Origin of the sequence: Acidimangrovimonas pyrenivorans, from assembly GCF_042643245.1 — a bacterium.
Taxonomy (GTDB): domain Bacteria; phylum Pseudomonadota; class Alphaproteobacteria; order Rhodobacterales; family Rhodobacteraceae; genus Acidimangrovimonas; species Acidimangrovimonas pyrenivorans.
This window is the reverse complement of sequence record NZ_JBHRSK010000015.1, coordinates 110,711-164,559: the sequence shown is the minus strand read 5'-3', so window position 1 is coordinate 164,559 and position 53,849 is coordinate 110,711. Positions and strand designations below refer to the sequence as shown.

Sequence of the window (53,849 nt, the reverse complement as noted above, 5' to 3'; positions counted from 1 at the left end):
GGGGCGATGGTCGAGATCAGTTCCAGCGCGCGCAAGCCGCTGCGGGCCTCGGCCAGCAGGCCCCGGGCGACGCGCTCGGTCTCGGCCTGGGCGGCGGCATCGTCGAGCGTCGGATCGCAGCGGGCCCGCATCGCGGCCAGCGCCAGCCCGGCGCGCAGGCTGCGGCGGCCGGTCAGCCGCGCCATCGCGGCCTTTTCCCGGCCCTCGGCCCAGAGCGCGACCGCCTCGGCGGTATGGGCGCCGCCGGACCAGGCGCCGAAGCGGATCAGGCGCCAGAGCTTCCACAGGATCACCGCGAGACCGGCGACCGAAAGCGCGGCGATGGCCCAGATCGTCGGGCCGCCGAGGACGAGGAATTCCCAGGCGGCGGCAAGGCTGTCGGTCAGGGCGGTCATGGCGCTCCCTCTGCGGTGCTCTGCGCACCGGGACTATGGCCCGGCGGGTATGGCGATAGCGGGCCGGAGGCGACCGCCCGCGGCCCGGATGCGAATCGGGCGGCAGGATAGACCGGATGGCCGGGGCGGGGACAGACCGGTTGCCGGAGGTTTCGCCCCCCGGCTCCCCCGCGGGATATTTCTGCTGAGAAGAAGAAGATGTTGGCCTGGCGGCGTCGTCCGTCGGACCGCCTTGCCCTGCGTCCGATAGCTTCCGCCAGATCCGGGCGCCGGCGGGTGCCCCTATTCCGGCGCGATGGCGATCTCGGTGCCCCATTCGGCGCAGAGGGCGCGCACCGCCTCGGGCGGCTCGGCATCGGTGAAGAAGGTGTCGACCTCGGACAGCGAACCGATCCGCACCGGCGCGCTGCGGGCGAACTTGGAATGGTCGGCGACCAGGAACCGCCGCCGCGCCTGTTTCAGGATCGCCTGGCTGACCCGCACCTCGCGGAAGTCGTAGTCGAGCAGGTCGCCCTCCTCGTCCATCGCCGAGGTGCCGATGACGGCGAAATCGACCTTGAAATGCCGCACCATCTCGAGCGTCACATCGCCGACCAGCCCGGCATCGGCCCGGCGCAGCACGCCGCCGGCGACGATCACCTCGGCGCTCGGGTTCTGGGCGAGGATATTGGCGACGTTGAGGTTGTTGGTCACCACCATCAGGTTGCGATGGGCCAGCAGCGCCCGCGCTACGGCCTCGGTCGTGGTGCCGATGTTGAGAAACAGCGAGGCCTCGTCCGGGATCGTCTGGGCGCAGAGCCGGCCGATCCGGTCCTTGGCCTCCGCCTGCAGCTTGCGCCGGTCCTCGTAGCCGATATTGGCCACGCCCGAGGCCAGGATCGCGCCGCCGTAGACCCGGGTCAGCTGGCCGGTATCGCACAGCTCGGTCAGGTCACGCCGGATGGTCTGCAAGGTCACGCCGAAATGGCTGGCGAGGTCCTCGACCACCACCTTGCCCCGCTCGCGTGCGAGCTGGAGAATCTCTGCGTGCCGGAAATTCTGCGCCATCTGCCATCCCCTCTGACCGTTCCTAGCAAAGCCGCCCCCGAGAGGGAATTGCCTTCCTTCTGTCAGCGGAATACGACAGAAATGTAACAAAAGAACAGAACCATTGACGAAACGAACATTCGCCACGATGTTGCGGCGCGCAATCAGGAGGGGCCGATGGAGCCTGTCGATCTTTTCGTCATCGGTGGCGGTATCAATGGCTGCGGCATCGCGCGCGATGCCGCCGGGCGGGGGCTGCGCGTGACGCTGGCCGAGATGGGGGACCTGGCCTCGGCCACATCCTCGGCCTCGACCAAGCTGTTCCATGGCGGGCTGCGTTATCTGGAATATTACGAGTTCCGGCTGGTGCGCGAGGCGCTGAAAGAGCGCGAGACGCTGCTGAGCGCGATGCCGCATATCTCGTGGCCGATGCGCTTTGTGCTGCCGCTGCACAAGGGCATGCGGCCGGGCTGGCTGATCCGGCTCGGGCTGTTCCTCTACGACCATCTCGGCGGTCGCAAGATCCTGCCCGGCACCGCGACGCTCGACCTGACCCGGGCGCCGGAGGGCAAGCCGCTGAAGAAGCAGTTCCGCAAGGCGTTCGAGTATTCCGATTGCTGGGTCGAGGATTCGCGGCTCGTCGTGCTGAACGCCCGCGCGGCGCAGGAAATGGGCGCCCGGATCCTGACCCGGGCCAAGGTCACCGGCGCCCGGCGCGAGGCCGATCTGTGGCGCGTCACCGTCGATCACGGCGACCGGACCGAGACGGTGACGGCGCGGGCGCTGGTCAATGCCGGCGGGCCCTGGGTGAGCGACGTCATCACCGGCACGCTGGGGATCAAGTCCAATGAAGGCGTCCGGCTGGTGCGCGGCAGCCATATCGTGACCCGGCGGCTGTTCGACCACGACAAATGCTACTTCTTCCAGGGCGCCGATGGCCGGATCATCTTCGCCATCCCCTACGAGACCGATTTCACCCTGATCGGCACGACTGACCAGGACCATCACGGCGCACCGTCAGAAGCAGTCTGCACGCCCGAGGAGCAGGACTATCTCTGCGCCTTCGCCAGCGAGTATTTCGACAAGCCGGTGACGCGCGACGATATCGTCTGGACCTATTCCGGGGTCCGGCCGCTCTATGACGACGGGGCGAAATCGGCGACGGCGGCGACGCGCGACTATGTGCTGTCGCTCGACAAGAACGCGGGGGCCCCGCTGCTCAACGTCTTCGGCGGCAAGATCACCACCTATCGCCGGCTGGCCGAGCACGCGCTGGAAAAGCTGGCGCCGCATTTTCCCGGTCTCTCCGGGCCGTGGACCGCTGGCGCGCCGCTGCCCGGCGGCGACTTCCCGGTCGACGGCTTCGAGGCGCTGGTCGCGGGGCTGGAGCGCGACTACCCGTTCCTGACCCCGTTCTGGGCCCGCCGCCTCGCCCGCGCCTACGGCACCGAGGCGCGGACGGTGCTGGGCAGCGCGACCGAGGCGGAACATCTGGGGCGGTCCTTCGGCGCCACCCTGACCGAGGCCGAGATCCGCTGGCTGATGGTCAAGGAATATGCCCGACGGGCGGAAGATGTGGTCTGGCGCCGGTCGAAACTCGGCCTCAGAATGAGCGCCGGGGAAATCGCCGCGCTCGACGCGTGGATGCAGCAGGAGGCACAGGCGGCATGAGCCATATTCTCGCGATCGATCAGGGCACGACATCGAGCCGGGCGATCCTGTTCGACGCGGGGCTGGCCCCGGTCAGCATGGCCCAGCGGGAATTCCCCCAGCATTTCCCGCGCTCGGGCTGGGTCGAGCACGACCCGGCCGATATCTGGCGGACCACGGTCGAGACCTGTCGCGCGGCGGTGGAGAAAGCCGGTCTGACCGCCGCTGACGTCGCCGCGATCGGCATCACGAACCAGCGCGAGACGGTGCTGTTGTGGGACCGCGAGAGCGGCGAGCCGCTGCACCGCGCCATCGTCTGGCAGGACCGGCGCACGGCCGAGACCTGCGACAGGCTGCGCGCGGCGGGGCACGAGGCGATGATCCGCGCCCGCACCGGGCTGCTGCTCGACCCCTATTTCTCGGCCACCAAGCTCGCTTGGCTGCTCGACAAGGTCGACGGCGCGCGCGAGAAGGCGCAGGCGGGCAGGCTGGCCTTCGGCACGGTCGACAGCTTCCTGATCTGGAAGCTGACCGGCGGCAAGGTGCATGCGACCGACGCCACCAACGCCGCCCGGACGATGCTCTACAACATCGCCGAGGGGCGCTGGGACGCCGACATCCTCGCCCTGTTCGACATCCCCGAAAGCCTGCTGCCCGAGGTCCGGGATTGCGCCGCCGACTACGGCGTGACCGAGATCCTCGGCGCCCCGGTGCCGATTCTCGGCGTTGCCGGCGATCAGCAGGCGGCGACGCTGGGGCAGGCCTGCTTCGAGCCGGGCATGGTGAAATCGACCTATGGCACCGGCTGCTTCGCGCTGGTCAATACCGGCGACAGGATGGTGCCGAGCGAGCACCGGCTGCTGACGACGATCGCCTACCAGCTCGACGGCAAGACGACCTATGCGCTGGAAGGCTCGATCTTCATCGCCGGCGCCGTGGTGCAATGGCTACGCGACGGGCTGCGGATGATCGACACGGCGGACGAGACCCAGCCGCTGGCCGAGGCCGCCGATCCGCATCAGCAGGTCTACATGGTGCCCGCCTTCACCGGCCTCGGCGCGCCCTATTGGGACCCGAAGGCGCGCGGGGCGATCTATGGCCTGACCCGGGCGACGGGCCCGGCCGAATTCGCCCGCGCCGCGCTGGAGAGCGTCGGCTACCAGACCCGCGACCTGATGGAGGCGATGGCGGCCGACATGGGCGGCGCCGGCGAGGCGGTGCTGCGCGACGCGAAAGTGGCGACCCTTCGGGTCGACGGCGGCATGACGGCGAGCGACTGGACGATGCAGTTCCTCGCCGACATCCTCGGCGCCCCGGTCGACCGGCCGCAGGTGCGCGAGACGACGGCGCTGGGCGCGGCCTGGCTGGCCGGGATGCGGGCGGGGATTTGTCCCGACCAGGCCGGTTTCGCCGCGGGCTGGGCGCTGGAGCGGCGCTTCGAGCCGGCGATGGCGGCGCAGGAGCGGGAGGCGAAATACGCCGGCTGGAAGGAAGCGGTCCGGCGGACCTTGAGTTCCTAGGCGGAGAAGGCGCCGCCCGGCGTGCCGCCGGGCGAAACGGTCGGCTGACCGCCTTGTCGCCCTCAGTTCTTGCCGTTGCGCTTGGGCATCCGCGGCAGCGGCAGGTATTCCACCCCGCCCTGCTGGCGCACCGGCTGGGGGTAGAGCCGCATCAGGCGCAGGATCTCTTCCGGCATCTCGGTGCTGACCGGCAGGCCCATCGCCGCCGCCTCTTCCGCCGGGATCGGGTAGTCGTGGGTCCAGGTGCCCGAGGCCAGCAGATGCGCCACTTCGCGCGCCTTCTCGGCCTCCATGTGCCCGGCCAGCAGCGCGGCCGATGCCGTCTCGACCTGGATCAGCGCCTTGCGCCCGACATCGGCGAGAATCAGCGTCTCGTCGTCGATCTCCTCGACCGGCTTGCTGGTCACCGCGGACAGGATCGAGGCGGCAGGCATCTGGCCGATCTGCGGATCGACCGGGCCCAGCACCGCGTGCGGGCTGAGCACGATCTGGTCGGCCGCCAGCGCGATCAGCGTGCCCCCGGACATGGCGTGATGCGGCACGAAGACCGTGACGGGGCCCTTGTGGGCCTCGACGGCACGGGCGATCTGCAGCGCCGCCAGCACCAGCCCGCCCGGCGTGTGCAGCACGATGTCCAAAGGCATCTCGGGGTCGGTCATCTGGATCGCGCGCAGCACCTCCTCGCTGTCGTGGACGTCGATATAGCGCGCCAGCGGGAAGCCGAGGAAGCGCATCGTCTCCTGCCTGTGGACCATCAGGATCACCCGGCTGCCGCGCTTGCGCTGCATCCGGTCGATGAAGCTGGCGCGCTGGAATTCCAGCAGGCGCTGGCGCAGCATCGGCTGCAGCGCCGAGACCAGGATGAAAATCCAGAACAGGTCCATGATCGACATGCGCGGCCTCCGTTTCGCACCTGTTTCCCGCTCGTTTCGTGGGCGCAGCATAGCCGCGCGCGCGTCACAGGAACATCACTTGATGGCGCGCGGCGGGCAGGCCACCTTCTGCGTCAGCCGGTCGCATCCCGGGGTTGCGCCCGGCCCGGACCGGAGTGCAGTATCGCTGATCCACCGAGCAGGACGAGAAATGACTTTCGCCGAACCGAACGTGCCGATTCACAGCCCCGATTTGCCCGGGGCGACGCGATTCACCGATGCCGCCGCCGCCGTCGCGCGGCTCGAGGAGCTCTATGCCGGGGCCACCGGGTTCCTGGCCGAGAAATTCTCGCAGGCGGTCACCGATGGCCGGCCGGCGGCGCGCTACCGGGCCTACTATCCCGAGATCCGGATCACCACGACCAGCTTTGCCAAGGCCGACAGCCGGCTGAGCTTCGGCCATGTCGCCGAACCGGGGACCTATGCCACCACGGTCACCCGCCCCGACCTGTTCCGCAGCTACCTGACCCAGCAGATCGACCTGCTGATGCGCAATCACGGCGTGCCGGTGGTGATCGGCCCCTCGGCGACCCCGATGCCGGTGCATTTCGCCGTCGCCGGGGCCGATGTCGCGGTGCCGCAGGAAGGCGCGCTCGACTTCCTGCTGCGCGACGTCTTCGACGTGCCGGACCTGTCGACCACCAATGACGACATCGTCAACGGCCGGGCGGCGACCCATCCCGACGGCTCGGGGCCGCTGGCGCCGTTCACCGCGCAGCGCGTGGACTATTCGCTGGCCCGGCTGAGCCACTACACCGCCACCGGGGCCGAGCATTTCCAGAACCACGTGCTGTTCACCAACTACCAGTTCTATGTCGAGGAGTTCGAGGGCTTCGCCCGCGCCGCGCTGGCCGATCCCGACAGCGGCTACACCGCCTTTGTCGGGCCCGGCAATGTCGAGATCACCGCGGCCGACGGCGAGATGCCGGCGCCGGCCAAGCTGCCGCAGATGCCGACCTACCACCTCAAGCGGCCGGACGGGCAGGGGGTGACGCTGGTCAATATCGGCGTCGGGCCCTCCAACGCCAAGACCGCCACCGACCATATCGCGGTGCTGCGGCCCCATGCCTGGCTGATGGTCGGCCACTGCGCCGGGCTGCGCAATAGCCAGCGGCTGGGCGATTTCGTTCTCGCCCATGCCTATCTGCGCGAGGATCACGTGCTCGACGACGACCTGCCGGTCTGGGTGCCGATCCCGGCGCTGGCCGAGATCCAGATCGCGTTGCAGGAGGCGGTGGCCGAGGTCACGCGGCTGGAAGGCTACGAGCTCAAGCGGATCATGCGCACCGGCACCGTGGCGACGATCGACAACCGCAACTGGGAACTGCGCGACCAGTCCGGCCCGGTCCACCGCCTGAGCCAGTCGCGCGCCATCGCGCTGGACATGGAAAGCGCGACCATCGCCGCCAACGGCTTCCGCTTCCGGGTGCCCTACGGCACGTTGCTCTGCGTCTCGGACAAGCCGCTGCATGGCGAGCTCAAGCTGCCCGGCATGGCCAGCGAATTCTACAAGACCCAGGTCGCGCGCCACCTCGAAATCGGCATCCGGGCGATGGAACGGATGCGCGACATGCCGCTGGAACGCATCCACAGCCGCAAGCTGCGCAGCTTCGAGGAAACGGCGTTTCTGTAGCAGCGTTGCCGCTGTGGATGGAATATCCCGGATTTCCGTCGCGAAAAGCCAGTGAAACAGGCTTATAGGGCTTGATTTGCGCGCCGAAAACCTGTGTAGCGCAAAGACGCGCCCATGAGGGCAAGCACAGATCCCGCGCGAAGCGGGGCACGATTGAGGAGACATGGAATGTCGAAACCGATGACCAAGACGCAGCTCGTCGCGGCTCTTGCCGAAGAGATGGGCGCCGACAAGAAAGCGGCGAGCGCCGCGCTCGACGCGATCACCGCGGTTGTGACCCGTGAGGTCTCGGCCGGCGGCGCGGTGACCCTGCCGGGCCTGGGCAAGATCGCCTGCCGTGCCCGCCCGGAGCGTCTGGTTCGCAACCCGGCCACCGGCGAACAGATCCAGAAGCCGGCGGACAAGGTCGTGAAGATGACCATTGCCAAGGCTCTGAAGGACAGCGTCAACGGCTGATCCCGCATCCATGCGGCCCCCTCGGGGGCGGGACAGGGTCGCCCTCCGGCGGCCCTTTTCTGTTTTCGGAACGAGGAACGCGCCCCGCGCCGGAGAGGGTCAGCCACCAAGGGCGCGCACGGCCAGCGCGACAAGCGCGATCAGGAAGACGATCACCGCCGCGATGACGCGGATGCGCGCATAGCGGCCGACCATCGAAATCGAGTCGCGCCGCCGCTTCCGTTTGTCCTGCGTCATGTGAACCCCTCGTTGCGAATGTGCGCCAAGCTGGCACCGGTTCGCCCGCGCGCGCCTTGTCGCCGGTCAAGCGCGGTGACTGCCTTCCGCCAGGCAAGGCCGTCCCGCCCGGTTTCGGACCGGTTTCCGGGGGGCTTTCGGGGCCGCTTTGGCGGCGGTGGCGCTACTTCCCCGGCCGTCGCTCGCGCGATTTGCCCAGCAGGCGGCCGATGACGAAAGAGGTGCGCGGGACGTAGACATAGGCCGTGCGCGCCTCGACCGCCGGCCGGGCCCGCATCCGGGCCAGGCCGAAGCCGATCAGCGCCAGGTGGGCCAGCGAGATGAAGATGAACATCGATTTGGGGCCGAAGCCGTCGATCAGCGCCGAGGCGAAGACCGGGCTGGCGATGGCGCCGACGGCGTAGAGAAACATGTGCGCCGCCGACAGCTCGACCCGCTGGTCGGGGCCGGCATAGTCGTGGCCATGGGCCGAGGAGACCGAGTAGATCGGGATCGTGGTGAAGCCGAACAGCCCCGCCGCCAGCAGCACCGCGCCGGTGCCCATGGTCGACATCGCCACGGTGGCGCCGCAGGCGGCCATCGCGCCCACCGACAGGGCGATGAGAACATAGCGCCGGTCGAACTTGTCGGCGAGCCAACCCACCGGAACCTGGGCCAGCCCGCCGCCGGCGACGTAGGCGGCGAGGAACAGCGCGATCTGGTCGGCGCTGAGGCCGACGGCGAGGCCGTAGAGCGGCCCGACCATGCGGAAGGCGGCGCCGGTGACGCCCGAGACCACCACGCCGACCGAGCCCAGGGGCGAACAGGTCCAGGCCAGCTTCGGCCGCAGCCGCGGCGCCGCCGGGGTGAGCGGCTGCTCGGCCTTGGTCACCGTTACCGGCAGCAGCGCGGCGCAGCACAGCAGCGCCAGCAGGTTGTAGGACATGTAGCTCGCCGGCGGCAGCACGCTGATCAGCAGCTGCGCGGTCAGGCTGCCGCTGACGTCGACGACCCGGTAGACGCCCATCGCCCGGCCCCGCGTCTCGTTGGTCAGCTTGGCCTGCAGCCAGCTTTCGATGATCGTGTAGCAGCCGGCGACGCACAGCCCCGACAGCACCCGCAGCACCGCCCAGGCGGTCGGGTCGACGATCATCATATGGGCCAGCATGCCGATGGTGCCGGCGGCGGCGAAGGCGGCGAAGGCGCGCGAATGGCCCACCGTGCCCATCAGCCGCGGCGCCCACCAGCAGCCGATGAAGAAGCCGAAGAAATGCGCCGAGCCCAGTATCCCGACCTGCGCCTTGGAGAAATCGAGCTGGATGCCGGACAGCGCGTCCAGCGGCGCCACCCCGCCCGAGCCGAGCTGCAGCAGGATGACCGAGAGGAACAGGGCGGCGAAGGAAATCAGCAGGCGCATCGGCGGACTCGTGGGGCAACGCCCGCCAGATTGGCCGAGGTATCACGGGATGCCCAGCCCGTTCGCGACCCGAGGGGCGCTTTTTTGTCGCCCTCTGGACAGCCGGCGACCCGCGCCGCGAGGGGTGCCGTTCACGTGGGGTCAAAAAAACGTTAAGACACATTCGGAAAATCACATAAAGTGATGCGACAGCTTGTCACTCAGGGAGGAAAGAATGACACGTCTGCTGACCGCCGCTGCCACCGCCGTTTCGCTGCTGGGCCTCGCCGCCGCGCCGGCCTTGGCCAACGGCAAGGAGCACTACATCGCCATCCATGTCGATCAGAACGATCCGCATGTGATGAACATGGCGCTGAACAACGCCAAGAATGTCGAGGCCTATTACAAGTCGAAGGGCGACTCGGTCACCGTCGAGGTCGTCGCCTACGGGCCCGGCCTGAACATGCTGGTCGCGGGCAAGAGCCCGGTGGCCGACCGCGTCGCCCAGATGTCGCTGGCGATGGACCACCTGCGGTTCTCGGCCTGCAACAACACCCTTCAGGCGATGCAGAAGAAGGTTGGCCATCCGGTCAAGCTGCTCAGCGAGGCGCAGGTCGTGCCCTCGGGGGTGGTGCGACTGACCGAGCTGCAGGAAGAAGGCTACAGCTACGTTCGCCCCTGACCCCTGCGACATAGGGGAGGGCCGGCCGGGCTTGTCTCGGCCGGTGCGGACGCTAGGCTCCGTCCCGACGCAATGACCGCCGGCCCGACGCGCCGGCGGCGCAGGACAGGACGGTGACATGAAACGCATCCCGCTGGGCCGCACGGGCCTCGAGGTCTCGCAACTCTGCCTCGGCTCGATGACCTGGGGCAGCCAGAATACCGAGGCCGAGGGCCATGCCCAGCTCGACATGGGTATCGGCGCGGGCATCAACTTCGTCGATACGGCCGAGATGTATCCGACCAACCCGGTCAGGGCCGAGACGGTGGGCCGGACCGAGGAAATCATCGGCAGCTGGCTGAAGAAGACCGGCAAGCGCGAAGATCTGGTCATCGCCACCAAGATCACCGGCGAGGGCCAGAAGATGGTGCGCGACGGCGCGCCGATCACCGGCAAGCTGATGGAGGCGGCGGTCGAGGCTTCGCTGACGCGCCTCGGCACCGATGTCATCGACATCTACCAGCTGCACTGGCCCAATCGCGGCTCGTACCATTTCCGCAAGAGCTGGCACTTCGATCCCTCGGGCCAGAGCCGCGACGAGACCGTCGCCCATATGCTGGACATGCTCGAAACCGCCGACCGGCTGATCGCGGCGGGAAAGATCCGCCATTTCGCCCTGTCGAACGAAAGCGCCTGGGGCACCGCGCTGTGGCTGCGCCTGGCCGAGGAGAACGGGCTGCCGCGCGTCGCCTCGGTCCAGAACGAATATTCGCTGCTCTGCCGGATCTACGATACCGACATGGCCGAGCTCGGCGTCAACGAGGACATGCCGCTGCTGGCCTTCTCGCCGCTCGCCGCCGGGCTGCTGTCGGGCAAATATGCCGGCGACGTCACGCCCGAGGGCTCGCGCCGATCCTTCACGCCGCAGCTGGGCGGCCGGATCACGCCGCGGGTCTTCGAGGCGGTCGCGGCCTATATGGGCATCGCCACGCGGCACGGGCTTGACCCGTGCCAGATGGCGCTGGCCTGGTGCCTGACCCGGCCCTTCCCGATCGTGCCGATCATCGGCGCGACCTCGACCGCGCAGTTGCAGATCGCGCTGGGGTCGGTCGAACTGACCCTGCCGGCCGAGGTGATGGAGGAAATCGACGCCGCCCATCGCGCCCATCCGATGCCCTATTGAGGCGACCGCCGATTCGGCTTGCGGGCGGCGCCGATCCGGCGTTCCCTCGGGTCGATCCCGCCGTCCCGGAGCCGCCATGATCCGCCTTGCCGCCGCTGTCCTGACCGTCCTTGCCCTCTCCGCCTGCCTGCCCGACGGCCCGCCCAAGCTGGCGCCGGTCGGCCAGGCCAGTGTCGACGCGGCCAAGGCGCGCTGCGAGGCGACGAGCGGCAGCTTCGGCCCGGCGCCGGGCGGCAAGGGCGGGATGATCTGCTTTCACAAGACGCGCGATGCCGGCAAGATCTGCACCGCCGGCAGCCAGTGCGAGGGCCAGTGCCTGGCCCGCAGCGGCACCTGCGCGCCGGTGACGCCGCTGATGGGCTGCCAGGAGATCCTGCTCGGCGGCGGGGTGCGGATGACGCAGTGCATCAACTGAGCTGACAGCGCGGGTGGTGAGCGGGGGAGGGGGCTGCCTGCCCCCTCTTCGCGCCCGGGGCCCCGGGGCTCCGCCCGTTCGCAGGCGAAACGCTCCACCGGAGCGTTTCCGGGAAGCCTGCTCACCCCCGAGGATGTTTTCGAGCAGATAGGGAGCCGGGTCAGTCTTCCGGGATCTCCGAGCGCAGCTGGCGCAGGTAGGCCGGCAGGTCGCGCGCCTCGACCGTGGCCTCACGCACCAGCCAGTCGAAATGCCGGCTGAAGGTGGCAACGCGGTCGCTGTCGCGGAAGGCGAGGTAGTGGCGGCCGAGATAGAGCACGGCGAGCAGCGGGCCGAAGACGGTGATCGGCGCCGAGAAGGTGCGGCGGGCGTCGAAGAGGTGCAGCCGCATCGCGGGGTAGAGCTGCTCGGTCAGGCGGATCATCCGGTCGAGCTGGTCGCGGCGGATCGCGGTTGGCAGGCCGTCGTAATAGCCGGTGGCGCGGGTGAAGCTCGTCAACTCGTGCTGCGGCAGGGCGATCTCGTAATCGGAGCGGGCGGCGCGCATCCAGCCGAGGCGGTCCTCGGAGGCGCCGATCGCCTGGTCGGCGGTACGGCCGAGATGGGGCGTGTATTCCCAGCGCAGCATCTCGCGGGTCTTGAGCATGTCGGGCAGGGCGGCCGGGACGTGGCGGATCTTGTAGCCTGCCGCCTCCTGGTGCCAGGCGAAGATCTGCTCGTCGACCAGTGCCCGCGGCGCCTCGGTCATGGTCAGCGAGGCGGCCATCAGCTCGGCCAGCCGCTCGGGCCGGTCGGACAGGCCGAGCAGCCAGTCGGCGCTGACCCCGAGCGCGGCGGCGCATTCGGCGGCGATCTGGGCATTGGGCAGCCGGGCGCCTTCGTCGTTCAGCAGTTGCGACACGGTCGAGCGGTCGACGCCGACGGCGCGGGCCAGCGCCGACTGGCTCATGCCCTGTTCGGCCATCGCCTTGGCAACACGGGCCCGGAACAGATCGGCCCGCTGGCGCTTGTCGATTCTTTCACGCATATGGTGACAAATATCACTGTTGTTAAGAAATGTTAAGTAAATCCAGAATTCCCCACCGCGCGCGCCGGACCTAACTTGCTGCCATGCCAAGGAAAACCGAGACGAGACTGAGAACGGCCGTGAAGGCCCTGGTGTGGAACGCGATTGGCCTGGCGGTTATGGCCGGGGTCGGCCTGGCGATGACCGGCTCGGCCGCGCTGGGCGGGGCGATGGCGCTGTTGAACACCGTTATCGGGCTGGTCAGCTATGTCATCTACGAGCGGGTCTGGGCCCATGTGGAGTGGGGCCGGCATGGCTGACCGCTTCCCCTTCCGCGGAACGGAATGGCCGACGCTGGCGCTGATCGCGGCGACCTATGCCGTCTGGGCGCTGGGCACCGGCTGGCTTTACGGCGCGGCGCCGGTGCTGGGCTGGATCGCCACCGTGCTGGCCGTCGCCCAGTTCTCGTCGCTCCAGCACGAGGCGCTGCACGGCCATCCGTTCCGGAACCGGCTGCTGAACGAGGCGCTGGTCTTCCCGGCGCTGACGGTCTTCGTGCCTTATCGCCGCTTCCGCGAGACCCATATCGCCCATCACCGCGACCCGCTGCTGACCGATCCCTATGACGATCCCGAGAGCAACTACCTCGACCCGGCGGTGTGGAGCCGGCTGTCGCGGCCGGCGCGGCGGCTGTTGCGGCTCAACAACACGCTGCTGGGCCGGATCGTGCTGGGGCCGGCGATCGGCACGGTGGTGTTCCTGCGCGACGACTGGCGCAAGGTGCGGGCCGGGAACCGGGCGATCGCCCGGGCCTGGCTGCTGCATGGCGTCGGGTTGATGCTGGTGCTGGCCTGGCTGTGGCGCGTCGGGCAGATGCCGCTCTGGGCCTATCTGCTGGCGGCCTACGCCGCCTACGGCCTCCTGAAGATCCGCACCTTCCTCGAGCATCGCGCCCATGAGGCGGCGCCGCAGCGGACAGTGATCATCGAGGATCGCGGGCCGCTGGCCGTGCTGTTCCTGTTCAACAACCTGCATGTCGTCCACCACATGTATCCCGGCGTGCCGTGGTACCGGCTGCCGCGGCTCTATGCCGAGGGGCGGGCGCGGTTCCTCGAGGTGAACGGCGGCTATGTCTACCGCTCCTATGGCGAGATCTTCCGTCGCCACCTGCTGCGCGCCAAGGACCCGGTGCCGCATCCTTTCTACCGTTCCGCGCGATAGAGCCTCGACCTGCCCGTTCCCGCGTGCCAGACAGGCGGCATGCAGCTCTGGGTTCTCGTCACCATCACCGCCGCCGCGGTCCAGACCGTGCGCTTCAGCCTGCAGAAACAGCTGAGGTCGACCGGGCTTTCGACCGGCGGGGCGACGTTTTCGCGCTTCCTGTTCGCCGCCCCGCTGGCTGCGATCGCGGCGGCCACGCTGATCGTTCAGTCGGGGCAGGGGATGCCGGTGCTGGACGCGAAATTCTGGGCCTTCGCCATGGCCGGCGGGCTGGGCCAGATCATCGCCACCCTCTGCACCGTGGCGCTGTTCTCCGAGCGCAGCTTCGCCGTCGGCATCGCCTTCACCAAGACCGAGACGGTGCAGGTGGCGCTGTTCTCGGGCATCGTGCTGGGCGACGAGATCTCGACCGCCGGTTACATCGCCATCCTGATCGGGCTGGCCGGGGTGCTGTTGCTGTCGCGGCCGCCGAGGCGGGCCGATGGCGGCAAGGTGACGATCTTCAACCGCGCGACGCTGCTGGGGCTGCTGGCGGGCGGATTCTTCGGTGCCTCCGCCATCGGCTATCGCGGCGCGACGCTCGAGATCGCACGCGACGACGTCATGCTGCGGGCGGCGCTGGCGCTGGCCTGCGTGACCACCTTCCAGAGCCTGGTCATGATCGCCTGGCTGCGCTGGCGCGAGCCGGGCGAGGTATCGCGCGTGATCGGCGCCTGGCGGGCGACGGCGCTGGTCGGGCTGACCGGGGTGCTGGGTTCGTTCGGCTGGTTCGTCGCCTTCACGCTGGAAAACGCGGCCTTCGTCCGCTCGGTCGGGCAGATCGAGCTGCTGTTCAGCTTCCTGTCCTCGACCTTCATCTTCCGTGAGAAGAGCCGCCCGGCCGAGATCGTCGGCATGGCGCTGCTGGTGGCCAGCATCCTGATGATCATCCGGATCGCCTGAGGCGCTGCCCGGCATTGTCGCCGGGCAAAGCTGGTGGGACGGGCAACCCGCGTCAGGCGATGCGGCGGAAGACTGACTCGGGGCCGGAATTGTCGAAGAAGGGCACGCTGTCGGCCGGGCCGTGATCGAGGGTATGGGCGATTTCGGCCAGCACCACCTCGGTGATGAAGGGCAGGTCGAAATGGCGCACCTTGCCCAGCGGGATCCATTGCAGATGCGACAGCTCGTCGGAGGCGCGCGAAAAATCGTCGGGGTCGGTGGCGATGGCGCCGACCTCGGCGAGGAAGAAGCGCGCGTCGAAGCGGCGCGGCCGGCCGCTGGGGGTGATGGCGCGGAAGACGTAGGTCAGGCCCTCGGCGCTGGGCATCATCCCGGCGGCGGCGAAGCTCTCCCAGTCGGGCTCGGGCGTGCCGGGCCAGTCCAGCCGGGCGGCCATCGGCAGGCCGGTCTCTTCCCACAGCTCGCGGATCGCGGCGACGGTCAGGGCATGGGCGCGGGCCGCCCCGGCCCCCTCGGCCAGGCGCCGGCCGCAGTCGAAATTGATCGTCTTGGCCAGCGGCACCGCGCCGTCGCCGGCATCGACGGCACCGCCGGGAAAGACGAACTTGTTGGGCATGAAGGCGGCCTTGGCGCCGCGCTGGCCCATCAGCACCTCGGGGCCCTCGGGGCCGCCGCGGGTCAGGATGATGGTGGCGGCATCGCGGATCGCGCTCTTGTCCACCGCCTGCTTGACATTGCCCCCGGTGGTCATGGTCAGGCCTCCGCCGCGCGCTCGCGCTCCTCGCCGCCGAAGCCGTGCATCCGCTTGGCCCACTGGATCGCGATCATCACGCCCTTGAGCCGGGGCAGCAGGTAGAGCGACAACAGCACCGTCCCGGCGCTGAACATGGCGGCCAGCATGATCGGCTGGGGCCGGAACTCCATGTAGACGGTGAAGATCAGCGGCGCCATCAGGTGGCCGACGATCAGGATGGTCAGGTAGGCCGGGCCGTCATCGGCGCGCTGGTGATACAGTTCCTCGCCGCAGACCGGGCAGGCATCGTGGACCTTGAGATAGCCCTTGAGCATCGGCCCGGTGCCGCAATTCGGGCAGCGCCGCCGCCAGCCGCGCCACATCGCCGGTTTGACCGGGCGCTCTTCTTCCTCATCAAGGATTGTCTGATCGGTCATGGGCGGTTCCTCGGGATAAGCCTTCCTTGTAACGAAAACGTGCCGCCGGGGGAAGACAATGCCCACTCTTGCGTCTCGATGCCGCAAGAGTGGGCAGAGGCGCGTTCGCGGCGCAGTCCTGCAAGGCGCGGGAGTGTTCGCAAGCCGCGTTGGCTGCCCGAGCGGGACGGGCCGCGGCGGCGCCCGTCGGCCGCCGATTCCCGAGCCTCCCGAAAAATCCGCAACCCGGCGACGGAAATGGCGACGGCCCCCGTATCACGATCATAACGCGCGACGAGACACCGCGCCGGAACAAGGAGTAGAGAGATGATTTCGAGGACGACGCTTACCGCTCTGACGCTGGCTGCCGTGATGGCTGCGGGTGTCTCCACCGGGCTGCAGGCGCAGGGCATGGGGCCGGCCGGCGACGGGCCGGGGCCGAAGATGAGCTTTGCCGCCATCGACGCCAATGGCGACGGCCAGATCTCGCCCGACGAGATCGCGGCCTATCGCGCCAAGCAGGTCGCCGGGCTCGACGCCAATGGCGACGGCTTCCTGACCGCCGACGAGATTGCCGCCTTCCGGCTCAGCAAGATGAAGGCCCGGGTCGAGGCCCGCGCCGCGCAGATGGTCAAGCGGCTCGACCTGAACGGCGACGGCAAGATCAGTGTCGAGGAAATGGCCGCCCGGCCGATGCCGATGCAGGCGATGCTGTCGCGGATCGACACCAATGGCGACGGCAATATCTCGAAGGCCGAATTCGATGCCGCCAAGGCCCGGTTCGCGCGCATGCACGATCGGCGCGGCGACCGGGGCGACCGCGGCGACCGGGGCGACCGGGGCGGCTGGATGGGCCATCATCGCGGTGACCGGGACGGTCACGGCATGATGGGCCGGATGGATCATCACCGTGGCCAGATGATGCAGGGCCAGGGCGACCGGATGCAGCGCCGCGACGGCTCCTGCGACTGGCAGGATCAGCGCCCGGGCATGATGCCGCGGCAAGGTCAGGGCCAGGGGCAGGGCCAAGGTCAGGGCCAAGGTCAGGGCATGGGCCAGCAGCAGATGCCGAAGGCGCAACAGGACAACTGACGCCCTGAGCGCATGAAACAGGGTCGCGTCCGGAGAACCGGGCGCGGCGGATTGCCGGACCCGGGGTTTCGGGATAGGCCGAAGGCAAGATGTCCATGCCCTATGACGCCCTTTCAGACGCCTCGGACGACGCGCTGCTGGTGCTCTATGCCAACGGCGACGCCGATGCCGCGCGGCTGCTGACCGGACGTCTCGCCCCCCGCGCGCTGGGCTACGCGCAGCGCGTGCTGGGCGACCGGGCCGAGGCCGAGGACGTGGTGCAGGAGGCGATGCTGCGGCTGTGGCGCATGGCGCCCGACTGGCGGCAGGGCGAGGCGAAAGTGTCGACCTGGCTCTACCGTGTGGTCGCCAACCTGTGTACCGACCGGCTGCGCAAGGCCCGTACAGTGGGCCTGGACGCCGCGCCCGAGGTCGAGGACGGCCAGCCCGGCGCGGTGGCGCGGCTGGAACAGGCCGACCGGGTGCGGGCGCTGGACGCCGCGCTGGCCAAGCTGCCCGAGCGCCAGCGCCAGGCGGTGGTGCTGCGGCACCTGGAGGGATTGTCGAACCCCGAGATCGCGGAGGTGATGGAGATCGGGGTCGAGGCGGTCGAGAGTTTGACCGCGCGGGGGAAACGGGCGCTGGCCGCCGCTCTGGCCGGCCGGCGCGCAGAACTGGGATATGGCGATGACTGACAGGTCGAAAGAATTCGATGGGCTGGAGGCCTTCTTCGACGCGGCGCGGGCCGAGGCCCCGCAGCCGTCGGAAGACCTGATGGCCCGCATCCTCGCCGATGCCGAGGCCGAGACGGCGCGCCGTGCCGCGCCGGTTCCCGAGGCACCTTCCGCAATCCGGCCGGCAGCGAAGGTGCTGGGCTTCTGGGATGCGCTGGTGCTGGCACTGGGCGGGCGTGGTGCGCTGGCCGGGCTGGCCGGGGCGATGGTCGCCGGGCTGTGGCTCGGCGTCTCGCAGCCGGCCCCGATCGCCAGCCTCGCCCAGCAGGTTGCCGGTGACGGCACGACGCTGGAACAGGTCGACGTGATCCCGACTTTCGACAGCTACATGCAGCAAGCCGATGCAGGTGAATGAGCCATGACCGAGACCGACAAGACCAAAACGGCGCCGAGTGGCCAGACCCCGACAGGCCAGCCCCCGACCGGCCAGTCCCCGACAGGCAAGGGCGCGAATGGCAAGGGGTTGGGCGGCTGGGGCCGCGGCATGCGGCTGCTGCTGATCGGTTCGCTGGGGCTGAACCTGGTGATCGTCGGGCTGGTGGCCGGCGCGGTCATCGACCACGTCCGCCGCGACCGCCCGCCGATCGTCCGCGACCTGGGCTTCGGCCCCTATTCCAGGGCGCTGAGCCACCAGGACCGGATCGCCCTGATGCGCGGCTTCGCGCAGGAGACCGGCGGGTTCCGGGCGATGCGGCGCGAGGCGCGGGCGGAATTCGGCCGGCTGCTGGAATTGCTGCGGGCCGAGCCCTTCGACGCGGCGGCGCTGAAGGCGCTGATGCAGAAACAGGAGACGCGGGCGGTCGAGCGGCTGGCGCTGGGCCAGAAGCTGCTGATCGAGCGGATCGAGGCGATGAGCCCGGCCGACCGCCGGGCCTTCGCGGATCGGCTGCAGGTGGCGCTGGCGCATGACGGGCACCACCGGCCGTCGCCGCCGCAAGGAAACTAGCCGGGAGCCCAGCCAGCGCCGCGCCGCCGGCCAGGCGGTTGGCGACGGTTGCGACCCGGCCCGCTTTTCGCCGTCTCGCCCGGCGACAGTCCCGGAGATATTGGCTAAGAAGTCCCCGACACCAGCCGCGCCGCCGGGGCGCGCCAAGCGGAGACTGCCGATGAGTTCACAAGACGCCGCCGAGACGCTGGCCCTGAGGGCCCTGGCCTGGCTGGCCGGGAACGAGGAACTGCTGCCGGTCTTCCTGGGGGCGAGCGGGGCGTCGCTGGAGGAACTGAAGGCGCGGGCCGGCGATCCGGTCTTCCTTGGCGCGGTGCTGGACTTCCTGCTGATGGACGACCGCTGGGTCGTCGCCTTCTGCGAGGCCGAGGGGCTCGATTTCGAGGCGCCGATGCGCGCCCGCCAGGCCCTGCCCGGCGGGGCGCAGGTGAACTGGACCTAGGCTTTCACGAACAGCGCGACCAGCGCCGTGTCGCCGCGATGCGCGGGATCGGCGGCGGCGCCGTAGATCGGCACCTCTTCCAGCCGCAGGTCGCGGAGCGCGCCGCCCAGGCTGTCGAGCTTGGCGGCGAAGCCGGCCTCGCGATAGACGGCGGCGTTGATCGAAAGCGCGAAACGCGCGCCCGGCCGGGCGATGCGCATCAGTTCATCCAGCGCCTCGGGGCCGACATGGCCATGGGTGAAGGTGCCCGAGCTGGTGATCCCGCCATAACTGTCGTCGGCGATGCTCAGCCCCTGCGTCAGGTCGGCCTGCATCAGCTCGCGGTAAAACCCCTTGCCGCGCGCGGTCTCGAGCATTTCGGCCGAGATGTCGAGCGCGTCGACCGGGCCGATGCCGTGCCGTGCCAGCCCCTCGGCCAGCAGCCCGGTGCCGGCGCCGACATCCAGCACCGGCCCGGCGCCGCCGGCGGCCGCGAAGGCGTCGGCGACCGCCTGCGGCAGGCGGTAATCCATCGAGCTGGCGAAGTCGCTGTCATAGCTGGCTGCCCAGTCGCGGTAGAGCCGGACGGAATCCTCCGGCGTCTTCAGGGCATAGGCGGCGTCGAGGTCGGGGCCTTCGTGGCTGTCCTTGTTCTCAGGCATGGCCGCATTGGGCCGTGTCGGGGCTCGGAAATCAACCCCGAGGGGGCGTGCAGGCGGGTCTGTGCATGGCGTGCAGTCCCGTGCGGCAGGCATTCACTTGCGCGGATCTGGCATGGCGAGCGCCTGAAGCAGCCGGGCGGCGACGCCGGGTTCATCCCGGCGCCGGAACGGGTGCGCCTATTCGGCGGCCGCGCTCTCGGCCGCCGCTTCGTCCTCGGCCTTCCACGCCTCGAGAATCTCGCCGCCGAGCTTGCGCAGCGCCTTGTCGATCTGGGCGTCCGCGTCCAGCGGCTCCTCTTCCTTGATCAGTTTGCGCAGCCGCCGTGGCCGGCGCTGCAGGACCGAGCGTTGCATGATCGGCGGCACCAGCTGCGCCTCGGCCAGCGCCTGGGCCCAGGCCAGCACCAGCGAGGGCCGCGGCATCTCGGTCTCGACGCACCAGACATGCTCGAACAGGGTCATGATGTAATCCAGCACCGCGCCCTTGGGGTGGCGGCGGTCTGCCTTGTAGGGCAGGTGGAAGATGTCGGTGACGAATTCGTAGGACGGCCAGTAGCTCAGCACGCCCTCGTCTTCGACCTCGCGCAGCACCTCGTCGATCGCCACCCGCAGCACCGCCTTCGAGACCGAGTTCGAGGTCAGGCAGGAATTGTCGCGGAAGGTGGCGATGAGCGGGATCGGCGACAGGGTGAACAGCACCTTGGCGTCGGGCCGATGCTTGCGGATCAGCCGGTAGATGGCCAGCAGGTTGTCGCGGTTCTCCTGCACCGAGGAGACGCGGAACTTGTGGCGCGACGGGTCGTAGACATCCTTGGGGATGGTGCGCCAGAAGACGTTGCCGGTCGGCTCGTCATACCAGACCTCGGACAGGCCAAAGGTGAGGATGAAGAAATCGGTCTCGTCGAAGATGCGCCTGGTCTCGGCCTGGATCGCCGGGTCGTAGCCGTATTCCTCGGCCTTGTAGCCGTGCCACAGCGCCTGGTCGAAGACCTTGCCCTCCCAGGCCCATTCGAATTGCTGGCGGATGACGAAGGAGTTCACCATGCCCTCGCCGCAGGTGACGACATAGGCGTCCTTGGCCTTGTCCTCCTTGTTCAGCACCCGGAAGTTCCGCTTCGACAGCCAGTTCGAGATGTTGGCGGCGAAGCAGCTGCCGAAGGCGGTGATCTGGGTGTCGGGGCCGATCACCGGCGCCTCGGGGGCCCAGCCCTTGAGTACGAATCGCTCGGCCGCCTTGACGTCCAGCATCCGCGCCACGGTCGGGTTGTAATTGGTGTGCTCGCCCCGGAACCAGGTGCGGAACTCGCGCGTGTCCTTGGTGGTGTACTGGAAATTCAGATGCTCGGCGCCCGAGCGGTGGGTCCTGGTGCTGCGTGCCGGTTTGGTGCCCGCCTCGTTCCTGTCTGCCATGCCTGCCTCGTTGCTGCGCGTTTCGCATCTTTCCGGAGCCGTGGCAGGCTGACACCCGCCGCGCCGTTGCCCTCAGTATAGGGCAGAGGAATGTGGCGACCAAAGGACGAGACGGTGGGAAGGTGGCGGTGGGAAGGTGGCGCGGTTGCCGCTTTCTTCTGGGCGGCGGAGCGGCTAGCACTCGGGCATGAAGGTTCTTGCGATCTCCGGCAGCCGGCGGGCGGCCTCGACCAACACCGCGCTGCTGCGGGGACTGGCGGCCGCCGCCGGGCCGGGCCACGCGGTGACGCTGTGCGACGGGCTCGGCGATCTGCCGATCTTCTCGCCCGATCGCGAGGGGCCGCCGGCGCCGCCTGCGGTCGAGGCCTTCGCCGCGGCGGTGGGGCGGGCCGACGCGCTGGTGATCTCCTGCCCGGAATATGTCCGGGCCATGCCCGGCGGCTTCAAGAACGCCGTCGACTGGCTGGTCTCGCGCGACGAGATCATCGCCAAGCCGATCGCCCTGCTGCATGCCTCGCATCGCGGCGAGGACGTGCTGGCCGACCTGCGGCGGGTGCTGGGGACGGTCTCGGCCGGCTTCGCGCCCGATATCTTCGATCGCTTCGAGCTGATGAAGCTGACGCCGGACGAGATCGCCGAGCGCCTTGCCGCGCCCGAAGCCACCGCCCGGCTGCGCGGTTTCCTCGACCGGCTGGCCGTCCATGCGCAGGCGCTGGTGTCGGCAGGGGGATAGCCGCCGCAACGGCCCGGACGACCGGTCGCTGGACGATCTGCGATTTCCTCTCCTTCCCTGCTTGACGCCGCCGGTGGGGATGCGTAATACGCACTCCACGCTCGGATGGCGATCCGGGCGGCGATGTGCGGTTGTAGCTCAGTTGGTTAGAGTACCGGCCTGTCACGCCGGGGGTCGCGGGTTCGAGCCCCGTCAACCGCGCCATTCGCCCCTGATCGCCCGAGTGCCGCCTTTTCAGGCTCTGCGCGGTTGTAGCTCAGCTGGTTAGAGTACCGGCCTGTCACGCCGGGGGTCGCGGGTTCGAGCCCCGTCAACCGCGCCACTTCCTTCCCGATCTGCAAGACAGCGCCGTGTCCGTCGCGTCGAATCGTCCCGCTGGCGCCAAGGTGCCGCATTGCACCCGGCCGCGACCATGGCCATCTGGGGCGCAACCCATCGTTCCGGACAGGAGACCGCCTTGGCCTTTCTCGACCAGATCCCGCTCAACCTGCTGGTGCTTGCCGCGCTGACGCTCGGCCTGGCGCCGTTCTTCCCCGAGCCGCATATCTGGGAAAAGCTCAAGATGCTGGTCGCCGGCACCCTGAGCCGACCGATCGACATCTTCGATCTGGTCCTGCACGCGACGCCGTGGCTGCTGCTGATCGCCAAGCTGATCCGGATGGCGACCGCCGGTTCGGCCGGCTAGTCCCTCCGCGCCAGTCCCTCCGCACCAGTCCCTCCGCACCAGTCTCTCTGCGCTAGTCGCGCAGCGACAGCCGATAGCGCAGGTGATCGTCGGTCGGGGTGAAGCTGTCATAGAGCGCCCGGGCACGGGCGTTGTCCTTCGAGGTCATCCAGTAGAGCCGCGAGTAGCCGGCTTCCTTGCCGAGCGCGATCAGCCCCTCGATCAGCTTGCGCCCGAGTCCCTTGCCGCGCGCCGCTTCCGACACGAACAGGTCCTCGAGATAGAGGTCGGGCGTCGCCACCCAGGTCGATTCATGCGCCAGGTGCAGCGCGAAGCCCAGCATCTCGCCGTCGACCTCGGCCACCAGCATCCCCAGCGCCGAGTCCGGGGCGAAGACGCGGCGCCAGGTGGCATCGCTGACCTCGGCGGGCAGGGTGACGTCGTAGAAGGCCAGGTACTCGGCCCAGAGCGCGCGCCAGGCGGCTTCGTCTGCGGGCGTGGCGGGGCGGATGACTGTGCTCATGGGACCTCCTGTTCGGCAGCACTGTCCTAAGCCCCAATTCCTTCGAGGAAAACCGGATTTTCGCCGCGGCCCCGGCAGGGCCTCGCGGAGATTTCACCACCCATCACGCTTCGGTGGCCCGCTCATATTCCCTCTTCCGCGCCGCGATGCTTCGGCTAGCGTGCGGAGGCAACCGGGGTCTGCCGGGCCGCTTCCGGAAAGCGCGCCGACGGGCTCGGCCCTGACGGTTGTGTCTTTGTCCGGAGATGGAAGCCGGGCAATTTTCGGAGAGACGCAATGCGTTCACATCTTCTTCCCGCCATCCTGTTCGCCGCTCTTGCCGTCGCCCCGGCCGCCTTTGCCGCCGCGACGACGACCACGGTCGGCACCGTGAAAGAGTTCAGCGGCAAGCAGCACAAGCTGGTGCTGGCCGACGGCACGGCCTTCCACCTGCACAAGCACTACAAAGCCCACACCTTCAAGGCCGGCGAAAAGGTCAAGGTCGTCTGGGAAAAGAAGGGCAAGACCCAGGAGGCAAGCCGCGTCTGGATCGTCAAGTAATCCGCGGGACATGCTGCTTGGACGGGGGCCATCGGCCCCCGTATTCGTTTGTGTTGGTCTGTTGCGGCAAGGCGTGCCCGCGCGGCCCGTCAGGGTGGCGATCACGAAGCCGTGCGCGGCCTTTAAACTGAACGGTTCAGTTCATAATTCCCCGATACGCGCCTGGGAATGCCGGGCCGGGCCATGGCGGCCCGACCGACGCGACAAGCCCGGAAGGCGCGCGAAGACCCTGGGGGCAGGACAAGAGCAGGCCCCCTGAAAACGTGAGAGAAGACAGATGAATACCAAGTTTCTGACCGTGACCGTCGCCGCCCTCGTCGCCGCTGCCCCGATGGCCTTCGCCAATGGCGTGACCGGCGGCAAGATCACCTCGATCGACCCTGCGGCCCACACGCTCGCGCTGGACGGGGCGGTCTACTCGGTCGCCAGCCCGATCGATCTGCAGAACCTGACCAAGGGCGAGCAGATCTCGGTCTATGTCAACGACCACGCCGCTCCGCGCACGATCGAGCGCATCGTCGAGAACCAGTAAGCCAGCCTTCGACGGCACGAAAGGGAAGGCGGAGGCCAGGTCGGCCTCCGCCTTTTTCACTGCCGCCGTGGGCCGGCGCGCTTGTCCGGCTGGTCGGGCTTCACTCCGCGGTCAGCTTGTCGAGGACCCGGGCCCAGCTGCGGATGCCCTTGTGGAGTGAGCGGCGTCCCGGAAACGCTCCGGTGGAGCGTTTCAGCCGTGAACGGGCGGAGCCCCGCAGAGCTTCCACGGCGGGACGGTCGGGCTTCACTCCGCGGTCAGCTTGTCGAGGACCCGGGCCCAGCTGCGGATGCCCTTGTGGAAGCTCTCGAGGTCGTATTTCTCGTTCGGGCTGTGGATCTGGTCGTCGTCCTTGCCGAAGCCGATCAGCATCGCGTCCATGCCCAGAACCGACTTGAAATAGCCCGCGATCGGGATCGAGCCGCCGCAGCCGACATAGGCGGCCGGGGTTTCCCACTCCTCGGTCAGCGCCTCGCGCGCCTTCTCGAAGGCCGGGTCCGAGATTTCCATCTGCCCGGCGGGCGAGGCGCCGTGGCCGTGGAAGCTGACCTCGCAGTCGAACGGCACCATCGTCCGGATGTGGTTGCGGAAATTCTCGCGGATCACATGCGGGTCCTGGCTGCCGACGAGGCGGAAGCTGATCTTGGCATGGGCCTCGGAGGGCAGCACGGTCTTGAAGCCGTCGCCGGTATAGCCACCCCAGATGCCGTTGACGTCGCAGGTCGGCCGCGACCAGATCATTTCCAGCGGCGTCCGGTCATGCTCGCCCGCCGGCACCGACAGCCCGACATCGCCGAGGAACTTGGCATGGTCGAAGGCCAGGTTCTGCCATTGGGCGCGGACCTCGTCGGGCAGTTCCGGCACGCCGTCGTAGAAGCCCGGCACGGTGATGTGGCCGTTCTCGTCATGCAGGCTTGCGATGATCTTGGCCAGCACCCGGATCGGGTTGATCGCCGCGCCGCCGAACATGCCCGAATGCAGGTCCTTGTTGGCCGCCTTGATGGTGATCTCCTCGCCCAGCAGCCCGCGCAGCATGGTGACGATCGCCGGGGTCTTCGATTCGAACAGCCCGGTGTCGCAGATCAGCGCCAGGTCGGCTTTCAGCTCCTCGGCATTCTCCTTCATGAACGGGATCAGCGAGGGCGAGCCCGATTCCTCCTCGCCCTCGAGGAAGATGGTGAGGTTCCTGGGCAGGCTGCCGTTCACTTCCTTCCAGGCCCGGCAGGCCTCGATGAAGGTCATCAGCTGGCCCTTGTCGTCGCTCGAGCCACGGCCGCGGATCACCTTGCCGGCCGCGGTGTCCTGGAGCTCGGGATCGAACGGGTCGCGGTCCCACAGCTCCAGCGGATCGACCGGCTGGACGTCGTAATGGCCGTAGAACAGCAGATGCGGGCCCTCACCGCCGGAATGGGCGACCACCATCGGGTGGCCGGGGGTCGGGCGCTTGGAGGCGTCGAAGCCGAGGTCCTTCAGGTCCTCGACGATCCAGTCGGCGGCGCGGTCGCACTCCGCCTTGTAGGCCGGATCGGTCGAGATCGACGGGATGCGCAGCAGAGCCAGCAGCCGCTCGGTGGCCTCTGGCAGGGTTTCGTCGATCCGGGCGAGCACGGGGTCGATCGACATGGCGCGGTCCTTTCTTGGTGATATGCGTGATTGGCGCGGAGCCTAGCACCGCGCCCGGCACTGTCCAGAGGCGGGCGCTCGTCCGGCCCGGTGCCGGCCGTGGCCGCCTGTCGCGGCATCCTCCTCCTGCCCCGGACGCGCAAACCCCTGTCCAGCCGCGTTTTCTGGCGTTATGCTGGCCCTGTAAGGGGAAGGAGAGGGGAATGCTGACGAAACCGATCGTGTCGGCGCTGTTAGCCTGCGCCGCGTCCGTCGCCTTGGCCGTGGCCGCCAGCGCCGGGATGGAGGACGGCCCGGTCGACGGCAGCACCGCCGCCAAGCAGCTTTTCGCGCCCGGCGCTGCCAAGGTGACCCTGCTGGCGCAGGACTTTCTCAGCGCCAAGGACCGCAGGGTGATCCGGCAGGTGGCGAAGACGCAGAAATACTACGGCGCCATCGCCGCCTCGCCCTCCGACGGGCTGCTGGCCCAGGCCACGGTGGCCGCGGCCGATTACCACAGCGTCAAGTCGGCGACGCTGGCCGCGCTGCGCACCTGCAACGAACGCCGCTCGGGGGCGCAGGCCTGCGTGATCGTTGCCCAGATCCTGCCGAAGAAATGGGCCGACCATCCGCTGACGCTGAGCGCCGACGCCACTGCCGCCTTCGACGGCGACTACCGCAAGGCGCGCAATCCCAAGGCGCTGGCGATCTCGCCGACCAGCGGCGCCTGGGGGATCGGCACCGGCAACGGCGCCGCCGATTCGGCCGTCGAGGCCTGCGCCGGCAAGGGCGGCGCGGTCGATTGCCGGGTGGTCGTCGTCAACTGATGGTGACATGCCGGGACAAATTGCCCACTGGCCGGACGGCATATTGATGAATATCAAGGCGGAATGCGAACGAGCCCTCTAGGGCTGGTCCGGCCGGACAGGGCAGGGGAGACGGACATGGATTATTCCAAGGCACTCGACGACGCGATCCAGCGGTTGCACGACGAAGGACGCTACCGCGTCTTCATCGATATCGAGCGCGCGAAAGGGGCCTATCCCAAGGCGGTCTGGACCAAACCCGACGGGTCCCAGCAGGACATCACCATCTGGTGCGGCAACGACTATCTCGGCATGGGCCAGCATCCGGCGGTGCTGGCCGCGATGCACGAGGCGCTGGACGCCACCGGCGCCGGCTCGGGCGGGACGCGCAACATCTCGGGCACCACGGTCTATCACAAGCGGCTCGAGGCCGAGCTGGCCGACCTGCACGGCAAGGAGGCGGCGCTGGTCTTCTCCTCGGCCTATATCGCCAATGACGCGACGCTCTCCACCCTGCCCAAGCTGTTCCCCGGCCTGATCATCTATTCCGACGAACTCAACCACGCCTCGATGATCGAGGGGATCAAGCGCAACGGCGGCGCCAAGCGCATCTTCCGCCACAACGACGTCGCCCATCTGCGCGAGCTGCTGGAAGCCGACGATCCGGCGGCGCCGAAGCTGATCGCCTTCGAATCGATCTACTCGATGGACGGCGATTTCGGCCCGATCGGCGCGCTGTGCGACCTGGCCGAGGAATTCAACGCCCTGACCTATCTCGACGAGGTCCATGCCGTCGGCATGTACGGCCCGCGCGGCGGCGGCGTGTCCGAGCGCGACGGCCTCGCCGACCGGATCGACATCATCAACGGCACGCTGGGCAAGGCCTTCGGCGTCTTCGGCGGCTATGTCGCCGCCAGCGCGAAGATGGTTGATGCCGTGCGCTCCTACGCGCCGGGCTTCATCTTCACCACCTCGCTGCCGCCGGCCGTGGCCGCCGGTGCCGCCGCCTCGATCGCCTTCCTGAAAAGCGCCGAGGGCCAGAAGCTGCGCGATGCCCAGCAACTGCACGCGAAGAGCCTCAAGACCCGGCTGCGCGCCATGGGCCTGCCGATCATCGACCATGGCAGTCATATCGTGCCGGTGCATGTCGGCAACCCGGTGCACTGTAAGCAGCTGTCGGACCTGCTGCTCGAGGAATACGGGATCTACGTCCAGCCGATCAACTTCCCGACCGTGCCGCGCGGCACCGAGCGGCTGCGCTTCACGCCCTCGCCGGTGCACGATCCCAAGCAGATCGACCATCTTGTGCGCGCCATGGATCAGCTCTGGTCGCAATGTGCGCTAAATCGTGCCGAAATGAGCGCCTGACCGCTTGAGCGGGTGCATGCTGCCTCCTGCTGTGGTAATGAAAATCACAATAGCTCGACCATGGTTGAGTCGATTCCGGGGAAAATCGAGCTGAGCCGTAGGCTTATCGGGGCAGGCAGGGGACAGGCAGTATGATCGGGCGGAGGACACCTCCTTCGACGGCGGACGAACAGAAGCCGAAGGGTTTCGATGATTTCGAGTTGCGCCTCGGGGATGTCATGCGCGGGGAACGCGCCACTCTCGGGAAATCCCTGCTCGACGTCCAGCGCGAGCTGAAGATCAAGGCGACCTATGTCGCCGCGATCGAGAATTGCGACGTCTCGGCCTTCGAGACCCAGGGCTTCGTCGCCGGCTATGTCCGCTCCTATGCCCGCTATCTCGGGATGGACCCGGAATGGGCCTATGCGCGCTTCTGCGCCGAGGCGAATTTCAGCGCCAGCCCCGGCCTTTCGGTCGGCACCGTCGGGAGTTCTTCGAAATCCGCCTCGGCCAAGCCGGCGGCACGACCGAAGAAGGAATACCGCGACCCGCTGGCCGATCCCAATGCCACCTTCGTGCCGCGTGGCCAGGCGATGTTCAGCGGTATCGAGCCGCGGGCGATCGGCTCGCTGCTGGTGCTGGTCGCGCTGATCGGCGCCATCGGTTACGGCGGCTGGTCGGTGCTGCAGCAGGTCCAGCGCGTCCAGCTGGCCCCGGTCGACCAGGCGCCGGGCGCGGTTGCCGATCTCGACCCGCTGGCCGGCATCGCCACCGGGGCCGAGGACAAGACCGCCCAGCTCTCGGTGCCGGCCGCCGACAAGATCGACCGGCTGCACCGCCCGCAGGCGCTGGACGTGCCGGTGATGGTGTCGCGCGACGGGCCGATCGCCTCGATCAAGCCCGGCTCGCTGGGGGCGCTGTCCTCGGCGCCGGAGGAAAGCGGCATCACCATGGCCGCCGCCGCGCCCGAACCGGCGCCGCAAGCGGCCGCTGCGCCGGCTGTCGCACCGGCCGCCGATCAGGCCCAGACCCAGGCCCGGGCCGAGCCCGGCCAGGTCAAGGTCGTCGCCGACGCTGCGCCCTCGGTCCAGATCTTCGCCGTCCGCCCCGCCTGGGTGCGGGTCCGCGCCGCCGACGGCACCGTGCTGTTCGAGAAGATCCTCGATGCCGGCGAGCATTACACCGTGCCCCAGACCGAAGAGCCGGCGACGCTGCGCGCGGGCAATTCCGGATCGGTCTATTTCACCGTCAACGGCAAGACCTACGGCCCCGCCGCGCCGGGCGCGCATGTGGTCAAGAAGCTGGCGCTGACGGCCGGCAACCTGACCGACAAATACGCGCTGGCCGATCCCAAGGCCGATCCGGCCCTGGCCAGCTACGTCGCCGTCGCCCAGGCCCAGCAGTAACCCGTTTCAACCGTTCACGATCGGCGCCGCGGCGTTGCGGCGCCGCCGTCCGCGCGCTATCTGTCGCGCAAGCCCTTTGCCCCGAAAACAGGACGATCCGATGTCGCATAACCCGATCCGTCCCTGGCGCGATATCGAGCGCCGCAAATCGCGCCAGATCATGGTCGGCAATGTCCCGGTCGGCGGCGATGCCCCGATCTCGGTCCAGACCATGACCAATACCGATAGCTCGGACGCCCGGGCGACGCTCGACCAGGTGATCCGCTGCGCCGAGGCCGGGGCCGACATCGTCCGGGTCTCGACCCCCGACGAGGCCAGCACGAAGGCGCTGAAACAGGTCGTCGCCGGCAGCCCGGTGCCGATCGTCGCCGACATCCATTTCCACTACAAGCGCGCGATCGAGGCGGCCGAGGCCGGCGCCGCCTGCCTGCGCATCAACCCGGGCAATATTGGCGACGAGAGGCGGGTGAAGGAAGTCATCAGGGCCGCCCGCGACCACGGCTGCTCGATCCGCATCGGCGTCAATGCCGGCAGTCTGGAGAAGCACCTGCTCGAGAAATACGGCGAGCCCTGCCCGGACGCGATGGTCGAATCCGGCCTCGACCATATCAGGATCCTGCAGGACAACGACTTCCACGAATTCAAGATCTCGGTCAAGGCTTCCGACGTCTTCCTCGCCGCCGCCGCCTATCAGCAGCTGGCCGAGGCCACCGACGCGCCGATCCACCTCGGCATCACCGAGGCCGGCGGCATGCTGGCCGGCACGGTGAAAAGCGCCATCGGCCTGGGCAACCTGCTGTGGATGGGGATCGGCGACACGCTGCGGGTCTCGCTCTCGGCCGACCCGGTGCAGGAGGTCAAGGTCGGTTACGAGATCCTGAAATCGCTCGGCCTGCGCCATCGCGGCGTCAACATCATCTCCTGCCCGTCCTGCGCCCGTCAGGGCTTCGACGTGATCAAGACGGTCGAGGTCCTGGAACAGCGGCTCGAGCATATCAAGACCTCGATGAGCCTCAGTATCATCGGCTGCGTCGTCAACGGCCCGGGCGAGGCGCTGATGACCGATATCGGCTTCACCGGTGGCGGCGCCGGCTCGGGCATGGTCTATCTGGCCGGCAAGCAGGACCACAAGCTGTCGAACGAGCAGATGGTCGACCATATCGTCGAGCTGGTCGAAAAGCGCGCCGCCGAGATCGAGGCCGAGAAAGCCAGGGCTGAAGCCGCCGAATAGGACGCGCCGTCCTTACGGCACGATTTCCCGCGGTCCCCGCTTTTCTTCCCGTTTTCCTCTCAGCGAAAATATCCTCGGGGGTCCGGGGGCAGACAGCCCCCGGCCCAACCGCCCGCGCATCGGATCAGTTGGCGCGCACTTCCTTGACGATCTCGGTCATCTGCGCCAGCGGGACATAGCCGCGCAGCATCTGGTCGCCCAACACGAAGGTCGGCGTTCCGTTGATACCCAGCCGCTTGGCCAGGGCGTGGTTGTCGGCGATCACCTTGGTCACTTCGGGGCTGTCCATCCGCGCCTTGATCGCCTCGGCGTCCAGCCCCAGCTTGCCGGCCAGCGCCGCCAGCGAGGCGTCGGTGATGTTGGCGCGCATCTTCATCAGCGCGTCATGGGCCTTGGCATAGGCGTCGGGCCCGTTCAGCTGCAACACCGCGATGGCGAAGCGCGAGCCCAGCACCGACTGGTCGCTGAGGATCGGGAACTCCTTGACGATGAAGCGGATATTGCCGTCGGTCTTGAGTAGCTGGGCGACCTCGGGATAGGCCTTGTGGCAGTAGCCGCAGCGGTAATCCATGAACTCGACCAGCGTGATGTCGCCGTTCGGATTGCCGCCGACCCAGGAATTCGGGTCCTCGAAGATCGCCTTGGCATTGGCCTTGACCAGGTTGGCGTCGTTTTGCACCTGCTGCTGGGCCTGCTTGGCCTTCAGCCTGTCGATCGCCTCGACCAGCACCTCGGGATGGTCGAGCAGATAGGCGCGGACCTCTTCGCCGAAGGCGGCCTTCTCGTCGGGCGTCATGTTCTTGAAGTCCAGCGCCCGGGCCGGGGCGGCGGCGCTCAGCGCCACGGCGGCGCTCAGGGCGAGCGGGGCCAGCGCGCGGGCGGCAAGGGAAGCAAGCGTCATCGGGTCATCTCCGTTCGGCGGCGTCGGGGCCACCTTCATTCGCGGTTCGCGCCACAATGCCAGATCGCACGGCCAAGACAAGCCCGCCGGCCCCGCCCGACGCCGTAGGGACGATGCGACGCAGGCGGCCATTGACCTCGGGCGCGGGCGCTGGAATGACGGGAGCAACCAGTCAGGAGGGGCGGATGCGAAGCTCGGACCGCGGATCGGTCGATCCCTTTATCGTGATGGACGTGATGGAACAGGCCCGCGCCGCCGAGGCCGCCGGGCGCCACATCATCCACATGGAAGTGGGGCAGCCGGGCACCCCGGCGCCGGCCGGGGCCCGCACCGCGCTGGCGCAGGCGATGGAGGGCGAGGCGCTGGGCTACACCGTCGCGCTCGGCCTGCCCGAGCTGCGCGCCGCCATCGCCGGGCTCTATCGGCGCTGGTACGGGATCGAGCTCGACCCGGCCCGCGTGGTCGTGACCTCGGGCTCGTCGGGGGCTTTCCTGCTCGCCTTCACGGCGCTGTTCGACGCCGGGGCGCGGGTCGGGCTGGGCGAGCCGGGCTATCCTTCCTACCGCCAGATCCTCAAGGCGCTGTCGCTCGAACCCGTCGGCATCCAGACCGCCGAGGAGAACCGGCTGCAGCCGGTGCCGGCCGACCTCGCCGCGGCCGGGGATCTCGACGGGTTGATCGTCGCCTCGCCGGGCAACCCTTCCGGCACGATGCTGGACCGCGCCGCGATGGCGGCGCTGATCGGCCATTGCGCCGAGCGCGACATCGCCTTCATCTCCGACGAGATCTATCACGGCATCCAATACGAGGGCCGCGCGGTCTCGGCGCTGGAGATCAGCGACGAGGTCTATGTCATCAACTCGTTCTCGAAGTATTTCAGCATGACCGGCTGGCGCGTCGGCTGGATGGTGGTGCCGGAAGACCACGTCCGCCGGATCGAGCGGCTGGCGCAGAACCTGTTCATCTGCCCGCCCCATGCCAGCCAGATCGCCGCGCTGGGGGCGCTGGAGAGCCATGACGAGCTCGAGGCCAACCTCGCCGTCTATGCCGAGAACCGGCGGCTGATGCTCGAGGGGCTGCCGAAAGCCGGGTTTGGCCATATCGCGCCGCCGGACGGGGCCTTCTACGTCTATGCCGATGTCTCGGACCTGACCGACGACAGCCTCGCCTTCGCCGCCGAGATCCTGGAGCAGGCCGGGGTGGCGGTGACGCCGGGGCTGGACTTCGACCCGCATCGCGGGGCGCACACGCTGCGGTTTTCCTACGCCCGGGCGACCGAGGACATCACCGAGGGGCTGCGGCGGCTGGAAGCCTTCATGGCCGCGCGCAAGCGGTGAGCGGAGCAGGGGGCCGTCTGCCCCCTCTGGGCGCGGGGCGCCCATTCACCCCCGAGGATATTTGAGCTCAGGTGAAAGGGCAGGGGCGTTTCGCCGGGGCGGCGGCTGCGCTAGGATGGCGAAAACGGGCGAGGCATGAGCGGGTTTTCCAGGGTCATTCGGTGGATCGTCTTGGTGGCGGTCGTGATGCTGTCGGCAACGGCGGGCGCGGTGGCGCAACAGGCCGGGGCGAGCGGCTCCGGCCTGTCGGCGCTGGCGCGGTTCGAGCCCGAGGGCTCGTCGATCCGCGATGCGGGCGACGGCATCGCGGTCGATCTCAACATCAGCCAGCCGGTGCCGTGGCGGGTGCGGACGCTGGCCGATCCGCCGCGGCTGGTGCTGGATTTCCGCGAGGTCGACTGGGGTCGGATCGAGGATCGGGCGCTGTCGACAGCCGCCCATGTCCGCGACCTGCGCGCCGGGCTGTTGCAGCCGGGCTGGTCGCGGCTGGTGCTGCAGCTCGACGGCCCGTTCAAGGTGGCCTCGGCTGAGATGCGCACCGATCCCTCGGGGCGCGGCGGCGCGGTGGTCCGGCTGACCCTGAGGCCCGAGCCGATGGCGGCCTTCCGCGCCGCCTCGGCCGCGCCCGACCCGGCGCGCTGGACCTTGCCACGGCCGGCGACCATGCCGGCCTCGCAGCGGCAAAAGCGCGGCGAGGGGCCGCTGGTGGTGGTGCTCGATCCCGGCCATGGCGGCATCGATCCCGGCGCCGTCGAGGGCAAGGTGCACGAGGCCGATGTCGTGCTGGCCTTCGCCCGCAAGCTCAAGGAGGCGCTGTTGCGCGCCGGCGGCATCAAGGTGGTGATGACCCGGGACGAGGATGTCTTCGTGCCGCTCGAGACCCGGATCTCGATCGCCCGCGCGGCCAAGGCCGACCTGTTCCTCGCCATCCATGCCGATGCGATTCCCGAGGGCCGGGCGATCGGCGCCACCGTCTACACGCTGGCCGAGAAGGCGACCGACCGGGCCTCGGAGCTGCTGGCCGAACGCCACGACCGCGACGACCTGCTGGCGGGGGTCGACCTGACCGGGCAGGATGACGAGGTTGCCGGCGTGCTGATGGACCTGGCCCGGACCGAGACCATGCCGCGCTCGGAACGTTTCGCCCGCGATCTGGTCACGGCGATCAAGGCGGCCAAGCTGCACATGCACCGCCATCCGCATCAGCAGGCGGCCTTCTCGGTGCTGAAATCGGCCGATATTCCCTCGGTCCTGCTCGAACTGGGCTTCCTGTCGTCGAAGAGCGACCGCAAGCGCCTGCGCGACCCGAAATGGCAGGCGACGATGGTCGGTGCGATCATCTCGGCGATCCGGGTCTGGGCGGTGCAGGACGCGGCCGAGGCGGCGTTGCTGCGGCAATAGTCGGGCCGCCTCCCGCGGGCGTGAATGCCTGAGCGGGATTCGGCGCGGGCTCGTCCCGAGTTGTTTTGACCCCATCGGGGGAAGTGCCTATATGGGGGGCGATTGAATTGGGGGCCCGTCCTTTTGACCCGAGTGATCCTATCCTTCTTCGGCGCGATCTTCAGTTGGTTGACGCTGGCGCTGTTCTTCGGCGCGCTGACCCTCGGCGCGCTGTTCTGGATGTATTCGCGCGACCTGCCCAGCTACGAGCTGCTGGCGCAATACACGCCGCCGACGATCAGCCGGATCTATGACGGCGAGGGCAAGATCATCGACGAATTCGCCCATGAGCGGCGGATCTACACCCCGATCGCCGACATCCCGCCGCTGGTGAAGGAAGCCTTCGTCTCGGCCGAGGACAAGAACTTCTACCTCCACCAGGGCTTCGACGCGCGCGGCATCTTCGCCGCCATCGTCGAGGCGGTGCGCACCCGCGGCCGCATCGTCCGCGGCGCCTCGACCATCACCCAGCAGGTGGCGAAGAACTTCCTGCTGTCGGGCAACCGCACCATCGAGCGCAAGATCAAGGAGCTGATCCTGGCCAACCGGATCAGCAACGCCTTCAGCAAGGACCGGGTGCTGGAGCTCTACCTCAACGAGATCTATCTCGGCGCCAATTCCTACGGCGTGGCGGCGGCGGCGCAGACCTATTTCAACAAGACGCTGAGCCAGCTCACCCCGCAGGAGGCCGCCTACCTGGCGGCGCTGCCGAAGAAACCCTCGGACCTGCATCCGGTGCGCGACATGAAGGCGGCGATCGCGCGGCGCAACTACGTGCTCAACCAGATGTATCTCAACGGCTACCTGCCCAAGGCCGAGGCCGAGAAGGCCGAGGCGGCGCCGTTGAAGAGCGTGCAGAACGGCGATTACCCGGCCTTCCGCGAGAAGCTGCCGCCGCGCGACTACTTCACCGACGAGATCCGGCGCGAGCTGTCGGACACCTTCGGCCAGCAGGAATTCTTCGGCGGCGGGCTGACGATCCGCGCCACCGTCGATCCCGAGATGCAGGCCGACGGCGCCGCGGCACTGCGCCACGGGCTCGAGAAATACGACCGCAGCCGCGGCGTCTGGCGCGGCACCGGCAAGACGATTCCGGCGGCCGACCTGAAATCGACGGCGAAATGGCAGGCGGCGCTGGCCAATGAGAAAGTGGCGCGCGACATTCCCGGCTGGTATCCCGCCGTGGTGCTGTCGACGGACAAGACCACCGCCGAGGTCGGGATCGAGAATGGTCCCGACGGCACCGTCACGGCGACGATCCCGGCCGAGGACGTGACCTGGGCCCGCAAGAGCCTGGGCGACGGCAAGCTGAGCCGCAAGGCGCGGGTGCCGGCCGACCTGGTCTCGCCGGGCGACGTCGTCTATGTCGCCCATCTGGCCGACAAGAACGGCAAGCCGCTGCGCTGGTCGCTGCGCCAGATCCCCGAGATCGAGGGCGCCTTCATGGCGATGGACGCCAAGACCGGCCGGGTCATCGCGATGCAGGGCGGTTTCTCGTACCAGCATTCGGTGTTCAACCGCGCCACCCAGGCCAAGCGCCAGCCCGGTTCGGCCTTCAAGCCCTTCGTCTATGCCGCCGCGCTCGACAGCGGCTTCACCCCGGCGACCATCGTCATCGACGCGCCGATCGAGGTCGACACGCCGCAGGGCCTGTGGCGGCCGAAGAACTCGTCGAACAAGTTCTACGGCCCGACCCTGATGCGCACCGGCCTGATCCACTCGCGCAACCTGATGACGATCCGGATCGCGCAGGAGATCGGCATGGACACCGTCGCCCGCTATGCCGAGCGTTTCGGGGTCTACGAGCCGATGCAGGAATTCCTCGCCAACAGCCTGGGCAGCCAGGAAACGACGCTGTTCAACCTGATGGGCGCCTATTCGATGATCGCCAATGGCGGCGAGCGGGTCGAGCCGTCGCTGGTCGACCGGGTCCAGGACCGCTTCGGCAAGACGATCTACCGCCACGACCAGCGCGTCTGCGAGGATTGCAACGATCCCAACCTGCCGCCCGACCAGTCGCCGATGATCCTGTCGAACCGCCAGCGCGTCATCGACCCGATCACCGATTACCAGCTGATCAACATGATGAAGGGCGTGGTCACCGAGGGCACTGCCTCGGGCGTGATCCACCTGCCGGTGCCGATCGCCGGCAAGACCGGGACGACCAACGATTCCAAGGATGTCTGGTTCATCGGCTTCTCCTCCAACATCGTCGCTGGCTGCTACATGGGCTTCGACACCCCGCGGCCGCTGGGCCACGGCGCCTATGGCGCCAGCATGTGCGGCCCGGTGTTCCAGGAGTTCATGCAGCAGGCGATCAAGAAATACGGCGGCTCGAAATTCAAGGTGCCGCCGGGGGGCCATTTCCTGATGGTTGACCGCTACAGCGGCGCGCTGGTCTCGGACAACAATACCGGCGGTGGCTTCGGCGCGCCGGCGGGCCAGGGCGACGGCACCGCGACTGCCGGCACGCAGCAGGCCAGCAACGCCATCCCGATCTATTTCCGCGATGGCGAGCAGCCGTTGCTGGGCATGGGCGGGATGATCGACGGCGGCTTCGCCATGGGCTCGAACCTGCCGCTCTTCGCCAATGGCGAGAACGATCCGGTGACCGGCACCGCCAACCAGTCGGTGACGACCTCGACCGGCGAGACCAAGGTCATCCCCGGCAAGGCCGATTTCGGCACCCTGAACTCGGGCGGGCTCTACTAGGCCCGCTCTCCCCTCCGTCCCGCCTTGCCCGTGCCGGCGCGAGGCGTTATCACCGTCCGTCAACCGCAAGACCCGAGGAAGTCACCGCCATGCGCGCCGAGATGCAGACCATCGCCCAGGACATCGAGAAATCGCTGACCCTGCTGGGCCAGCGCCTCGACTGGGAGACCGCGCCGCACCGGCTCGAGGAGTTCAACGCGATGATCGAGGACCCGGACCTGTGGTCCGATCCCGCCCGGGCGCAGAAGCTGATGCGCGAGCGCCAGAGCCTGATGGACGCGCTCAAGACCTACGAGGAGATCAAGACCGAGCTTGCCGACAATCTCGAGCTGATCGAGATGGGCGAGGCCGAGGGCGACGACGAGGTGGTCGCCGAGGCCGAGGCGGCACTGAAGGATCTGAAGGAAACCGCGGCGGCCAAGGAGCTGGAGGCGCTGCTCGACGGCGAGGCCGACGGCAACGACACCTTCCTCGAGATCAATGCCGGGGCCGGCGGCACCGAGGCCTGCGACTGGGCCCAGATGCTGCAGCGGATGTATGTCCGCTGGGCCGAGAAGCGCGGCTACAAGGTCGAGCTGCAATCCGAGGAAGCGGGCGCCGAGGCCGGGATCAAGTCCTGTTCCTACAAGATCTCGGGTCCCAATGCCTATGGCTGGCTGAAGTCGGAATCGGGCGTCCACCGCCTGGTCCGGATCTCGCCCTTCGGCAAGGGCACGCGCGAGACTTCCTTCGCCTCGGTCTGGGTCTACCCGGTGGTCGACGACAATATCGAGATCGAGGTCAACCCGGCCGACATCCGCATCGACACCTACCGCTCGTCGGGCGCCGGCGGCCAGCACGTCAACACCACCGACTCGGCGGTGCGGATCACCCACCACCCGACCGGCATCGTCGTCACCTCGTCCGAGAAGTCACAGCACCAGAACCGCGACATCGCCATGAAGGCGCTGAAATCGCGGCTCTACCAGATGGAGCTGGACAAGCGGAACGCGGCGATCAACGAGGCGCACGAGAACAAGGGCAGCGCCGGCTGGGGCAACCAGATCCGTTCCTACGTGCTGCAGCCCTACCAGATGGTGAAGGACCTGCGGACCGGGCACGAGACCTCGGACACGCAGGGCGTGCTCGATGGCGACCTCGACGGTTTCATGGCCGCGACCCTGGCGATGGACGTCGCCGGCAAGAGCCGCGCCGAGGCCCAGGCCGAGGCGTAGGGCTTCCAGCGCCAGACCTTTGCGGGGAGGGGCGGGCGCCGCCAGGCCAAGGCCGGGCGAAACGGGCTTCTCCTCTCTCGTTACCGCCCCCAACCCTGACGCTTGCCGGATTTCCGAACCTGCCCTAGCGTAAGGCAAAGGGGAGGACATCATGAGCGACACCCATGCGGCGCCGGCCGCTCAGGTGCCCGAGATCCGTCTGCTCGGGATCACCGACCTGGCCGAATCCCTGCAGGCCGGTTGGAACGACTTCCGCGCCGCGCCGGTCTACGGGCTGTTCTTCAGCGCCGTCTACGTCATCGGCGGCCTCGTCATGCTCTGGCTGCTGGCGGTCTGGGGCGCGATCTGGGTCAGCCTGCCTGCCGCCGCCGGCTTCCCGATCCTCGGTCCCTTCATTGCCGTCGGCCTCTACGAGGTCAGCCGCCGGCTCGAGACCGGCGCGCCGCTCAGCTGGCGCGCCGTGCTCGGCGTTGTCTTCCGCCAGAAGGACCGCCAGATCCCGTCGATGGCCGCCGTCATCGTCATCTTCTTCCTGTTCTGGAACTTCCTGTCGCACATGATCTTCGCCCTGTTCCTCGGGCTGCAGGTTATGACCAACGTCTCCTCGTCGCTGGGCGTGTTCCTGACCGCCAACGGGCTGATGATGCTGGGCTTCGGCACCGCGGTCGGCGCGGTCTTCGCAGGCGTCCTGTTCTCGATCACCGTCGTCAGCCTGCCGCTGCTGCTCGACCGCGAGGTCGATTTCGTCACCGCGATGATCGCCAGCTTCTCCTGCGTTCTGGCCAACCCGGCGGTGATGCTGATCTGGGCGGCGCTGGTCGGCGCGCTCCTGTTCATCGGCATGCTGCCGGGCTTTCTCGGCCTCTTCGTCACGCTGCCGGTGCTGGGCCATGCCAGCTGGCACCTTTACCGCAGGGCGCTGGAACCCGCCGCCTGAGGGTGCGGCGGCTGCCAGTGGTCGACCCGCAGGATGCTGAGAACGCCGGCCAGCGCGGCGAAACCGGCGCCGAGGAACAGTGACCAGGTCGCGCCGCCGATCCCCAGCTGGGCCAGCAGCAGGGCAACCAGCGCGGCGCCGATCGACTGCCCGGTCAGCCGCGCCGTCCCCAGCACGCCGCTGGCCGCGCCGCTGCGCGGCTTGGGGGCAGAGCCGATCATGGTGCGGTTGTTCGGGGTCTGGAACAGGCCGAAGCCGATGCCGCACAGCACCATGCGCCAGGCGATGTTCCAGAACCCCGGATCGGCCGGCAGCAGGCCGAGCAACAGCAGGCCGACGGCCAGCAACACCATGCCGCCGGTGCCCAGCAGCGCCGGCGAGCGGCTGTCCGACAGCCTCCCGGCCAGCGGCGCCACCACCGCCAGCGCCAGCGGCCAGGGCATCATCAGCAGCCCGACCTGCGCCGGCGGGAAGCCCATCGCCACCTGGAAGGCGAAGGGCAGCGAGACGAAGGCGAGGATCTGGGCGGTGAAGGCCGAGATCGAGGCGGCGACCGAGAGGCTGAAGATCGGGATGCGGAACAGGTCGAGCGGCAGCATCGGCCGGTCGACCCGGCGCTCGTGCCGGATCAGCAGGGCGAAGCCGACGACGCAGGCGACGGCCTGCAGCAGCACCAGGTACCAGGGCAGGTCATGGCCCAGGCTGTCGATCGTGGTGATCACCAGGCCGATCGATACCGCGCTCATCACGGCGGCGAAACTGTCGAAGCGTCGGCCGGAGCGGTCGCTCTCGGGCAGGCTGCGCCAGCCGAGCGCGACGGTGAGGATGCCCAGCGGGATGTTGATCGCGAACAGCCATTGCCAGCTCAGCACCGCCAGCGCGAAGCCGGCGATGGCGGGCCCGGCGGTGGCGGCCGCCGCCACGGCGAGGGCATTGAAGCCCAGCGCCGCGCCGAACCTGCTCTGGGGCACGATATAGCGCAGCACCGCGGTGTTGACGCTCATCAGCCCGGCGGCGCCCAGCCCCTGCACGATCCGCGCCGTGGTCAGGCTGGTCAGCGAAGTCGACATCACGCAGCCGACCGAGGCGACGGTGAACAGGGCGATGCCCCACAGGTAGATGCGGCGATAGCCGATCTTCTCGCCCAGCGTCGCCAGCGGCAGCAACGCCATGACGATGGCCAGCTGGTAGCCGTTGACGATCCAGATCGAGACCGAGGCGTCGGCCTGGAAATCCTGCGCGATGGTCGGCAGCGCGACATTGGCGATGGTGCCGTCCAGCACCGCCAGCGTCACCCCGAGGATCACCGTCGCCCAGGCGAAGTAGCGGCGCGGCGGGGCCAGCCCGTCTTCGGCGACATCATCCTGAACCTCGCCCTGGCCCGGCTGTGCCATGCGCATCTGAACTCCCCCGTTCACTTCGGCTTGGCGGGACAGTAGCACTCCCGCCGCCGGCGTCCAGAGACGAGGCCCGAAAACAGCTCTGGCGCCGCGCGGCGGCCGGGCCCTATGGTGGCGCCGGACCGGGGAGGGGACATGGTCGGGCGGATCATCGAGACGGAGGCCTGCATCGCCGAGGGCACGGCCTGGCTGGCAGCGCGCGAGCCGCGCTTTGCCACGGTGCTGGAGGTGGTGGAGGCGGTGCCGTTGCGCCGCCGCCCGGACGGGTTCGGCGCCTTGGTCTGGGCCATCGTCGGCCAGCAGGTCAGCACCGCCTCGGCCGCGGCGATCCTGGGCCGGCTCGAGGCGGCCGGCCTGACCGAGGGCGCGGCACTGGCGGCGGTGTCGGAGGAAGAGCTGCGCGCCTGCGGGCTGTCGCGGCCCAAGATGCGCTACCTTCGGGCGCTGGCCGCGGCGGAACTGGATTTTCCCGCCCTGCGAGCGATGCCCGACGCGGCGGTGATCGCGGAACTGGTGGCGCTGCCGGGCATCGGCCGCTGGACCGCAGAGGTCTATGCCATGCTGTCGCTCGGCCGGGCGGATGTCTTCGCGCCGGGCGACCTGGCGCTGCAGGAGGCGGCGCGGGCGCTGTTCGGGCTCGCGGCGCGGCCCAGCGAACGGGAGTTGCGGGCGATGGCAGAGGCCTGGTCGCCCTGGCGGGGCGTTGCGGCGCGGATGCTCTGGGCCTATTACCGGCATCTGAAAGCACGAGAGGGGATCGGATGACGCGCGAATTGGAATTCGGCCGGCGCGAGGCGGCTTCGGGGCAGGCCAAGAGCCTGGTGATTTTCCTGCATGGCTACGGCGCCGATGGCAATGACCTGCTCGGGCTGGCCGATCCGCTGGCGCCGCATCTGCCAGACACCACCTTCATCGCCCCCAACGCGCCCGAACGCTGCTCGGGCAACCCGATGGGCTACCAGTGGTTCCCGATCCCGTGGCTCGACGGCTCGTCGGAAGAGGCGGCGCAGGAGGGGATGCGCAAGGCTTTCGCCGATCTCAACGCCTTCCTCGACGCCCGGATGGAAGAGGAGGGCCGGACCGCCGCCGAGACCGCGATCATCGGTTTCTCGCAAGGCACGATGATGGCGCTGCACGTGGCGCCGCGGCGGGCCGAGCCCTTGGCCGGCATCGTCGCCTTCTCGGGCCGGTTGCTGATGCCCGAGGTGCTGAAGGTCGACATGAAGTCGAAGCCGCCGGTGATCCTGATCCATGGCGACCAGGACGACGTCGTGCCCTTCACCGATATGGACCGGGCTGGCCGGGCGCTGCTCGATGCCGGGTTCCAGACCTACGGCCACGTGATGAAAGGCACCGGCCACGGCATCGCGCCCGACGGGCTAGGCGTGGCGATGCAGTTCCTCAAGGAGCGCCTGCCGGGCTGAGGCGGGCGCGTCGCCACCGCCTGCCTGACTTTTTCCCGCGCTGCCCTATCTGTCATCTTGCTGTGAACTTGAGCGTTTAGGTCTCTGCCTGACACCACTCTATGTAGAGGGGCTTGTCAGGCGTAAAACGCCATATATAGTTTCACTAGAGGGGGCGGCGTCTCCCGTCCCCTTCCGCAGCGGCCCCTGGGCCGGCGCCGGCCGGCCGGGCCCCGACAAAGGGCGTAGAACGGCAATGGACGGCGATTTCAGGACGACTTTCGTACGCGAACCCGCGGCGTTGAAACATCACCCGGCGCTGGTCCTGAACGCGGATTACCGCCCGCTTTCCTACTACCCGCTCTCGCTCTGGCCGTGGCAGGAGGCCATCAAGGCGGTGTTCCTCGACCGGGTCTCGATCCTTGCCGAATACGACACCACGGTGCACAGCCCGACGACCGAGATCCGAATACCCTCTGTCGTGGTGCTCAAGGAATTCGTCCAACCACAGAAGCGCGTGGCCTTCACGCGCTTCAATCTTTTTCTGAGGGACGAATTCCGCTGCCAGTATTGCGGTGCCCGCGGCGACCTGACCTTCGATCATGTCGTGCCGCGCGCCCGCGGCGGCATCACCAGCTGGGAGAACGTGGTCGCCGCCTGTTCGCCCTGCAACCTGCGCAAGGGCTCGAAATCGCTGCGCCAGGCCGGCATGCATCTGCGCAAGCAGCCGCGCCAGCCCACCGCCGCCGACATGCAGAATATCGGCCGGCGCTTCCCCCCCAACCACCTGCATGAAAGCTGGCTCGATTTCCTTTACTGGGACGCCGAGCTCGAGGCCTGAGCCGGCCGCGCTTGCCGCGCCGCGGCAGGGTGCTAGACTTAGCCGCGCGATCGGGTTAGAAGGCGGCCGTTAGCGCTAACATCGCCGGCGCCAAAGGAGGTATTCGGGGTGGCCAGCGTGATGTGGCAGAGAAGCGAGGGCAAGATGGTTTCGCGCGTGATTCCGGTCGAACCGTTCGACCTGGTGGTGTTCGGCGGCACCGGCGACCTGGCGACGCGCAAGATCCTGCCCGGGCTCTACCGCCGCTTCTGGGCCGGCCAGATCCCCGAAGGCAGCCGGATCATCGGCGCCGCACGGTCCGAGATGGACGACGCCGCCTATCGCGCGATGGTGCACGAGGCGATTGCCGAATTCGTGGCGCCCGACAAATGCGACAAGGCGACGCTCACCGCCTTCCTCGACAGCGTCTCCTACGTGCCGATCGACGCCCGCGGCACCGGCGGCTGGCAGCAACTGGCCGGGCTGATGCGCGACGACGTCGTGCGCGCCTTCTATTTTTCGGTCGCGCCCGGCCTGTTCGGCGACCTGGCCCAGCGGCTGCACAGCCACGCCATCGCCGATCCGGACAGCCGGATCGTGGTCGAAAAGCCCTTCGGCCGCGACCTCGACTCGGCCCGCAAGCTCAACGCCACCCTGGCCGAGCATTTCGACGAGACCCAGATCTACCGCATCGACCACTACCTGGGCAAAGAGACGGTGCAGAACCTGATGGCGGTGCGTTTCGCCAACATCCTGTTCGAGCCGCTGTGGAACGCCCAATATGTCGATCACGTCCAGATCACCGTGGCCGAGACGGTCGGCGTCGGCGGCCGCGGCAGCTATTATGACAAGTCCGGCGCGATGCGGGACATGGTGCAGAACCACATGATGCAGCTTCTGTGCCTGATCGCGATGGAGCCGCCCTATCGCTTCGAGCCCGACGCGGTGCGCGACGAGAAGCTCAAGGTGATCCGCGCGCTCGAGCCGGTCGGCCATGACGACATCGTCCGCGGCCAGTATCGCGGCGGCCCGCGCAAGAGTGGCGATGACGAGCTGTCCTATACCGAGGATGTCGAGGACCCGCACAGCCTGACCGAAAGCTATATCGCGCTGAAGGCCAGCATCGCCAACTGGCGCTGGCAGGGGGTGCCGTTCTACCTGCGCACCGGCAAGAAGCTGCGGGCCCGCACCTCCGAGATCGCCGTGGTGTTCAAGGAGCCGCCGCATTCGATCTTCGACGAGGACGAGGCCTGGCGCGAGAACGTGCTGGCGATCCGGCTGCAACCGAACGAGGGCATGAACCTGTCGGTGATGATCAAGGAGCCGGGACCGGGCGGCATGCGCCTGACCGACGTGCCGCTGGACATGTCCTTTGCCGAGGCGCTGGGCGAGGATGGCGCCGACATCCCGGATGCCTATGAACGGCTGATCATGGATGTTATCAGGGGCAATCAGACCCTGTTCATGCGCGGGGACGAGGTCGAGGCCGCCTGGGCCTGGACCGATCCGATCATCGCCGCCTGGGAGGAACGGGGCGACCGGCCGAAGGGCTATGACCCGTATTCCTCGGGCCCCGAGGATGCGTTGATGCTGCTGCATCGCGACGGCCGGCGCTGGAGGGAGATACGCGGATGAACTTCATCGAATACCCCGATCGCGAGCTGATGTTCCTCGGTCTCGCCGACAAGCTGGCGGCGGAGCTGGGCGATTTCCTGCGCCGCCAGGACAATGCCACCTTCTGCGTGCCTGGCGGCACCACGCCGGGGCCGGTCTTCGACGTCCTGTCCGATGTCGATCTCGACTGGAGCCGGGTCAAGGTGCTGCTCAACGACGAACGCTGGCTGCCGGAAGAGGCCGGCCGCTCGAACGCGCGGCTGGTGCGCAAGCGGCTGCTGACCGGGCGCGCGGCGGCGGCCGAGTTCGTGCCGTTCTACGAGGCGGCCGAGCGCCCCGAGGACAAGCTGGACGAACTGAACGCGCGGATCTCCCCTTGCCTGCCGATCTCGGTGCTGCTGCTGGGCATGGGGGACGACATGCACACCGCCTCGCTGTTTCCCGGCGCCGAGGGGCTACGGCAGGCGCTGAGGCATTCGGCGCCGCCCCTGATGGCGATGCGCCAGCCCGGCACCGGCGAGCCGCGGGTCACCCTGACCGCACCGGTGCTGAGCGCGGCGATGAGCACCCATGTCGTCATCACCGGGCCGGAGAAGCGGGCCGCGGTGGAACGGGCGCAGGACCTCGATCCGCTCGACGCGCCGATCCGGGTGGTGCTGGACGAAGCGACGGTACATTGGGCGGAATGAGATGATCATCTGGCAGGAACTGGCAGAGCACGGCCGGCGTGTCGCCGACCGGCGGATCGAGGAGTTGTTCGCGGCCGAGGGCCGGGCCGAGGCGTTCTCGGCCCGTCTGGGCGAGATGCTGTTCGATTACTCCAAGACCAATATCGACGAGACCGCGCGCGGGATGCTGCTGCGGCTGGCCGAGGAGACAGGCGTCGCCGAACGCCGCGAGGCGATGTTCACCGGCGTCAAGATCAACGAGACCGAGGGCCGCGCGGTGCTGCACACCGCCCTGCGCAACCTCGCCGGCTCGGTCATCGTCGACGGCGAGGAGGTGATGGACGAGGTCCGCGCCACCCATCGCCGGATGCAGGACTTTGCCCGCGACCTGCGCCAGGGCCGGATCGCCGGGCAGGGCGGGCCGATCACCGATGTCGTCAATATCGGCATCGGCGGCTCCGATCTCGGCCCGGCGATGGCCTGCCTGGCGCTGTCGCCCTATGCCGACGGGCCGCGCTGCCATTTCGTCTCGAATGTCGACGGCGCCCATATCCACGACGTGCTGTCCGGGCTGGAGCCCGCGACGACGCTGGTGATCGTTGCCTCCAAGACCTTCACCACGATCGAGACCATGACCAACGCCCGCACCGCCCGTGGCTGGATGGCGGCGAAGGTGTCCGAGCCGGGGGCGCAGTTCGCCGCCGTCTCGACCGCCGGGGACAAGACCGCCGCCTTCGGCATCGATCCCGCCCGGGTCTTCGGTTTCGCCGACTGGGTCGGCGGCCGCTACTCGGTCTGGGGGCCGGTCGGGCTCAGCCTGATGATCGCCATCGGGCCCGAGCGCTTCGACGAGTTCCTGGCCGGTGGCGCGGCGATGGACGCGCATTTCCGCGCGGCGCCGTTCGCGCAGAACCTGCCGGTGCTGCTGGCCCTGGTCGGTATCTGGCACAATCAGATCTGCGGCCATGCCACCCGGGCGGTGCTGCCCTACGACCAGCGCCTGGCGCGGCTGCCGGCCTACCTGCAGCAGCTCGAAATGGAGAGCAACGGCAAGCGGGTGGCGATGGACGGCAGCGAGCTGACGCGCGAGTCCGGGCCGGTGGTCTGGGGCGAGCCCGGCACCAACGGCCAGCACGCCTTCTTCCAGCTCATCCACCAGGGCACCCGCGTCGTCCCCTGCGAGTTCCTGCTGGCGCGCGAGGGGCACGAGCCCGGCCTCGCCCATCAGCACCGGCTGCTGGCGGCCAATTGCCTGGCCCAGTCCGAGGCGCTGATGCGCGGCCGCAGCTACGACGAGGCGCGCGAACGGATGGCGGGCCGGGGCCTGACCGGCGACGAGCTCGAACGCCAGGCCAATCACCGCGTCTTCCCCGGCAACCGGCCCTCGACGACGCTTCTCTACCCGCGCCTGACGCCCTATACGCTGGGCCAGATCATCGCGCTTTACGAGCACCGGGTCTTCGTCGAGGGCGTGATCCTCGGCATCAACAGCTTCGACCAATGGGGCGTCGAGCTGGGCAAGGAACTGGCGCTGGCGCTGGAGCCGATGCTGGAAGGCCGCGAGAGCCCGGCCGACAAGGACGGCTCGACGCAGATGCTGCTGGGCTACCTGCGCGGCTGACGCCGCGTCTTTCACCTTTCCATTGCCGGCCGGGACGACCCGCGCTAACTCTTGCTCCGCGGCCAATCCCGGCCGCGTCGTTCTCAGGGCGGGGCGGAATTCCCCACCGGCGGTAAGCGGAGAGAGCCGCAAGCCCGCGAGCGCCTCTTCGCGGAGAGGGTCAGCAGATCTGGTGCAACTCCAGAGCCGACGGTCACAGTCCGGATGGAAGAGAGCGGGAAAGGGTGCGGGGCCGGCCGGTCCCGTCGCCGTTGTCCTGTCTGCCTTGGGTTATGCGCGTAGACGAAAGGACAACGCCATGACTCGCCTCATCTCAACGATCGGCCCGGCCGCTGCCGGCGCCTTCCTGATGATCCTCGCCGGCGCGCTCTTCGCGGCCGATAACACGCTGGTGCAATACGGCGCCATGACCCTGGGCATCCCGCCCGCGCGGATCGCCTTCTGGCAGTATTTCATCGCCTTCCTCTTCGCATTGCCCTGGCTGGTGAGCCAGGGCGCGGCAGCGATGCGGACCGGCCAGTTCGGCCTGCATGTGATCCGCGTCGCCTCGGCCGCCATCGGCGTCCAGCTCTGGGTCGCCGGGCTGGCGCATGTGCCGATCTGGCAGGCGATCGCGCTGGTCATGCTGTCGCCCTTCTTCGTCACCCTCGGCGCCGCGCTGCTCTTGCGCGAAGCGGCGGGGGCCGAGCGCTGGCTGGCGGTCTCGACCGGGTTCGCCGGCGGCATGATCATCCTGGCGCCGTGGTCGGACGGCTTCACTCCCTATGCCCTGTTGCCGGTGGCGGCGGCGGCGCTCTGGGCGCTGACCTCGCTGCTGACCAAGTTCCTGACCCGCCGCGAGTCGCCGGAATCGCTCACCGTCTACCTGCTGTTGCTGCTGACGCCGTTGAACGCCGCGCTGGGCTGGGAGCAGGGGCTGCAGTTCATGGGGGGCGCGGCGGGGCTGGTGCTGGTCGCCTCGGGCCTGCTGACGGCGCTGGCGCAATATGCGCTGACCAAGGCCTACAGCGTCGCCGACGCCGCCTTCCTGCAGCCCTTCGACCATATCAAGCTGCCGTTCAACGTCGCCCTCGGGCTGGCGGTGTTCGGCTTCGTGCCGCCGGGCAGCATGTGGGTCGGCTCGGCGCTGATCGTCGCCGCCTCTTTCTACCTGCTCAGGCGCGAAAGCCGCGTCGCCGCCGTCGCCTGAGTGGCAAGGGAAACGGGCGGAAGGGAAGGCCCTTCCGCCCGCTCGGCGCGGCCGGGATGATCTGCCGCGCCTCTGCTCGACCGTGACTGTCAGTAGCGCCGCCAGTCGTGGCGGTCGTAGTGGCGGTTGTGGGACCAGTCGTGGCGGTCGCGCCGGTCGATGACGACGGTGCGCTTGCGCTCGACGATCACCCGGCGCTGAGGCTGGACGTAGACGTATTTCTTCACCACGCGGGGCCGCGGCTGGACGTAGATGTATTCTTTCACCACCCGGCGCGGCGGCGGCGGCGCGACATGGCGGCGGTGCTGCGGAACGGCGCGGTCGCGATGGTCGTTCGCGGCGCTGGCGATGATCGCCAGGGCGGTGGCGCCGGCCAGGAATCGGATCACGTCTCGGTCATTGGCCTGCGCGGGGGCGGCGGTGATCCCGGCCAGCGCGACGGCACCGGCGAGCGAGGCGGCGATGGTCTTGGCGAAGGTCATGTCAGGGCTCCTTTGCTACGGTCTGCCGACCGGGCCAACCCCGTGCCGACGTCATGGACCAACCCTGCTCGCCGCCCCGGAAGTTAGGCAATATCGCTCCCCTGTTATCCGATAACAGCAGCCCGAAGCCCCCGTGGTTATTGAATAACCGCGCGTTCGGCCCCATGCTAACCAAATCATGAAACACCGCATCCTCCTTCCCCTTTCCGCGCTGCTCCTCGCGCTGGCCCTGGCCGCCCCGGCCAGCGCCAACTGCTACGCGGATTACAAGGCCAAGAAGAACAATCCGTTGCGCCTGAGCTACGGCGTGATCGAATTGGCCGACCCGGCCTGCCGCTCGAAACAGGCGGCCGCCAAGGCGATTTCCCGCCGCATCTCAAAGGGCGGCTGGACCTTGCTCAACGTCCTGTCCATCTTCGGACCGGAAGGACTCGCACAAAGGAAAGCCAGTGCCGGAGCCAACTACCTCCGCTACTGAGACGTTGCGCGCGGGCAACCGCGTCGTCGCGATCGGCATCGTCGTCATCGTCGCGATCCTCTTGGTCGCGGCGGTGCTGCTGTTTCTCAACCTGCCCGACGCCAACGCCTTCAACATGCGGGTCGAGCGGATCTTCGTCCAGAACGACAACCTGACCACCCAGGCCGAGGTCAAGCTGCTGGAAATCCTCGCCCAGTCCGGCACCGCCTTTGCCGACGTGCTGTCCAGCTACCGGGTGGTGATCTTCGTGCTGCTGGTGTTCTCGACGGCGCTCTTGCTGGCGGCGCTGGTCTTCCTGGTGACGATCATCACCCTGAACCGGCGCATCTCGGCGATCCAGCGCACCGGCATCCAGGTCTCGGAACTGCTGATCAGCCGGGCCGAGAACACGGTCTACCTGAACAACATGGAGTTCAAGCTGACCGAGGCCGCGATCGAGACGCTGGCGGTGCTGGCCGAGGCGCGGATGGACGACGACGTGCTGTCGGGGGCGCAGATCGAGGCGATGATCTCGGGCCGCGACGAGAGCGATTGCGAGGAGGCGGCGGGCGCGACCCGGATCAAGCGGCTGCGCGACACGCTGGGCAACCAGATGGTCAGCGAACTGCTGGTCAAGAACATCGCCCGGCGCGGCTACATGCTGGCGATCGATAAGGACGTGATCCGGATGGTTTGAGCGGGTGGCGAGGCCGGGGGTTTCACACCCCCGGACCCCCGAGGAGTATTTCAGCAAAGAAGAAGGGTGCAGGGTTGCGTGAGAAGAATGCGGGTTCTATACGCGGCCCCCTTGACCTTTCCCTTTGAAAGCGGGGGATTCGCCAGTGCTGCAGACGCCGTATTACCTGATCGACAAGGCTGCGCTGCTGCGCAACATGGAGATCATCGACCGCCTGCGGGCGGGATCGGGCGCCAAGGCGCTGCTGGCGCTCAAGTGTTTCGCGACGTGGTCGGTCTTCGACCTGATGCGGGAGCACATGGACGGGACGACCTCGTCCTCGCTCTACGAGCTGCATCTGGGGCGCGAGAAGTTCGGCGGCGAGACCCATGCCTATTCGGTCGCCTGGGCCGATCACGAGATCGACGAGGCGGTCGGCTACGCCGACAAGATCATCTTCAATTCCTTCGGCCAGCTGGACCGTTTCGCCGGCCGGGCCGAGGGCATCGCACGCGGGCTGCGGCTCAATCCGCGCTTCTCGACCAGCGGCTTCGATCTGGCCGACCCGGCACGGCCGTTCAGCCGGCTGGGCGAATGGGACGCGGCGAAGATCGCGCAGGTGCTCGACCGGATCTCCGGGGTGATGATCCACTACAATTGCGAGAACGCCGATTTCGCCCTGTTCGACCGGCAGCTGGGGCGGATCGAGGCCGAGTTCGGCGCGATCCTGGAGAAGCTCGACTGGGTCAGCCTGGGCGGCGGCATCCATTTCACCGGTGCCGGCTACCCGGTCGACGACCTGGCGGCGCGGCTGAAGGCGTTCTCGGAGAAGTTCGGCGTGCAGGTCTATCTCGAACCCGGGGAGGCGGCGATCACCAACTCGACGACGCTGGAAGTGACCGTGCTCGACGTGCTCGAGAACGAGAAGCAGCTGGCCATCGTCGACAGCTCGATCGAGGCCCATATGCTCGACCTGCTGATCTACCGCGAGAGCGCCAAGCTGCCGCAGCAGGGCGATCACGCCTACCAGATCTGCGGCAAGTCCTGCCTCGCCGGCGATATCTTCGGCGATGCCCGCTTCCCGGCGCCGCTCAAGGTCGGCGACCGGATCTCGGTGCAGGACGCCGCCGGTTACACCATGGTCAAGAAGAACTGGTTCAATGGCGTGAAGATGCCGGCGATTGCCATTCGCGAGCTGGACGGGACGGTCCGGCCGGTGCGCGACTTCGGTTACGACGACTACAAGTCCAGCCTCTCCTGAGGCCCATCCCCCCGACTGTTCAGAAGGAGGCAGCCCCGAGATGAAACGGAACGTGCTGATCATCGGCGCCGGCGGCGTGGCGCAGGTCGTGGCGCATAAATGCGCGCAGAACAACGACGTTTTGGGCGAGTTGCATATCGCCTCGCGCACCGTCTCGAAATGCGAGGCGATCATCGAGAGCGTCGACGAGAAGGGCGCGATGAAGGTGCCGGGTACCTTCACCGCCCATGCCGTCGATGCCACCGACACCGCCGCCGTCGCGGCGCTGATCCGGCAGACGGGCTGCCAGATCGTCATCAATGTCGGCTCGGCCTTCGTCAACAAATACGTCCTCGACGCCTGCATCGAGACCGGCGCTGCCTATATCGACACCGCGATCCACGAGGAACCGGACAAGATCTGCGAAACCCCGCCGTGGTATGCGAACTACGAATGGAAGAAGCGCGAGGCCTGCGCCGAGAAGGGCGTGACCGCGGTGCTGGGCGCCGGCTTCGATCCGGGCGTCGTCAATGCCTATGCCCGGCTGGCGGCGGACGACTACATCGACGAGATCAGCTCGATCGACATCGTCGACATCAATGCCGGCAGCCACGGCAAGTATTTCGCCACCAATTTCGACCCCGAGATCAACTTCCGCGAATTCACCGGCAGCGTCTATGCCTGGCAGGGCGGCGAATGGACCGAGAACAAGATGTTCGAGGTCGGTCGCGAATGGGACCTGCCGGTGGTCGGCACCCAGAAGGCCTATATGTCGGGCCATGACGAGATCCACTCGCTGGCGAGCAACTATCCCAAGGCCGACGTGCGGTTCTGGATGGGCTTCGGCGACCATTACATCAACGTCTTCACCGTGCTGAAGAACCTCGGCCTGCTGTCCGAACAGCCGGTCAAGACCGCCGAGGGGCAGGAGGTGATCCCGCTCAAGGTGGTCAAGGCCGTGCTGCCCGACCCGGCCAGCCTGGCGCCGGGCTATACCGGCAAGACCTGCATCGGCGACCTGGTCAAGGGCACCAAGGACGGCAAGCCGGCCGAGGTGTTCATCTACAACGTCGCCGATCACAAGGACGCCTATAACGAGGTCGGCAGCCAGGGCATCTCCTACACCGCCGGGGTGCCGCCGGTCGCCGCCGCGATCCTGATCGCCAAGGGCGACTGGGATGTCGGCAAGATGGTCAATGTCGAAGAGCTCGACCCGCACCCGTTCCTCGGCCTGCTGAACCACATGGGGCTGCAGACCTCGATCCGCGACGCGGATGGCGAGCGCGAGCTGAGCTTCGACTGAGCCGCGGCGCTGCCACGCCGCGCCTGCGCCCGCCCTTTTCGAGAGGGCGGGCGCTTTTCGTGGACGGGGGTCGCGCAGGCCCGCTAGTCTGATCCCATCGGCGCGCGGGCGCGGAGTTGCGACGACCGCGGCTTCTTGAAGGGCGACACATCGCTGTCATATGCGCGGCGCACTGTGAAAGCCGACAGCCGGGAGTGGCCATGATCGTCGCATCCGAAATCCCCTCTACCACCGGTACCGCGCGGCGGCTGCACGGGCAGCTGGCGGCGATCCGGACCGCGTTGCGCGCGGAGGCCGAGGCGACGCTCGCGGCCTGGGAGCCAGCGCTGGAACGCGCGGCCTTCCGGTCCTCGGCGCGCAACCTGGCCGATTACCTCGCCCTGCGCTCGGTCGATCTGCGGCCGTTGCAGGACGATCTGCTGGCGCTGGGCCTGTCGTCGCTGGGCCGCTGCGAAGCCCATGTCGGCCCCTCGCTCGATGCGGTGATCTCGGTGCTGGCGGCGCTGGCCGGGATGGCGCCCGAACCGGGGCCGGCGCCGGCGGATTTCGAGCGCGCGCAGCAGGTCATCGCGGCGCGGCGGGATGCGCTGTTCGGCCCCCGCTCCGACGGGCCGGAGACGCGGGTCATGGTGACCTTGCCGACCGAGGCCGCCGAGAACCCCGACCTGATCCGCCGGCTGATCGCCGCCGGGGCCGATTGCGTCCGGATCAACTGCGCCCATGACGGGCCCGAGGCCTGGCAGGCGATGGTCGGCCATACCCGCGCTGCGGCGCGGGAAGCGGGGCGCGAGATCCGGGTGGCGATGGACCTGGGCGGGCCCAAGGTGCGGATCGAACGGATCGAGGCCGAGAAGAAGCCGCGCCTGTTCCGCGGCGACCGCTTCCTGCTGGCCAAGACGCCGGATGCCGATGCCGGCGGGCGGGTGCTGGCGACGCTCAGCCATCCGCAACTGATCGACCACCTGCGGGCCGACAGCGAGATCTGGATCGACGACGGCAAGATCGGCGCCCGGGTGATCGAGCGGGCGCCGAGCCATGCCGTGCTGGAAGTCACCAGCGCCCGCGACAAGGGGGTGAAGCTGAAGCCCGAGAAGGGCGTCAACCTGCCCGGCGTCGACATCGACATCCCGGCCCTGACCGCCGCCGATCTGGCTGCACTCGATACGGTGATGCAACATGCCGACATCGTCGGCTTCTCCTTCGTCCAGACGCCCGAGGACGTCCGCGACCTGATCGCAGCGATGGAAGAGCGGCGGGAGGAGCGCGACCTGCCGGCGCTGATGCTGAAGATCGAGACCCAGCTGGCGGTGCGCAACCTGCCGCGGCTGATCGTGCAGGCCGGCGGGGCGCTGCCGGTGGCGGTGATGATCGCGCGCGGCGACCTCGCGGTCGAGATCGGGCTGGAACGGATGTCGGAGATCCAGGAGGAACTGCTGTGGCTGTGCGAGGCGGCGCAGGTGCCGGTGGTCTGGGCGACGCAGGTGCTGGACGGGCTGCTCAAGGAGGGCCATGCCAGCCGGGCCGAGGCCACCGACGCGGCGATGAGCCAGCGCGCCGAATGCGTGATGCTGAACAAGGGCGCCTATCTGCCCGAGGCGGTGCAGATGCTGCGCGGCATCCTCGGCCGCATGGACCGCCACCAGTCGAAGAAGATGGCGCGGCTGGGCCCGCTGGGTTCGTGGCGCGCGCGGCAGGAGCTCTAGGCGTCTGACGCCAGCCAGTCCTGCGCCTTGGCGCGGATGTCGTCGGGCACCGGCCTGGCCCGTCTCTCGGTCAGCGACATCAGCACGCATTTGAAGCGGGTCTCGAAGGCCAGCCCCCGGTCGCGCGCGCGGTAGAGCCGGTGGCGGAAGGTCATGGACTTGGTGCCGATCTCGAGCACCTCGGTCTCGAGATAGATCGACTCGCCGGCCGTCAGCTCGGCGCGAAAATCGCTCTCGGCACGGACCACGGCGAAGGACAGGCGGCGCCCGTCGCGCATGTCCTCGGCCGTCAGCCCCAGTTCG

The 53,849-nt window shown here is 68.4% G+C and carries 56 protein-coding genes, 2 tRNA genes and 1 riboswitch (2 of these 59 running past the window's edge); of the genes, 42 read left to right on the top strand and 16 right to left on the bottom strand.

All coding sequences use genetic code 11. From position 1 onward, the window contains the following. Both ACFOES_RS17345 and ACFOES_RS17340 read right to left on the bottom strand, forming a co-directional pair. Positions 1-395, bottom strand: the 5' portion of a protein-coding gene (locus ACFOES_RS17345; RefSeq protein ID WP_377834627.1) for a MotA/TolQ/ExbB proton channel family protein. 277 nt of this gene lie to the left of the window's left edge; 395 of the gene's 672 nt are visible here — the first part of the coding sequence; the start codon lies at positions 393-395; the stop codon falls past the left edge of the window. A 282-nt stretch (positions 396-677) separates the two neighbouring features. Beyond that, the gene (locus ACFOES_RS17340; protein ID WP_377834626.1) at positions 678-1,442 is read right to left on the bottom strand and encodes a DeoR/GlpR family DNA-binding transcription regulator; all 765 of its coding nucleotides are present in this window, start codon (positions 1,440-1,442) and stop codon (positions 678-680) included. A gap of 156 nt (positions 1,443-1,598) precedes the next feature. Between ACFOES_RS17340 and glpD the strand changes: the two genes are divergently transcribed. After that, the gene (glpD, locus tag ACFOES_RS17335) at positions 1,599-3,092 is read left to right on the top strand and encodes a glycerol-3-phosphate dehydrogenase (protein WP_377834625.1); all 1,494 of its coding nucleotides are present in this window, start codon (positions 1,599-1,601) and stop codon (positions 3,090-3,092) included. Further along, positions 3,089-4,591, top strand: a complete 1,503-nt coding sequence (gene glpK, locus ACFOES_RS17330) for a glycerol kinase GlpK (RefSeq protein ID WP_377834624.1) — start codon at positions 3,089-3,091, stop codon at positions 4,589-4,591. The genes glpD and glpK overlap by 4 nt, the downstream gene beginning before the upstream one ends. Positions 4,592-4,653: 62 nt before the next feature. Here the strand turns inward: glpK and ACFOES_RS17325 are convergent, their stop codons facing one another. After that, on the bottom strand, positions 4,654-5,484 hold the full coding sequence (locus tag ACFOES_RS17325) for an SDH family Clp fold serine proteinase (RefSeq protein WP_377834623.1): 831 nt from the start codon (positions 5,482-5,484) through the stop codon (positions 4,654-4,656). 190 nt (positions 5,485-5,674) lie between these two features. Here ACFOES_RS17325 and ACFOES_RS17320 point away from each other — a divergent pair, with 190 nt between their 5' ends. Both ACFOES_RS17320 and ACFOES_RS17315 read left to right on the top strand, forming a co-directional pair. After that, positions 5,675-7,156: an AMP nucleosidase gene (locus tag ACFOES_RS17320; protein WP_377834622.1), complete on the top strand. Its 1,482-nt coding sequence runs from the start codon at positions 5,675-5,677 to the stop codon at positions 7,154-7,156. Between the two features lie 168 nt (positions 7,157-7,324). Next, positions 7,325-7,612: an HU family DNA-binding protein gene (locus ACFOES_RS17315; RefSeq protein ID WP_377834621.1), complete on the top strand. Its 288-nt coding sequence runs from the start codon at positions 7,325-7,327 to the stop codon at positions 7,610-7,612. A 99-nt stretch (positions 7,613-7,711) separates the two neighbouring features. Here ACFOES_RS17315 and ACFOES_RS17310 read toward each other — a convergent pair whose 3' ends face one another. Both ACFOES_RS17310 and ACFOES_RS17305 read right to left on the bottom strand, forming a co-directional pair. Further along, positions 7,712-7,849, bottom strand: coding sequence for a hypothetical protein (locus ACFOES_RS17310; RefSeq protein ID WP_377834620.1), 138 nt, complete (start codon positions 7,847-7,849; stop codon positions 7,712-7,714). 163 nt (positions 7,850-8,012) lie between these two features. Beyond that, positions 8,013-9,245 carry an MFS transporter gene (locus ACFOES_RS17305; protein WP_377834619.1) on the bottom strand — a complete coding sequence of 411 codons (1,233 nt, stop codon included), beginning with the start codon at positions 9,243-9,245 and terminating at the stop codon, positions 8,013-8,015. Between the two features lie 214 nt (positions 9,246-9,459). Here ACFOES_RS17305 and ACFOES_RS17300 point away from each other — a divergent pair, with 214 nt between their 5' ends. The 3 genes from ACFOES_RS17300 to ACFOES_RS17290 all read left to right on the top strand — a co-directional run bounded on the left by ACFOES_RS17300 (position 9,460) and on the right by ACFOES_RS17290 (position 11,483). Further along, positions 9,460-9,906, top strand: a complete 447-nt coding sequence (locus ACFOES_RS17300) for a DsrE family protein (RefSeq protein ID WP_377834618.1) — start codon at positions 9,460-9,462, stop codon at positions 9,904-9,906. Between the two features lie 118 nt (positions 9,907-10,024). Then, the gene (locus ACFOES_RS17295; RefSeq protein WP_377834617.1) at positions 10,025-11,068 is read left to right on the top strand and encodes an aldo/keto reductase; all 1,044 of its coding nucleotides are present in this window, start codon (positions 10,025-10,027) and stop codon (positions 11,066-11,068) included. 76 nt (positions 11,069-11,144) lie between these two features. After that, positions 11,145-11,483: a hypothetical protein gene (locus ACFOES_RS17290; RefSeq protein ID WP_377834616.1), complete on the top strand. Its 339-nt coding sequence runs from the start codon at positions 11,145-11,147 to the stop codon at positions 11,481-11,483. A gap of 160 nt (positions 11,484-11,643) precedes the next feature. Here the strand turns inward: ACFOES_RS17290 and ACFOES_RS17285 are convergent, their stop codons facing one another. Further along, the gene (locus tag ACFOES_RS17285) at positions 11,644-12,510 is read right to left on the bottom strand and encodes a helix-turn-helix domain-containing protein (RefSeq protein WP_377834615.1); all 867 of its coding nucleotides are present in this window, start codon (positions 12,508-12,510) and stop codon (positions 11,644-11,646) included. Positions 12,511-12,629: 119 nt separating this feature from the next. Between ACFOES_RS17285 and ACFOES_RS17280 the strand changes: the two genes are divergently transcribed. Genes ACFOES_RS17280 through ACFOES_RS17270 form a run of 3 tightly spaced genes read left to right on the top strand, consistent with a single transcriptional unit; the run spans position 12,630 to position 14,652 of the window. Then, complete coding sequence (locus tag ACFOES_RS17280) at positions 12,630-12,809, top strand: DUF2061 domain-containing protein (RefSeq protein WP_377834614.1); 180 nt, start codon at positions 12,630-12,632, stop codon at positions 12,807-12,809. Further along, positions 12,802-13,710, top strand: a complete 909-nt coding sequence (locus ACFOES_RS17275) for a fatty acid desaturase (protein ID WP_377834613.1) — start codon at positions 12,802-12,804, stop codon at positions 13,708-13,710. Before ACFOES_RS17280 ends, ACFOES_RS17275 begins: the two co-directional genes overlap by 8 nt. A 39-nt stretch (positions 13,711-13,749) precedes the next feature. Continuing rightward, positions 13,750-14,652: an EamA family transporter gene (locus tag ACFOES_RS17270; RefSeq protein ID WP_377834612.1), complete on the top strand. Its 903-nt coding sequence runs from the start codon at positions 13,750-13,752 to the stop codon at positions 14,650-14,652. 52 nt (positions 14,653-14,704) lie between these two features. On the opposite strand, the gene ACFOES_RS17265 is transcribed toward ACFOES_RS17270, so the two are convergent. Both ACFOES_RS17265 and ACFOES_RS17260 read right to left on the bottom strand, forming a co-directional pair. Continuing rightward, complete coding sequence (locus ACFOES_RS17265) at positions 14,705-15,403, bottom strand: NUDIX hydrolase (RefSeq protein WP_377834611.1); 699 nt, start codon at positions 15,401-15,403, stop codon at positions 14,705-14,707. A gap of 2 nt (positions 15,404-15,405) precedes the next feature. After that, on the bottom strand, positions 15,406-15,822 hold the full coding sequence (locus ACFOES_RS17260; RefSeq protein WP_377834610.1) for a DUF983 domain-containing protein: 417 nt from the start codon (positions 15,820-15,822) through the stop codon (positions 15,406-15,408). A 306-nt stretch (positions 15,823-16,128) separates the two neighbouring features. Here ACFOES_RS17260 and ACFOES_RS17255 point away from each other — a divergent pair, with 306 nt between their 5' ends. The 5 genes from ACFOES_RS17255 (at position 16,129) to ACFOES_RS17235 (ending at position 18,994) form a co-directional block, all read left to right on the top strand. Beyond that, positions 16,129-16,893: an EF-hand domain-containing protein gene (locus ACFOES_RS17255; protein ID WP_377834609.1), complete on the top strand. Its 765-nt coding sequence runs from the start codon at positions 16,129-16,131 to the stop codon at positions 16,891-16,893. Between the two features lie 89 nt (positions 16,894-16,982). Continuing rightward, entirely contained in the window at positions 16,983-17,567 is a 585-nt protein-coding gene (locus ACFOES_RS17250; protein WP_377834608.1) for an RNA polymerase sigma factor, read from the top strand. Then, the gene (locus ACFOES_RS17245) at positions 17,560-17,961 is read left to right on the top strand and encodes a hypothetical protein (protein WP_377834607.1); all 402 of its coding nucleotides are present in this window, start codon (positions 17,560-17,562) and stop codon (positions 17,959-17,961) included. The genes ACFOES_RS17250 and ACFOES_RS17245 overlap by 8 nt, the downstream gene beginning before the upstream one ends. A gap of 3 nt (positions 17,962-17,964) precedes the next feature. After that, complete coding sequence (locus tag ACFOES_RS17240; RefSeq protein ID WP_377834606.1) at positions 17,965-18,552, top strand: periplasmic heavy metal sensor; 588 nt, start codon at positions 17,965-17,967, stop codon at positions 18,550-18,552. Positions 18,553-18,712: 160 nt separating this feature from the next. Beyond that, complete coding sequence (locus ACFOES_RS17235) at positions 18,713-18,994, top strand: DUF3572 domain-containing protein (RefSeq protein WP_377834605.1); 282 nt, start codon at positions 18,713-18,715, stop codon at positions 18,992-18,994. On the opposite strand, the gene ACFOES_RS17230 is transcribed toward ACFOES_RS17235, so the two are convergent. Both ACFOES_RS17230 and ACFOES_RS17225 read right to left on the bottom strand, forming a co-directional pair. After that, on the bottom strand, positions 18,991-19,635 hold the full coding sequence (locus ACFOES_RS17230) for a class I SAM-dependent DNA methyltransferase (RefSeq protein ID WP_377834604.1): 645 nt from the start codon (positions 19,633-19,635) through the stop codon (positions 18,991-18,993). The two genes, ACFOES_RS17235 and ACFOES_RS17230, sit on opposite strands and share 4 nt — an antisense overlap. A gap of 177 nt (positions 19,636-19,812) precedes the next feature. Next, positions 19,813-21,045, bottom strand: coding sequence for a GSCFA domain-containing protein (locus ACFOES_RS17225; RefSeq protein ID WP_377834603.1), 1,233 nt, complete (start codon positions 21,043-21,045; stop codon positions 19,813-19,815). 187 nt (positions 21,046-21,232) lie between these two features. On the opposite strand from ACFOES_RS17225, the gene ACFOES_RS17220 reads away from it, so the two are divergent. From ACFOES_RS17220 to ACFOES_RS17205, 4 genes are all read left to right on the top strand, one after another. Continuing rightward, positions 21,233-21,778, top strand: coding sequence for an NADPH-dependent FMN reductase (locus tag ACFOES_RS17220; protein WP_377834602.1), 546 nt, complete (start codon positions 21,233-21,235; stop codon positions 21,776-21,778). A 127-nt stretch (positions 21,779-21,905) separates the two neighbouring features. Continuing rightward, a tRNA-Asp gene (locus ACFOES_RS17215) sits at positions 21,906-21,982 on the top strand. A 41-nt stretch (positions 21,983-22,023) separates the two neighbouring features. After that, a tRNA-Asp gene (locus ACFOES_RS17210) sits at positions 22,024-22,100 on the top strand. 135 nt (positions 22,101-22,235) lie between these two features. Next, complete coding sequence (locus ACFOES_RS17205) at positions 22,236-22,463, top strand: RND transporter (protein WP_377834601.1); 228 nt, start codon at positions 22,236-22,238, stop codon at positions 22,461-22,463. Between the two features lie 52 nt (positions 22,464-22,515). Here the strand turns inward: ACFOES_RS17205 and ACFOES_RS17200 are convergent, their stop codons facing one another. Continuing rightward, positions 22,516-22,965, bottom strand: coding sequence for a GNAT family N-acetyltransferase (locus tag ACFOES_RS17200; protein WP_377834600.1), 450 nt, complete (start codon positions 22,963-22,965; stop codon positions 22,516-22,518). A gap of 276 nt (positions 22,966-23,241) precedes the next feature. Here ACFOES_RS17200 and ACFOES_RS17195 point away from each other — a divergent pair, with 276 nt between their 5' ends. Together ACFOES_RS17195 and ACFOES_RS17190 are read left to right on the top strand one after the other, a co-directional pair. Next, entirely contained in the window at positions 23,242-23,505 is a 264-nt protein-coding gene (locus ACFOES_RS17195; RefSeq protein ID WP_377834599.1) for a hypothetical protein, read from the top strand. A gap of 277 nt (positions 23,506-23,782) precedes the next feature. After that, positions 23,783-24,037 carry a hypothetical protein gene (locus ACFOES_RS17190; RefSeq protein WP_377834598.1) on the top strand — a complete coding sequence of 85 codons (255 nt, stop codon included), beginning with the start codon at positions 23,783-23,785 and terminating at the stop codon, positions 24,035-24,037. 246 nt (positions 24,038-24,283) lie between these two features. Here ACFOES_RS17190 and ACFOES_RS17185 read toward each other — a convergent pair whose 3' ends face one another. Next, a complete protein-coding gene (locus ACFOES_RS17185; protein ID WP_377834597.1) occupies positions 24,284-25,660 on the bottom strand; it encodes a M20/M25/M40 family metallo-hydrolase in 1,377 nt (458 codons plus the stop codon). Between the two features lie 203 nt (positions 25,661-25,863). Between ACFOES_RS17185 and ACFOES_RS17180 the strand changes: the two genes are divergently transcribed. The 4 genes from ACFOES_RS17180 (at position 25,864) to ispG (ending at position 30,429) form a co-directional block, all read left to right on the top strand. Then, complete coding sequence (locus ACFOES_RS17180) at positions 25,864-26,466, top strand: 5-aminolevulic acid synthase (protein ID WP_377834596.1); 603 nt, start codon at positions 25,864-25,866, stop codon at positions 26,464-26,466. Positions 26,467-26,583: 117 nt separating this feature from the next. Further along, positions 26,584-27,813 carry a 5-aminolevulinate synthase gene (hemA, locus tag ACFOES_RS17175; protein WP_377834595.1) on the top strand — a complete coding sequence of 410 codons (1,230 nt, stop codon included), beginning with the start codon at positions 26,584-26,586 and terminating at the stop codon, positions 27,811-27,813. 131 nt (positions 27,814-27,944) lie between these two features. After that, complete coding sequence (locus ACFOES_RS17170) at positions 27,945-29,198, top strand: helix-turn-helix domain-containing protein (protein WP_377834594.1); 1,254 nt, start codon at positions 27,945-27,947, stop codon at positions 29,196-29,198. Between the two features lie 100 nt (positions 29,199-29,298). Next, entirely contained in the window at positions 29,299-30,429 is a 1,131-nt protein-coding gene (gene ispG, locus ACFOES_RS17165; protein WP_377834593.1) for a flavodoxin-dependent (E)-4-hydroxy-3-methylbut-2-enyl-diphosphate synthase, read from the top strand. A 124-nt stretch (positions 30,430-30,553) separates the two neighbouring features. Here ispG and ACFOES_RS17160 read toward each other — a convergent pair whose 3' ends face one another. Further along, positions 30,554-31,330 carry a DsbA family protein gene (locus tag ACFOES_RS17160; protein ID WP_377834592.1) on the bottom strand — a complete coding sequence of 259 codons (777 nt, stop codon included), beginning with the start codon at positions 31,328-31,330 and terminating at the stop codon, positions 30,554-30,556. Positions 31,331-31,515: 185 nt separating this feature from the next. On the opposite strand from ACFOES_RS17160, the gene ACFOES_RS17155 reads away from it, so the two are divergent. The 5 genes from ACFOES_RS17155 (at position 31,516) to ACFOES_RS17135 (ending at position 38,970) form a co-directional block, all read left to right on the top strand. Further along, on the top strand, positions 31,516-32,667 hold the full coding sequence (locus ACFOES_RS17155) for a pyridoxal phosphate-dependent aminotransferase (protein ID WP_377834591.1): 1,152 nt from the start codon (positions 31,516-31,518) through the stop codon (positions 32,665-32,667). Between the two features lie 135 nt (positions 32,668-32,802). Continuing rightward, positions 32,803-34,068 (top strand): N-acetylmuramoyl-L-alanine amidase, encoded by a 1,266-nt coding sequence (locus ACFOES_RS17150; RefSeq protein ID WP_377834590.1) that lies wholly within the window; start codon positions 32,803-32,805, stop codon positions 34,066-34,068. Between the two features lie 123 nt (positions 34,069-34,191). After that, on the top strand, positions 34,192-36,819 hold the full coding sequence (locus ACFOES_RS17145) for a penicillin-binding protein 1A (RefSeq protein WP_377834589.1): 2,628 nt from the start codon (positions 34,192-34,194) through the stop codon (positions 36,817-36,819). Between the two features lie 89 nt (positions 36,820-36,908). Continuing rightward, positions 36,909-38,033, top strand: coding sequence for a peptide chain release factor 2 (gene prfB / locus ACFOES_RS17140; protein WP_377834588.1), 1,125 nt, complete (start codon positions 36,909-36,911; stop codon positions 38,031-38,033). 151 nt (positions 38,034-38,184) lie between these two features. Next, entirely contained in the window at positions 38,185-38,970 is a 786-nt protein-coding gene (locus ACFOES_RS17135) for a DUF2189 domain-containing protein (RefSeq protein WP_377834587.1), read from the top strand. Here ACFOES_RS17135 and ACFOES_RS17130 read toward each other — a convergent pair. After that, entirely contained in the window at positions 38,940-40,370 is a 1,431-nt protein-coding gene (locus ACFOES_RS17130; RefSeq protein ID WP_377834586.1) for an MFS transporter, read from the bottom strand. The two genes, ACFOES_RS17135 and ACFOES_RS17130, sit on opposite strands and share 31 nt — an antisense overlap. Before the next feature lie 135 nt (positions 40,371-40,505). On the opposite strand from ACFOES_RS17130, the gene ACFOES_RS17125 reads away from it, so the two are divergent. The 7 genes from ACFOES_RS17125 to ACFOES_RS17095 all read left to right on the top strand — a co-directional run bounded on the left by ACFOES_RS17125 (position 40,506) and on the right by ACFOES_RS17095 (position 47,685). Continuing rightward, positions 40,506-41,135, top strand: a complete 630-nt coding sequence (locus tag ACFOES_RS17125) for a DNA-3-methyladenine glycosylase family protein (protein WP_377834585.1) — start codon at positions 40,506-40,508, stop codon at positions 41,133-41,135. After that, positions 41,132-41,794 carry an alpha/beta hydrolase gene (locus ACFOES_RS17120; RefSeq protein WP_377834584.1) on the top strand — a complete coding sequence of 221 codons (663 nt, stop codon included), beginning with the start codon at positions 41,132-41,134 and terminating at the stop codon, positions 41,792-41,794. Before ACFOES_RS17125 ends, ACFOES_RS17120 begins: the two co-directional genes overlap by 4 nt. A 235-nt stretch (positions 41,795-42,029) precedes the next feature. Beyond that, positions 42,030-42,614: an HNH endonuclease gene (locus ACFOES_RS17115; protein WP_377834583.1), complete on the top strand. Its 585-nt coding sequence runs from the start codon at positions 42,030-42,032 to the stop codon at positions 42,612-42,614. A 144-nt stretch (positions 42,615-42,758) separates the two neighbouring features. Beyond that, on the top strand, positions 42,759-44,228 hold the full coding sequence (zwf, locus tag ACFOES_RS17110) for a glucose-6-phosphate dehydrogenase (RefSeq protein WP_377834632.1): 1,470 nt from the start codon (positions 42,759-42,761) through the stop codon (positions 44,226-44,228). Then, positions 44,225-44,896: a 6-phosphogluconolactonase gene (gene pgl / locus ACFOES_RS17105; protein ID WP_377834582.1), complete on the top strand. Its 672-nt coding sequence runs from the start codon at positions 44,225-44,227 to the stop codon at positions 44,894-44,896. Before zwf ends, pgl begins: the two co-directional genes overlap by 4 nt. Before the next feature lies 1 nt (position 44,897). Continuing rightward, entirely contained in the window at positions 44,898-46,496 is a 1,599-nt protein-coding gene (gene pgi, locus ACFOES_RS17100) for a glucose-6-phosphate isomerase (protein WP_377834581.1), read from the top strand. A gap of 75 nt (positions 46,497-46,571) precedes the next feature. Then, a riboswitch (FMN riboswitch) is annotated at positions 46,572-46,716 on the top strand. A gap of 78 nt (positions 46,717-46,794) precedes the next feature. Further along, positions 46,795-47,685 carry a DMT family transporter gene (locus ACFOES_RS17095; protein ID WP_377834580.1) on the top strand — a complete coding sequence of 297 codons (891 nt, stop codon included), beginning with the start codon at positions 46,795-46,797 and terminating at the stop codon, positions 47,683-47,685. Positions 47,686-47,774: 89 nt separating this feature from the next. Here ACFOES_RS17095 and ACFOES_RS17090 read toward each other — a convergent pair whose 3' ends face one another. Next, on the bottom strand, positions 47,775-48,167 hold the full coding sequence (locus ACFOES_RS17090) for a hypothetical protein (RefSeq protein WP_377834579.1): 393 nt from the start codon (positions 48,165-48,167) through the stop codon (positions 47,775-47,777). A gap of 178 nt (positions 48,168-48,345) precedes the next feature. Here ACFOES_RS17090 and ACFOES_RS17085 point away from each other — a divergent pair, with 178 nt between their 5' ends. From ACFOES_RS17085 to ACFOES_RS17065, 5 genes are all read left to right on the top strand, one after another. Then, positions 48,346-48,645, top strand: coding sequence for a hypothetical protein (locus ACFOES_RS17085; RefSeq protein WP_377834578.1), 300 nt, complete (start codon positions 48,346-48,348; stop codon positions 48,643-48,645). After that, entirely contained in the window at positions 48,617-49,321 is a 705-nt protein-coding gene (locus ACFOES_RS17080) for a winged helix-turn-helix domain-containing protein (RefSeq protein ID WP_377834577.1), read from the top strand. The genes ACFOES_RS17085 and ACFOES_RS17080 overlap by 29 nt, the downstream gene beginning before the upstream one ends. Before the next feature lie 145 nt (positions 49,322-49,466). Then, the gene (gene nspC / locus ACFOES_RS17075; RefSeq protein WP_377834576.1) at positions 49,467-50,561 is read left to right on the top strand and encodes a carboxynorspermidine decarboxylase; all 1,095 of its coding nucleotides are present in this window, start codon (positions 49,467-49,469) and stop codon (positions 50,559-50,561) included. 40 nt (positions 50,562-50,601) lie between these two features. After that, on the top strand, positions 50,602-51,843 hold the full coding sequence (locus ACFOES_RS17070) for a saccharopine dehydrogenase NADP-binding domain-containing protein (RefSeq protein ID WP_377834575.1): 1,242 nt from the start codon (positions 50,602-50,604) through the stop codon (positions 51,841-51,843). A gap of 200 nt (positions 51,844-52,043) precedes the next feature. After that, positions 52,044-53,546: a pyruvate kinase gene (locus tag ACFOES_RS17065; RefSeq protein WP_377834574.1), complete on the top strand. Its 1,503-nt coding sequence runs from the start codon at positions 52,044-52,046 to the stop codon at positions 53,544-53,546. On the opposite strand, the gene ACFOES_RS17060 is transcribed toward ACFOES_RS17065, so the two are convergent. Beyond that, on the bottom strand, positions 53,543-53,849 hold the 3' portion of the coding sequence (locus ACFOES_RS17060) for an acyl-CoA thioesterase (protein WP_377834631.1). It continues 110 nt past the right edge of the window; 307 of the gene's 417 nt are visible here — the last part of the coding sequence; its start codon lies off the right edge, out of view — the gene reads right to left on this strand; it ends in the stop codon at positions 53,543-53,545. The genes ACFOES_RS17065 and ACFOES_RS17060 overlap by 4 nt on opposite strands.

What these genes read in the sequence shown, in the direction of transcription:
- hemA (WP_377834595.1), top strand. Translation starts at nt 26,584, where the DNA reads ATGGATTATTCCAAGGCACTCGACGACGCGATCCAGCGGTTGCACGAC.
- ACFOES_RS17245 (WP_377834607.1), top strand. Translation starts at nt 17,560, where the DNA reads ATGACTGACAGGTCGAAAGAATTCGATGGGCTGGAGGCCTTCTTCGAC.
- ACFOES_RS17065 (WP_377834574.1), top strand. Translation starts at nt 52,044, where the DNA reads ATGATCGTCGCATCCGAAATCCCCTCTACCACCGGTACCGCGCGGCGG.
- ACFOES_RS17130 (WP_377834586.1), bottom strand. Translation starts at nt 40,370, where the DNA reads ATGCGCATGGCACAGCCGGGCCAGGGCGAGGTTCAGGATGATGTCGCC.
- ACFOES_RS17260 (WP_377834610.1), bottom strand. Translation starts at nt 15,822, where the DNA reads ATGACCGATCAGACAATCCTTGATGAGGAAGAAGAGCGCCCGGTCAAA.
- ACFOES_RS17135 (WP_377834587.1), top strand. Translation starts at nt 38,185, where the DNA reads ATGAGCGACACCCATGCGGCGCCGGCCGCTCAGGTGCCCGAGATCCGT.
- ACFOES_RS17220 (WP_377834602.1), top strand. Translation starts at nt 21,233, where the DNA reads ATGAAGGTTCTTGCGATCTCCGGCAGCCGGCGGGCGGCCTCGACCAAC.
- zwf (WP_377834632.1), top strand. Translation starts at nt 42,759, where the DNA reads ATGGTTTCGCGCGTGATTCCGGTCGAACCGTTCGACCTGGTGGTGTTC.
- ACFOES_RS17240 (WP_377834606.1), top strand. Translation starts at nt 17,965, where the DNA reads ATGACCGAGACCGACAAGACCAAAACGGCGCCGAGTGGCCAGACCCCG.
- ACFOES_RS17160 (WP_377834592.1), bottom strand. Translation starts at nt 31,330, where the DNA reads ATGACGCTTGCTTCCCTTGCCGCCCGCGCGCTGGCCCCGCTCGCCCTG.
- ACFOES_RS17295 (WP_377834617.1), top strand. Translation starts at nt 10,025, where the DNA reads ATGAAACGCATCCCGCTGGGCCGCACGGGCCTCGAGGTCTCGCAACTC.
- pgl (WP_377834582.1), top strand. Translation starts at nt 44,225, where the DNA reads ATGAACTTCATCGAATACCCCGATCGCGAGCTGATGTTCCTCGGTCTC.
- glpD (WP_377834625.1), top strand. Translation starts at nt 1,599, where the DNA reads ATGGAGCCTGTCGATCTTTTCGTCATCGGTGGCGGTATCAATGGCTGC.
- ACFOES_RS17325 (WP_377834623.1), bottom strand. Translation starts at nt 5,484, where the DNA reads ATGTCGATCATGGACCTGTTCTGGATTTTCATCCTGGTCTCGGCGCTG.
- ACFOES_RS17305 (WP_377834619.1), bottom strand. Translation starts at nt 9,245, where the DNA reads ATGCGCCTGCTGATTTCCTTCGCCGCCCTGTTCCTCTCGGTCATCCTG.
- ACFOES_RS17340 (WP_377834626.1), bottom strand. Translation starts at nt 1,442, where the DNA reads ATGGCGCAGAATTTCCGGCACGCAGAGATTCTCCAGCTCGCACGCGAG.
- ACFOES_RS17125 (WP_377834585.1), top strand. Translation starts at nt 40,506, where the DNA reads ATGGTCGGGCGGATCATCGAGACGGAGGCCTGCATCGCCGAGGGCACG.
- ispG (WP_377834593.1), top strand. Translation starts at nt 29,299, where the DNA reads ATGTCGCATAACCCGATCCGTCCCTGGCGCGATATCGAGCGCCGCAAA.
- ACFOES_RS17185 (WP_377834597.1), bottom strand. Translation starts at nt 25,660, where the DNA reads ATGTCGATCGACCCCGTGCTCGCCCGGATCGACGAAACCCTGCCAGAG.
- ACFOES_RS17200 (WP_377834600.1), bottom strand. Translation starts at nt 22,965, where the DNA reads ATGAGCACAGTCATCCGCCCCGCCACGCCCGCAGACGAAGCCGCCTGG.
- ACFOES_RS17235 (WP_377834605.1), top strand. Translation starts at nt 18,713, where the DNA reads ATGAGTTCACAAGACGCCGCCGAGACGCTGGCCCTGAGGGCCCTGGCC.
- prfB (WP_377834588.1), top strand. Translation starts at nt 36,909, where the DNA reads ATGCGCGCCGAGATGCAGACCATCGCCCAGGACATCGAGAAATCGCTG.
- ACFOES_RS17315 (WP_377834621.1), top strand. Translation starts at nt 7,325, where the DNA reads ATGTCGAAACCGATGACCAAGACGCAGCTCGTCGCGGCTCTTGCCGAA.
- ACFOES_RS17170 (WP_377834594.1), top strand. Translation starts at nt 27,945, where the DNA reads ATGATCGGGCGGAGGACACCTCCTTCGACGGCGGACGAACAGAAGCCG.
- ACFOES_RS17070 (WP_377834575.1), top strand. Translation starts at nt 50,602, where the DNA reads ATGAAACGGAACGTGCTGATCATCGGCGCCGGCGGCGTGGCGCAGGTC.
- ACFOES_RS17270 (WP_377834612.1), top strand. Translation starts at nt 13,750, where the DNA reads ATGCAGCTCTGGGTTCTCGTCACCATCACCGCCGCCGCGGTCCAGACC.
- ACFOES_RS17230 (WP_377834604.1), bottom strand. Translation starts at nt 19,635, where the DNA reads ATGCCTGAGAACAAGGACAGCCACGAAGGCCCCGACCTCGACGCCGCC.
- ACFOES_RS17180 (WP_377834596.1), top strand. Translation starts at nt 25,864, where the DNA reads ATGCTGACGAAACCGATCGTGTCGGCGCTGTTAGCCTGCGCCGCGTCC.
- ACFOES_RS17290 (WP_377834616.1), top strand. Translation starts at nt 11,145, where the DNA reads ATGATCCGCCTTGCCGCCGCTGTCCTGACCGTCCTTGCCCTCTCCGCC.
- ACFOES_RS17095 (WP_377834580.1), top strand. Translation starts at nt 46,795, where the DNA reads ATGACTCGCCTCATCTCAACGATCGGCCCGGCCGCTGCCGGCGCCTTC.
- ACFOES_RS17225 (WP_377834603.1), bottom strand. Translation starts at nt 21,045, where the DNA reads ATGGCAGACAGGAACGAGGCGGGCACCAAACCGGCACGCAGCACCAGG.
- ACFOES_RS17275 (WP_377834613.1), top strand. Translation starts at nt 12,802, where the DNA reads ATGGCTGACCGCTTCCCCTTCCGCGGAACGGAATGGCCGACGCTGGCG.
- ACFOES_RS17120 (WP_377834584.1), top strand. Translation starts at nt 41,132, where the DNA reads ATGACGCGCGAATTGGAATTCGGCCGGCGCGAGGCGGCTTCGGGGCAG.
- ACFOES_RS17285 (WP_377834615.1), bottom strand. Translation starts at nt 12,510, where the DNA reads ATGCGTGAAAGAATCGACAAGCGCCAGCGGGCCGATCTGTTCCGGGCC.
- ACFOES_RS17195 (WP_377834599.1), top strand. Translation starts at nt 23,242, where the DNA reads ATGCGTTCACATCTTCTTCCCGCCATCCTGTTCGCCGCTCTTGCCGTC.
- ACFOES_RS17155 (WP_377834591.1), top strand. Translation starts at nt 31,516, where the DNA reads ATGCGAAGCTCGGACCGCGGATCGGTCGATCCCTTTATCGTGATGGAC.
- ACFOES_RS17190 (WP_377834598.1), top strand. Translation starts at nt 23,783, where the DNA reads ATGAATACCAAGTTTCTGACCGTGACCGTCGCCGCCCTCGTCGCCGCT.
- ACFOES_RS17150 (WP_377834590.1), top strand. Translation starts at nt 32,803, where the DNA reads ATGAGCGGGTTTTCCAGGGTCATTCGGTGGATCGTCTTGGTGGCGGTC.
- ACFOES_RS17090 (WP_377834579.1), bottom strand. Translation starts at nt 48,167, where the DNA reads ATGACCTTCGCCAAGACCATCGCCGCCTCGCTCGCCGGTGCCGTCGCG.
- ACFOES_RS17250 (WP_377834608.1), top strand. Translation starts at nt 16,983, where the DNA reads ATGTCCATGCCCTATGACGCCCTTTCAGACGCCTCGGACGACGCGCTG.
- ACFOES_RS17255 (WP_377834609.1), top strand. Translation starts at nt 16,129, where the DNA reads ATGATTTCGAGGACGACGCTTACCGCTCTGACGCTGGCTGCCGTGATG.
- pgi (WP_377834581.1), top strand. Translation starts at nt 44,898, where the DNA reads ATGATCATCTGGCAGGAACTGGCAGAGCACGGCCGGCGTGTCGCCGAC.
- ACFOES_RS17300 (WP_377834618.1), top strand. Translation starts at nt 9,460, where the DNA reads ATGACACGTCTGCTGACCGCCGCTGCCACCGCCGTTTCGCTGCTGGGC.
- ACFOES_RS17115 (WP_377834583.1), top strand. Translation starts at nt 42,030, where the DNA reads ATGGACGGCGATTTCAGGACGACTTTCGTACGCGAACCCGCGGCGTTG.
- ACFOES_RS17085 (WP_377834578.1), top strand. Translation starts at nt 48,346, where the DNA reads ATGAAACACCGCATCCTCCTTCCCCTTTCCGCGCTGCTCCTCGCGCTG.
- ACFOES_RS17265 (WP_377834611.1), bottom strand. Translation starts at nt 15,403, where the DNA reads ATGACCACCGGGGGCAATGTCAAGCAGGCGGTGGACAAGAGCGCGATC.
- ACFOES_RS17310 (WP_377834620.1), bottom strand. Translation starts at nt 7,849, where the DNA reads ATGACGCAGGACAAACGGAAGCGGCGGCGCGACTCGATTTCGATGGTC.
- ACFOES_RS17320 (WP_377834622.1), top strand. Translation starts at nt 5,675, where the DNA reads ATGACTTTCGCCGAACCGAACGTGCCGATTCACAGCCCCGATTTGCCC.
- glpK (WP_377834624.1), top strand. Translation starts at nt 3,089, where the DNA reads ATGAGCCATATTCTCGCGATCGATCAGGGCACGACATCGAGCCGGGCG.